Annotated in this window: 41 protein-coding genes; 28 read left to right on the top strand and 13 right to left on the bottom strand. The window is 62.9% G+C overall.

What is annotated here, in order from left to right; all coding sequences use genetic code 11:
- The 3 genes from VGP39_RS20480 to nikR form a co-directional block, all read right to left on the bottom strand.
- Positions 1-570, bottom strand: a 570-nt coding sequence (locus tag VGP39_RS20480) for a molybdopterin-dependent oxidoreductase (protein WP_327569917.1), incomplete at its 3' end; no start/stop codon positions are given.
- Between the two features lie 11 nt (positions 571-581).
- Entirely contained in the window at positions 582-791 is a 210-nt protein-coding gene (locus VGP39_RS20475; RefSeq protein ID WP_327569916.1) for a formate dehydrogenase, read from the bottom strand.
- Positions 792-1,222: 431 nt separating this feature from the next.
- A complete protein-coding gene (gene nikR / locus VGP39_RS20470) occupies positions 1,223-1,681 on the bottom strand; it encodes a nickel-responsive transcriptional regulator NikR (protein ID WP_327569915.1) in 459 nt (152 codons plus the stop codon).
- A gap of 143 nt (positions 1,682-1,824) precedes the next feature.
- Here nikR and VGP39_RS20465 point away from each other — a divergent pair, with 143 nt between their 5' ends.
- Both VGP39_RS20465 and VGP39_RS20460 read left to right on the top strand, forming a co-directional pair.
- A complete protein-coding gene (locus tag VGP39_RS20465) occupies positions 1,825-4,131 on the top strand; it encodes a TonB-dependent receptor (RefSeq protein ID WP_327569914.1) in 2,307 nt (768 codons plus the stop codon).
- Positions 4,132-4,186: 55 nt separating this feature from the next.
- The gene (locus tag VGP39_RS20460) at positions 4,187-4,882 is read left to right on the top strand and encodes an urease accessory protein (protein WP_327569913.1); all 696 of its coding nucleotides are present in this window, start codon (positions 4,187-4,189) and stop codon (positions 4,880-4,882) included.
- A gap of 349 nt (positions 4,883-5,231) precedes the next feature.
- Here VGP39_RS20460 and VGP39_RS20455 read toward each other — a convergent pair whose 3' ends face one another.
- The 5 genes from VGP39_RS20455 to phnF all read right to left on the bottom strand — a co-directional run bounded on the left by VGP39_RS20455 (position 5,232) and on the right by phnF (position 10,526).
- Complete coding sequence (locus VGP39_RS20455) at positions 5,232-6,764, bottom strand: CYTH and CHAD domain-containing protein (protein WP_327569912.1); 1,533 nt, start codon at positions 6,762-6,764, stop codon at positions 5,232-5,234.
- 96 nt (positions 6,765-6,860) lie between these two features.
- Positions 6,861-7,559 (bottom strand): DUF1045 domain-containing protein, encoded by a 699-nt coding sequence (locus tag VGP39_RS20450; protein WP_327569911.1) that lies wholly within the window; start codon positions 7,557-7,559, stop codon positions 6,861-6,863.
- Positions 7,560-7,580: 21 nt separating this feature from the next.
- Positions 7,581-8,771 (bottom strand): alpha-D-ribose 1-methylphosphonate 5-triphosphate diphosphatase, encoded by a 1,191-nt coding sequence (locus VGP39_RS20445; protein ID WP_327569910.1) that lies wholly within the window; start codon positions 8,769-8,771, stop codon positions 7,581-7,583.
- Complete coding sequence (locus VGP39_RS20440) at positions 8,768-9,436, bottom strand: DapH/DapD/GlmU-related protein (RefSeq protein WP_327569909.1); 669 nt, start codon at positions 9,434-9,436, stop codon at positions 8,768-8,770. Before VGP39_RS20440 ends, VGP39_RS20445 begins: the two co-directional genes overlap by 4 nt.
- Before the next feature lie 361 nt (positions 9,437-9,797).
- Entirely contained in the window at positions 9,798-10,526 is a 729-nt protein-coding gene (gene phnF / locus VGP39_RS20435; RefSeq protein WP_327569908.1) for a phosphonate metabolism transcriptional regulator PhnF, read from the bottom strand.
- 119 nt (positions 10,527-10,645) lie between these two features.
- Between phnF and phnG the strand changes: the two genes are divergently transcribed.
- From phnG to VGP39_RS20330, 21 genes are all read left to right on the top strand, one after another.
- The gene (phnG, locus tag VGP39_RS20430) at positions 10,646-11,107 is read left to right on the top strand and encodes a phosphonate C-P lyase system protein PhnG (RefSeq protein ID WP_327569907.1); all 462 of its coding nucleotides are present in this window, start codon (positions 10,646-10,648) and stop codon (positions 11,105-11,107) included.
- A 3-nt stretch (positions 11,108-11,110) separates the two neighbouring features.
- Positions 11,111-11,719, top strand: a complete 609-nt coding sequence (phnH, locus tag VGP39_RS20425; protein WP_327569906.1) for a phosphonate C-P lyase system protein PhnH — start codon at positions 11,111-11,113, stop codon at positions 11,717-11,719.
- A gap of 3 nt (positions 11,720-11,722) precedes the next feature.
- Positions 11,723-12,829, top strand: a complete 1,107-nt coding sequence (locus VGP39_RS20420; RefSeq protein ID WP_327569905.1) for a carbon-phosphorus lyase complex subunit PhnI — start codon at positions 11,723-11,725, stop codon at positions 12,827-12,829.
- Complete coding sequence (locus VGP39_RS20415; protein ID WP_327569904.1) at positions 12,826-13,710, top strand: alpha-D-ribose 1-methylphosphonate 5-phosphate C-P-lyase PhnJ; 885 nt, start codon at positions 12,826-12,828, stop codon at positions 13,708-13,710. The genes VGP39_RS20420 and VGP39_RS20415 overlap by 4 nt, the downstream gene beginning before the upstream one ends.
- On the top strand, positions 13,703-14,506 hold the full coding sequence (gene phnK, locus VGP39_RS20410; protein ID WP_327569903.1) for a phosphonate C-P lyase system protein PhnK: 804 nt from the start codon (positions 13,703-13,705) through the stop codon (positions 14,504-14,506). Before VGP39_RS20415 ends, phnK begins: the two co-directional genes overlap by 8 nt.
- On the top strand, positions 14,503-15,210 hold the full coding sequence (gene phnL / locus VGP39_RS20405; RefSeq protein ID WP_327569902.1) for a phosphonate C-P lyase system protein PhnL: 708 nt from the start codon (positions 14,503-14,505) through the stop codon (positions 15,208-15,210). Before phnK ends, phnL begins: the two co-directional genes overlap by 4 nt.
- A gap of 14 nt (positions 15,211-15,224) precedes the next feature.
- Positions 15,225-16,382 carry an alpha-D-ribose 1-methylphosphonate 5-triphosphate diphosphatase gene (locus tag VGP39_RS20400; RefSeq protein ID WP_327569901.1) on the top strand — a complete coding sequence of 386 codons (1,158 nt, stop codon included), beginning with the start codon at positions 15,225-15,227 and terminating at the stop codon, positions 16,380-16,382.
- The gene (gene phnN / locus VGP39_RS20395) at positions 16,379-16,960 is read left to right on the top strand and encodes a phosphonate metabolism protein/1,5-bisphosphokinase (PRPP-forming) PhnN (protein ID WP_327569900.1); all 582 of its coding nucleotides are present in this window, start codon (positions 16,379-16,381) and stop codon (positions 16,958-16,960) included. The genes VGP39_RS20400 and phnN overlap by 4 nt, the downstream gene beginning before the upstream one ends.
- Before the next feature lie 348 nt (positions 16,961-17,308).
- A complete protein-coding gene (locus tag VGP39_RS20390) occupies positions 17,309-18,331 on the top strand; it encodes an amidohydrolase family protein (RefSeq protein WP_327569899.1) in 1,023 nt (340 codons plus the stop codon).
- 13 nt (positions 18,332-18,344) lie between these two features.
- On the top strand, positions 18,345-19,019 hold the full coding sequence (locus VGP39_RS20385) for an RraA family protein (protein ID WP_327569898.1): 675 nt from the start codon (positions 18,345-18,347) through the stop codon (positions 19,017-19,019).
- Between the two features lie 443 nt (positions 19,020-19,462).
- On the top strand, positions 19,463-20,320 hold the full coding sequence (locus VGP39_RS20380) for a hypothetical protein (RefSeq protein ID WP_327569897.1): 858 nt from the start codon (positions 19,463-19,465) through the stop codon (positions 20,318-20,320).
- 70 nt (positions 20,321-20,390) lie between these two features.
- Complete coding sequence (locus VGP39_RS20375; RefSeq protein WP_327569896.1) at positions 20,391-21,608, top strand: hypothetical protein; 1,218 nt, start codon at positions 20,391-20,393, stop codon at positions 21,606-21,608.
- Position 21,609: 1 nt separating this feature from the next.
- Entirely contained in the window at positions 21,610-24,462 is a 2,853-nt protein-coding gene (locus VGP39_RS20370; RefSeq protein WP_327569895.1) for an amidohydrolase family protein, read from the top strand.
- Between the two features lie 28 nt (positions 24,463-24,490).
- Positions 24,491-26,965 (top strand): S8 family serine peptidase, encoded by a 2,475-nt coding sequence (locus VGP39_RS20365; protein ID WP_327569894.1) that lies wholly within the window; start codon positions 24,491-24,493, stop codon positions 26,963-26,965.
- Positions 26,966-27,430: 465 nt separating this feature from the next.
- The gene (locus VGP39_RS20360) at positions 27,431-28,315 is read left to right on the top strand and encodes an FAD binding domain-containing protein (protein ID WP_327569893.1); all 885 of its coding nucleotides are present in this window, start codon (positions 27,431-27,433) and stop codon (positions 28,313-28,315) included.
- The gene (locus VGP39_RS20355; protein ID WP_349256805.1) at positions 28,312-28,896 is read left to right on the top strand and encodes a (2Fe-2S)-binding protein; all 585 of its coding nucleotides are present in this window, start codon (positions 28,312-28,314) and stop codon (positions 28,894-28,896) included. Before VGP39_RS20360 ends, VGP39_RS20355 begins: the two co-directional genes overlap by 4 nt.
- Positions 28,893-31,301, top strand: a complete 2,409-nt coding sequence (locus VGP39_RS20350) for a xanthine dehydrogenase family protein molybdopterin-binding subunit (RefSeq protein WP_327569892.1) — start codon at positions 28,893-28,895, stop codon at positions 31,299-31,301. The genes VGP39_RS20355 and VGP39_RS20350 overlap by 4 nt, the downstream gene beginning before the upstream one ends.
- Positions 31,298-32,275 (top strand): amidohydrolase family protein, encoded by a 978-nt coding sequence (locus VGP39_RS20345; protein ID WP_327569891.1) that lies wholly within the window; start codon positions 31,298-31,300, stop codon positions 32,273-32,275. The genes VGP39_RS20350 and VGP39_RS20345 overlap by 4 nt, the downstream gene beginning before the upstream one ends.
- Before the next feature lie 43 nt (positions 32,276-32,318).
- Positions 32,319-33,287, top strand: coding sequence for an ABC transporter substrate-binding protein (locus tag VGP39_RS20340; protein WP_327569890.1), 969 nt, complete (start codon positions 32,319-32,321; stop codon positions 33,285-33,287).
- On the top strand, positions 33,284-34,099 hold the full coding sequence (locus VGP39_RS20335) for an ABC transporter permease (RefSeq protein WP_327569889.1): 816 nt from the start codon (positions 33,284-33,286) through the stop codon (positions 34,097-34,099). The genes VGP39_RS20340 and VGP39_RS20335 overlap by 4 nt, the downstream gene beginning before the upstream one ends.
- Positions 34,096-34,854 (top strand): ABC transporter ATP-binding protein, encoded by a 759-nt coding sequence (locus VGP39_RS20330; RefSeq protein ID WP_327569888.1) that lies wholly within the window; start codon positions 34,096-34,098, stop codon positions 34,852-34,854. The genes VGP39_RS20335 and VGP39_RS20330 overlap by 4 nt, the downstream gene beginning before the upstream one ends.
- A 410-nt stretch (positions 34,855-35,264) precedes the next feature.
- Here the strand turns inward: VGP39_RS20330 and VGP39_RS20325 are convergent, their stop codons facing one another.
- Together VGP39_RS20325 and VGP39_RS20320 are read right to left on the bottom strand one after the other, a co-directional pair.
- A complete protein-coding gene (locus VGP39_RS20325; protein ID WP_327569887.1) occupies positions 35,265-36,614 on the bottom strand; it encodes an MFS transporter in 1,350 nt (449 codons plus the stop codon).
- Positions 36,615-36,687: 73 nt separating this feature from the next.
- Positions 36,688-37,557 (bottom strand): phytanoyl-CoA dioxygenase family protein, encoded by an 870-nt coding sequence (locus tag VGP39_RS20320; protein WP_327569886.1) that lies wholly within the window; start codon positions 37,555-37,557, stop codon positions 36,688-36,690.
- 140 nt (positions 37,558-37,697) lie between these two features.
- Here VGP39_RS20320 and VGP39_RS20315 point away from each other — a divergent pair, with 140 nt between their 5' ends.
- Positions 37,698-38,663: a LacI family DNA-binding transcriptional regulator gene (locus VGP39_RS20315; RefSeq protein WP_327569885.1), complete on the top strand. Its 966-nt coding sequence runs from the start codon at positions 37,698-37,700 to the stop codon at positions 38,661-38,663.
- A gap of 63 nt (positions 38,664-38,726) precedes the next feature.
- Here VGP39_RS20315 and VGP39_RS20310 read toward each other — a convergent pair whose 3' ends face one another.
- From VGP39_RS20310 to VGP39_RS20300, 3 genes are all read right to left on the bottom strand, one after another.
- Positions 38,727-38,888 carry a hypothetical protein gene (locus VGP39_RS20310; RefSeq protein ID WP_327569884.1) on the bottom strand — a complete coding sequence of 54 codons (162 nt, stop codon included), beginning with the start codon at positions 38,886-38,888 and terminating at the stop codon, positions 38,727-38,729.
- A 129-nt stretch (positions 38,889-39,017) separates the two neighbouring features.
- Positions 39,018-40,682, bottom strand: a complete 1,665-nt coding sequence (locus VGP39_RS20305) for a hypothetical protein (RefSeq protein ID WP_327569883.1) — start codon at positions 40,680-40,682, stop codon at positions 39,018-39,020.
- A 21-nt stretch (positions 40,683-40,703) separates the two neighbouring features.
- Positions 40,704-41,168, bottom strand: a complete 465-nt coding sequence (locus VGP39_RS20300) for a hypothetical protein (protein WP_327569882.1) — start codon at positions 41,166-41,168, stop codon at positions 40,704-40,706.
- Positions 41,169-41,711: 543 nt separating this feature from the next.
- On the opposite strand from VGP39_RS20300, the gene VGP39_RS20295 reads away from it, so the two are divergent.
- From VGP39_RS20295 to VGP39_RS20280, 4 genes are all read left to right on the top strand, one after another.
- The gene (locus tag VGP39_RS20295) at positions 41,712-44,102 is read left to right on the top strand and encodes a TonB-dependent receptor (RefSeq protein WP_327569881.1); all 2,391 of its coding nucleotides are present in this window, start codon (positions 41,712-41,714) and stop codon (positions 44,100-44,102) included.
- Positions 44,103-44,200: 98 nt separating this feature from the next.
- Complete coding sequence (exbB, locus tag VGP39_RS20290; protein WP_327569880.1) at positions 44,201-45,001, top strand: tonB-system energizer ExbB; 801 nt, start codon at positions 44,201-44,203, stop codon at positions 44,999-45,001.
- A 4-nt stretch (positions 45,002-45,005) separates the two neighbouring features.
- A complete protein-coding gene (exbD, locus tag VGP39_RS20285) occupies positions 45,006-45,437 on the top strand; it encodes a TonB system transport protein ExbD (RefSeq protein WP_327569879.1) in 432 nt (143 codons plus the stop codon).
- A 5-nt stretch (positions 45,438-45,442) separates the two neighbouring features.
- Positions 45,443-46,315, top strand: a complete 873-nt coding sequence (locus VGP39_RS20280; RefSeq protein WP_327569878.1) for an energy transducer TonB — start codon at positions 45,443-45,445, stop codon at positions 46,313-46,315.
- The last annotated feature ends 135 nt before the right edge of the window (positions 46,316-46,450 follow it).

The following is a 46,450-nucleotide window of genomic DNA, read 5'->3' as shown; positions in this document are numbered from 1 at the left end:
GGTGCCCCAGAAAGCGGCGAGCTTGCGGTTGAGGTAGGCGGCCTCGTTGGTGAACTTGGCCGAGCCGAGCCAGTAGACCGAATCCGGGCCGGCCTTCTGGCGGATCTCCAGAAGCTTGTCGCCGATCTCTTCGATGGCCTGATCCCACGACAGCCGTTTCCACTGGCCGTCCACCTGCTTTTGCGGGTAACGCAAGCGGCGATCGCTCAGCACGTCGTCTCGCACCGCCGCGCCTTTGCAGCAATGCGATCCGCGATTGATCGGGCTGTCATAGTCCGGCTCCTGGCCGATCCACACGCCGTTTGCGACTTCGGCGATTACCGAGCAGCCTACCGAGCAGTGGGTGCACACATTTTTCCGGGTGGTGACGGTTGCGCCGGGGGGAGGCGGCGGGCCTGCCTCTGCTTGCCGTATGCTGAGCGGCAAGCTGCTCAGCGCCGCCAGGCTTCCCGCGGCCAGACCGGAGCGGCGCAGGAAGGAGCGGCGATCCAGTTTGTCGCCTGATTGCTGCGCCAATTCCGAAGCTATCTTGCCTCGGCGTGCTCGATGTCCCGACCGTTTTATCAGCATAGGCGCCTTCCTCAACGCTTCGGATAGCGATTGACTCGGTAGAAGGTCTGGACCTCGGCAGCGTTCGCCTGAAAGCGGGCTTTGCGTTTGCCGATGCCGGTGTCGGTCTCGGCGGCAACGGTGCCGGTCTCCAGCGTCGTTGCGGCGGTGGCGAGCAGGCCGAACATCCCCGTCCGCAGCAACTGGCGTCGCCCGATTGTTGCTTTGTGCGGATCAGCCATCAAAAACTTCCTTGGACGTCATGGTCACGCGATCAGGACGGCGACGCTCTCCGGCGCCGCGCTCGAAATCGGCGTACTGCCTGCGGTCGGCGGCGTTAATCCCGACCATGATGGTGTCCCCCGCACGGGAACTCCATTAAAAAGGAATTTAGTAGCGCCCGCCGTAGCGCGCGGACGCCGAGCGCTCGCCAGGCAGGGAATTTGCCTGGAGACGGGTGCGATCAGCGCTGCGCCGCCTGCCAGGCGGTGCGGGAGTCGGCGCATAGATCATGGCTTGCCGCGGCCGACGCTAGATTGTCCGCGCTTATCGGTGGAAGATCGATCTCGCTCCGATCCGGTCGAATCTGAAACGGCTGGACCGTATAGTTCTTGCTTGTGCGCTTTCGAGCCATAGCTTCTTTATCCTTCGCGCCTTGAGTCCTCCCATGGCGTCAGGAAGCTTTGTGCATATGGCCGGAGCGCTTGCGGGCGAACTTTGTCTTCTTGCCGGTCTCGGTGGGTATCATCACCAGCCGGCCATGGCGCACCCCGCGCTCGGCGATGATGTGGTCGGCGAAATGCTGCACCTCGGCGCCGGTGCCGCGCAAGGCCGTCACTTCCATGCAATTGTCATCGTCGAGGTGGACGTGAAGCGTCGCCATCGAGAGATCGTGATGGCCGTGATAATTCTCGACCAGCCGCCGCGACAGATCCCGCGCGGCATGGTCGTAGACATAGACCAGGGCGGCAACGCAGTTGCCGGCTTTCCCCGTTTTTTCGGCGGCCTGCTGCATCCCGGCGCGGGTAAAATCGCGGATCGCCTCCGACCGGTTCTGGTAGCCTTGCTCGGCGATCATCCGGTCAAGCTCCTCCATCAGATCATCGTCGAGGGTGATGGTGACGCGCTGCATTTTCTCTCCGTTCGTCATACCCCGGTATGATAATTTGTTGACAATATCATACCCGGCGTGCCAGTTTTTCCGCAAACAGCATAGCCGCCCGGCGTCGCGGCGGGAATCTTTGATCGGGTACGTTGCCCGTGGGGAGTGATGCGATGCATCGCTTTTCTTGTGCGCGGGTAGGGCTGGCCTTAAGCTTGTCGGCCGGCGCAACGGAGGCCGGCGCACAAGGCCTCGCTGCGGCCGATGCGGCGCGGCTCCCTGCGGTGGAAGTGACGGCGCCGCAGCCGCGTCAGGAGTTGGCCGGCAAGCCGAAGAAGGGCGTTGAACGAAGCCGGCGATCCGGCCGCAGCGCAGTCGCGACGCCCGCAGCAGTCGGCAGCGGAAATCCCGCCGCGAATGCCGGAGCGTCCGCGCAAGCCCCGCTCACCTCATCGAGCGAACGGAATGTCTCGGGCACCGAGGTCAACGCCTGGCCGTTTTCGCGCCCTGCAGAGGCGCTCGAAGTCGTGCCCGGGCTGATCGTCATCCAGCACAGCGGCGAGGGCAAAGCCAACCAGTATTTTTTGCGCGGCTTTAACCTCGACCACGGCACCGATCTGGCGCTGTGGGTCGATGGCATGCCGGTCAGCATGCGTACCCACGCCCACGGCCAAGGTTATGCCGACCTGAATTTCCTGATTCCGGAACTGATCGGCTCGGTTAACATCCGCAAGGGCCCGTATTTCGCCGATGAAGGCGATTTCTCTTCGGTAGGCTCGGTGCACGTCAACCTGCTCGACAGCATCAAGTCGATGGCGTCGGTCACGGCCGGCAGTTTCGGCTATCGCCGCGCGCTTGGAGTCACCTCCAGCAAAGTCGGCGAGGGCACCTTGCTGGTCGCGGGCGAAGCCGGCGCCTATAACGGCCCGTGGGACAATCCGGACAATTTGCGCAAGCTGAACGGCGTGATGCGCTACAGCCAGGGCACGTCGACCGATGGATTTTCGCTGACCGGAATGGCCTACGCGAATAAATGGAATTCCACCGACCAGGTACCGGCGCGTGCGATTTCGTCCGGCGAGATCGGCCTCTACGGCGCGCTCGATCCCAGCGACGGCGGCAATTCCAACCGCTTCTCGCTGTCCGGAAACTGGGCGGAGAGCGACGATAAGGGCGGCTCCAAGGCTAATTTCTACATCATCAAGAGCTCGCTCAATCTGTGGAATAATTTCACCTATTTCCTCAGCGACCCCGTCAATGGCGACCAGTTTCATCAGCACGACGACCGCGTCCTCGGCGGCATCAGCGCCTCGCACATCTTCAAGAGCCAGCTCTATGGCCTGCCGATGGAAACCGAAATCGGCGTGCAAAGCCGCTACGACGATATCAGGCTCGATCTCAGCAAGGTCTTGCGGCGCCAGTTCCTGTCGCCGATCCGCAGCGATGCGGTGCGGGAGGGCAGTGTCGGAATTTTCGCCCAAAATACGCTGCGCTGGACCGACTGGCTGCGAACGGTCGCCGGCTGGCGCGGCGATTTTTACGACACCTCGGTGCGTTCGATTTTCACGCCTGCCAATTCCGGCGCCGCCGATGCCTTCATCGGCAGCCCGAAATTCAGCGTGGTGCTGGGACCGTTTGCCAAAACCGAATTCTTCTTCAACGCCGGCGAAGGTTTCCACAGCAATGACGCGCGCGGCGCGACCATCACCGAATCGCCCATTGACGGCTCGCAGGCAGCGGCCTCGCCGTTCCTGGTCAAGACGCGCGGCGCCGAGGTCGGGCTGCGCAGCAAGCTGGTTCCGGGACTGACCAGCGCGGCCACCCTGTTCGTGCTGGCCTCCGCGTCCGAGATCCTGTTTGCCGGCGACGCCGGCGACACCGTGGCGAGCCGGCCGAGCCGACGCACCGGCATCGAATGGACCAATGATTATCGCCCGCGGTCATGGCTGGCCCTGGAGGCCGACATCGCCATGACGCATGCGCGCTTCGGCGGCGACGATCCCGGCCGGGCAGCGACCTATGCTTCGCTTGCGGGATTTCCCGCCTCACAGATCGGCAACGCGCCGGGCAACTATATTCCCGGCGCGCCGAACATGATCGGGTCCGCCGGCATCCGGCTCGGCGAGAATACCGGCTGGTTCGGCGCCTTGCGCTATCGCTATTTCGGCCCGCGCCCGCTGACCGAAGACGGCGCGTTCGTGTCGCCTGCGACCGGCCTGTTGAACGGGCGGCTGGGATACCGGTTTGACAATGGCTGGCGCGTTCAGCTCGACGGCTTCAACCTGCTCAACAGCAAATCCGACCAGATCAGCTATGCCTACGGTTCACTCATCAAGTCGGATTCGCTGTTTGCAATGTGCTTTCCGCACCAGGGCGCGCCGACCGCGCCCGCCGCGGTGTGCCAGACCGGCGTGATGGACCGCGTGCTGCATCCGGTCGAACCGCCGGCGGTTCGCCTCACGCTCGCTGGGCCGTTCTGAATTGCCGGACGGCCGCTGTGAGGGTTAAAGACGTCAAGGTAAAACGGGAAAGCGCATGTTCGGAGTTTTGGGGTTCGGTTTTCTGCTCGGCATGCAGCATGCGCTGGAGGCCGATCACATCGCGGCGGTGTCGAGCATCGCCGCACGCCGCAGCGACGTCCACGACATCGTCAAGCACGGGCTGACCTGGGGGCTCGGCCATACGCTGACGCTGTTCGTGTTCGCGGGTGCGGCGATCCTGCTGGGCCACGCGATCCCCGACGATCTCGCGCGCCCGCTGGAGATCGCGGTCGGCATCATGCTGGTCGGCCTCGGCGCGCATGTGTTGTGGCGGTTATGGCGCGATCGCGTGCACTTCCACCAGCACGGCCACGGCGATGGCACGCACCACATCCATGCCCGCAGCCATGTCAATGAAACCATTGCGCACCGGAACAGCGCGCATCTGCATGGCCACGGCATTCGCTGGCGCTCGCTGCTGGTCGGATTGATGCATGGCATGGCCGGCTCGGCGGCGCTTCTTGTTCTCTCGCTGTCGCAAGTCGCGAATGCCGCTTACGGAATGTTCTATGTCCTGCTGTTCGGCGTCGGGTCGATGCTCGGCATGGGCGCCCTGTCCGTCGTGATCGCGGTGCCGCTCGCGGTCTCCGCGCGATGGCTGGCCTGGGCCAACCGCGGCCTGCAAGTCGGTGTCGGCATGATCACCATCGCAATCGGTGCCATGACCATTTATTCAACGATGCTATCGTAGAGCGTGATGCATTTAGGTCGAAGCGGCTGCTTCTCACCTCTCCCCGCAGGGGAGAGAGCCTGCCCCCGACTTGATCGGGGGTCGACGCGCATCGTCAGATGCGCGGCGGGTGAGGGGACTTTCCGCGAGTCCGAACGTGCGGAGAGACCCCTCACCCGAAGCCTGCGCGGAGTTTATCATCGGGCGGCGCTTCGCGCCGGCCCGTTGGCTCCGGCTTCGACCTCTCCCCTGCGGGGAGAGGTGAGATGAGCGTCGCGGCGATTCGACTTAAACCATCATGCTCTAGTTTGTACCTGATGCGTCAGCTAACCTTGGTGCAAGCGCTGCGCCACTCCCGCGCTGACCAGCCTCAGGACCAGAATTTCTTTGCCCGGCGCAATTTGCGCGCCGTTCTTGTGACTTCGGCGAGGATGGGTTGGACCTCGCTTCGCTCGCAGCCGGCAATCAGGCCCGCTGCGAAGGAAACCAGTTCGGGCTTCGGGCCGCCGCTCCCAGCCGCGAGCTTGGTTGCCAGTTTTTGGTGAACCGCGATATCGTTGAGCGCTCCAAGATTATCCTGCAAATCCTTGAGGTGTTTCTTGTAGCGGGACAAAGCCTTCGCGCTTCCATCGTGGGAATAAAGAGTTTCAAAAAAATACAGCGCGTAGCGCAGCTTTTTTATCGCGATACGCAGCTTGTGACGGGCGTGGGGGTCCACTTCGCCGGCTCTCTTGGCCTTCCTTCTCGCCTTCCTGGTTCGCCGCTCGAATAGGTCGGCGGCGAATGGCCGGATTTTCCGGTTCTCATGCGAGCGCGGCTGCTTGAGCCATTTGCCGTCCTCTATCCACTCCAGAATGTTAAAAACGAGGAGACGGTAACGCGCCGTCGTAATCGCGGCCTTCGCGGACTCCGCGGCAATGTCGCGCCGATAAATCAGTTCACTTTTGAGTTCAGGCAATCCGGCAGTCGGGGAATCCGAACCTTCGAACAGTTCAATTTTGCTTCTCAAAAAAACGTCCAGGTCGCGTACCGGGCCAAGCTTCCCTGCCAACCATTTCAGGTCACCTTTGATCTGTTCCGTTTGGTTGCAGCCAAGCAATTCCGAAAACACAGCTATCGCGGCCCGCAGCCGGCGCACGCCGACACGCATCTGATGCACGCCTTCGGGGTCGGCGGCCCTTACCGCGGGCTCATTGGCGGCTATGTGCTTCAGGACCGAACGTCCGATGACTTGAAACGCAGCGGTTATGCTTGCGTCATGCTCAAGAATAATTTTTGAGCCATGAAATGCCCGCGAAGGTTGATCTGCGATCAGATCGTAGCCGTGTTCGGATTTGCTCTTGAGCGCCAGCTTGACCGGCGCGAGGCCGGCGACCAGGCGCGCCGCCTTGAATAGATCGGAAGCCGTGCCCTTCTTGAGTTCGAGTTCAACCTCCGCCAGCGGAGACGACTTTTGACCGGCACGGACATGTCCCTCGTCGAGCGCAAGTTCGATCTGACTTTTCCCCGAACGGAGCGGTAGAAAGGTGCGCCGGACGTGAGTGGCGAAAATCGGTTCTAAATCGCGCTTGAGTTTCCCTGAAAGAAGCGGCTCCAGCGCCGTACCGCGCGCGGCCCGCAGGTCAGGCTCATCGCCCTGAAGCTTGTGTTCCCATTCACCGCGGCCCAGCGAGATCCCGACGTTTACAGTTTTAATGGTCTGGACGCGCTTGTTGCCCGCTTGCCGCACCCGAAGCGATACGCCGCTTTTTCGGAGAAGCAATTTGGGAGTGTCGAAATATGTCGACACCAAATATTTGTGCCGAGGCAGTTCTCCATCGCTTCGGCGCAAAATGCGGGCAGCTGCCAGCTTTCGCAGATCGCGCGTCGAGGCTTCAAATTTGACCTCGTTCTCGATGCCCATAATTCACCACCCCAACCCATATTTATTAAAGGAGAATAATGGATCCCGAAAGGGTTCAAGGAATTCCGGCAAGGTGCGGGAAAGGATCTGGCCGGTCTAGGACTTGCTAAGAACGTAGTCACCCGCGATCCGAAATCGGCGATCCGCATCATCCTGCCGGAGCAAGGCGATCCTGTCGATCGACAGCGTCGTGATTTCGAGCAAGGCAAATCGCTCCTGTAGTATCGTCCGGATCGCCTCCCGCTTCGCGTCGCCAAGGCGACCGGTGAGGGTCATATGAAAGCGGAAGTCCTGCATGACATAAGGATATCCCCAGCGGTCGAGATGGCTGCACTGCCTTGCCGTCAACGTCGAAGGATTTCGCCGCGCTCGATCTTCGGAAGTGAGCGGCGCGCGGAAAGCATCGAATTCCCTGACGCAATCCGCGGCGAGCCCTTCGAGTTCGGGCGATGGGTCGGATGGCACCACCGCGATAAAGCCGCCGATCGAATTGACGACAGGTCTGATGACCGGAATTTGCCGGGGTGTATTCGCGAAAGCCTCACAGGCTGCGAGAAGCCCAGCTTCCGTCTTGCCGCGCGCCAGCGACAGTGGCGCCTTCAGCGTGGCATGAAAGCCGTATTTTCGCGGATCGCGTGTCAGTTCGCGCCAATCCGGCGCCAGTTGCAGGATGCCCTCGGGAAAGGCCAGGTCCTCGCCGGTATTGGCGTCGCAGCCGAGCAATTCCGCGCCGAAGCGTTCAAGATCGCTGCCGGGCCTTGGGGTGTAATAGATCGCGTAGCGCGGATAGGCCATACGTTCCAGAATAGAGCCGCGTCACGCGGCTGCAACCGCCTTGCGCGGTGCGGCCGATGGTTGGATCAGGCGGCCGGCGTCCGTCAGGTGAGCCAGGCGCCCTGCGGCGATGACGGCGATAATTCGCGGGCGCAGCGGGTTTGCATCATCGACGAGGACGATGTCGGCGCGACGCCCTTCCGCCAGAATGCCGCGGTCGTCGAGGCCCGCAGCTTTGGCAGGTGCCGCCGATATCAGATCCCAGGCCCTGGCAAGCGGCAGGACGCCATCGGCGGCCAGGCGAAACGCCGCCAACAGCTGCGCGGGATAATAATAGTCGGATGCGAGGATCGAGCATAAGCCCTTGGCGATCATGTCGGACGCCTTGGTCCATCCCGTATGGCTGCCGCCGCGAACGACATTGGGTGCGCCGAGCACGATAAAATCGCCGCCACGGGCCGCCTCGCGCGCGGTTTCCTCGTTGACCGGAAATTCGGCGATGCCGACGCCCCTGGCGCGGAATGCCCTTCGCATCGCAGGGGTAGCATCATCGTGCGAGAGCATTCTTGCATTGGCAGTACGCGCCACGCCGGCCAGCCGTTCGATCGATTCCGGCACTTCATGGCCGCGCGACGCGATGCGCGCCACCAGACCATCGAATTCGTCGTTCGAAACGCCGCAGCGCTCCACCATCTGGGCGCGCTTCTGCGGTTTTTCGGCATTACGAACGATGGAATTCATATGATCATTGAACGCGAGCAGATCGATGCGTCCGTCGGACAGCCATTGGCAGATTTCGGTTTCGGCATCGAGATTGTAGGTTTCATGGCGCAAGTGGAAGCGGGTGTCGGCGGCAAGCCGCGGTCTCAGACCCTCGATACCCTGAAGCAGCTCGCGCGCATTGTCTGCGCTGCGAAGGCCGGGTTCCCAGGACCATGTCGCGGCGTGAAAGACCGTGGTGATGCCGTTGCCGATTGCCTGCCGGTCGCTGTCAATCAGCGCCACATCGATGGGAAAATCCACGCCCGGACGGGGCATCATTTGCCGCTCGAATGCATCGCCATGCAGATCGACAATCCCCGGCAGCACCAGCAGCCCGCGGGCATCGATGCAAAATAAGCCACGCCGGGCCGAACCCACGGCGTCGATCTCGCCGTTCGCGGTCCGCAGCGACGCCTCAAGAATTTCTCCACCGAGAAGGACCCGGCCATTGTCAATGCAGATGTCGTTCACGATGCTGCCTTTCGCCGCCTTGTGGACCGAGGACCGGAAAGGGTCGCGGACTCGTATTTTGCGACAAAATCCTCAACACTGAGTTTTCGGAAATCCGGCAGCGCGTGGCGCAGGGTTTCATGGTCCCAGTCCCACCACGCCAGCGCCGCCAGCCGGTTGGTAACATCTTCCGAAAATCGGCGCCGGATCGCGCGCGCCGGATTTCCGGCGACGATGGCGTAGGCCGGAACGTCCTTGGTGACCACGGCGCCGGCCGCAACAACGGCGCCGGTGCCGACGCTGCGGCCCGGCAACACGATCGCGCCGTGCCCGATCCAGACATCATGGCCAATGTGCACGCGATGCCCGCGCCGCCACTCGAAGAACCCGGCCTCGTCGCTCTCGTCCGGAAAATAAGCGCTGGCGCGATAGGTAAAGTGTGCCTGCGACGCCCGGTGCATCGGATGGTTGCCGGGATTGATCCGTGTCATCGCCGCAATCGAGCAGAACTTTCCGATCGTGGTATAGGTGACCTGCGCGTCGTTCACGATATAGGAATAGTCGTCCATCGTTACTTCATGCAGGATCGTACGCGCGCCGACCTCGCAGTAGGCGCCAAGCCTGGTGTCGTGCAATTTTGCAGTGGGATCGACGGTCGGTTCAACCGAGAGCATTTTGCCTGCCATGCGAATTTTCTTTAGCTGTCGAAGTCGAAGGCTCCACGTCATCGATGGGCTTGATGACGATGTTATGACGGAGGCGTGACAGCCCCGCAAGGTGTGTGGATGATCGCCGCACCGTATGATCCTAAACTGGAGCGTGATGAATTTACGTCGAAGCGGCTCGTGTCACCTCTCCCCTGCGGGGGAGAGGTCGAAGCCGGAGCGCAGCGTAGGCTTCGGGTGAGGGGACTCTCCACACGCTCGTACTCGCGGATAGGCCCCTCACCCGGATCGCATCTGGCGATGCCATCCGACCCCCGATCAAGTCGGGGGCAGGCTCTCTCCCCTGCGGGGAGAGGTGACCTAAAGCCATCATGCTCTAGGCTTAGGTGTTCTCGACGACGAATTCGACCCGCTCGGCGGCAAAGCGCGCGCGGGTCGTCAGCAACGGCTTGCCGTCCGCATCGACGTCGGTGCTGTCGACCACCAGAACAGGGCGCCCCAGCGCCAGATCGAGCCGGGCAGCGTCGGCCGCGTCGACGATACCAGCCGTCACGCGGGTCGAAGCCCGGCGATAGTCGCGCACGCCATAATACGCCAGCACCTTTGTCATCGAGCGGGCGCTCTCGTAGACCCGCGCGGCTCCGGGAAAGCGCTCCGCCGCGAGCCAGGTAGTGCCGACGCAGATCGGCGTGCGGTCGGCCGACCTTAAGGCTTCGATCCGGATCAGTGGCGCGCCGGCCTTCACGCCAAGCTGCCGCGCCAGGTCGCGGGCCGCGAGTTCTTCCGACGCGCCGATCAACTGGCCGCGCGGCTCGCGGCCGCCGGCGCCGACGATTTCGGAAAATCGCGTGCGTGAGCGCAAGGGATAGGTGAGGCGCGGCGCTTCCACATAGGTGCCGCTGCCGCGTTCGGCGCGCACCAGGCCGCGCTCGGAGAGCGTCGCCAATGCCCGGCGCACGGTATGGCGGTTGACGCGGTAGGTCTCGGCGATCAGGGTCTCGCCGGGCAGCCGTTCGCCCGATGCAAAAGTGCCATCGGCGATGCCGCGTTCGATGCCGTCGGCGACCTGCCGCCATAACGCGACGCCGGAGGCTGCGCCCTGCATGGTCATGTGCCTGCGGAAAAGCCGGGGATGGGCATCGCCAAATCATCCTTGGTCACGAAACAGTCATGGCGCTTCGCTATCAAGTTGTCTAATATCATAGACAACTTGATTCCGGCAAGGCGGCGATGAGCGCATCGGATGAAAACAGCAAACAGGCGCAGCGCCAGGCGGCGATGGCGGTGCTGGCGCATTGCGAAGCGGCGGATATTGCCCGCACCCTCGACGCGGTCGCGTTGCCGGTCCACGAAAACCTGCGCGAGACGGAGAACGGTCTGCTGATGGTGCGCGGCCGCATCGGCGGCGACGGCGCGCCGTTCAATCTCGGCGAAGCCACGGTCTCGCGCGCCGCCGTTCGGCTCTCGACCGGCGAGGTGGGTTTCGGCTACACGCTTGGCCGCGATCAACGCAAGGCGCGGATGATTGCGCTGTGCGATGCGCTGATTCAGAGCGTCGATCATGCCGGCCCTGTCGAAGCGAAGGTGCTCGCGCCGCTGCGGGCACAGTTGATGACCGAACGCAAACGCACGGCCATGGAGACCGCGGCGACGCGGGTGGATTTCTACACGCTGGTGCGAGGCGAGGGCTGAGCGATGACGACGGTTGCCGAACTGCCTGCCGGGTTCGCGGACAAGGTATTGTCCGCGCAGTCGACCTTCCGTTCGGTAATGGATGCCATGGCGCGCCCCGGCGCCGTTCGGCGTATTGTTGCCGCCGCCGGCGGACCTGCCGCCATGATGCGCGGCACCGCCGCCATCGCGCTGACGTTGTTCGACCACGATACGCCGGTCTGGCTCGATCCGGGGATGGCCGCGACATCGGATGTGGCAAAATGGCTGAAATTCCACACCGGCGCGCCCGTGGTTGCGGATTCCTTGATCTGCAGTTTTGCGCTGATCGGCGACGGCGGCGAACTACCCCCGCTCGACCGCTTTTCGTTCGGCACGGATGAATATCCGGACCGCTCGACAACGCTGATCCTGCAGGTCGAAAGCCTGACGGAGGGCCCGGCCTTCGATCTCAGCGGTCCCGGCATCGACGGCACCGCCGCTTTGCGGGCCACGATCAAGCCACCGGAGCTGTTCGAACGGCTTGCGATCAACGCCACGCTGTTTCCGCGCGGTATCGATGTCGTCCTGGTGGCCGATGATGCCATTGTGGCGATTCCGCGCACCACCCATTTGATCGCGAAGGGAGACTGACGCATGTATGTCGCCGTCAAAGGTGGCGAGCGCGCCATCGAGAACGCCCACCGGCTGCTGGCGCATGAACGCCGCGGCGACCGCGCCGTTCCGGAAGTGACGCTTGCCCAGATATCCGAACAGCTCTCGCTCGGCGTCGATCGCGTGATGACCGAAGGCTCGCTGTACGATCGCGAACTCGCAGCACTCGCCATCAAGCAGGCGCGCGGCGACCTGATCGAGGCGATCTTTCTTGTCCGCGCATTCCGCGCGACCTTGCCGCGCTTTGGCGCCACCGAGCCAGTCGAGACCGGTGCGATGGCGGTGCGCCGCCGGATCTCCTCGACTTTCAAGGACATTCCGGGCGGCCAAATTCTCGGACCCACCTTCGACTACACCCACCGCCTGCTGGATCCGCAACTGGCCGATGGTCTGGTTCCCGAACCGCCGGCGACCGCGGAGGCGTCATCCGCGGCGACGCCGCGCGTCACCGACATCTTAGGGCGCGACGGCCTGATCGAGCCGTCACCCGAAGCCGGTGCGGAGACGCCGGTCGGCGACCTCACGCGCGAGCCGCTGGATTTCCCGGCCGACCGCGATCTTCGGCTGCAGAATCTTGCGCGCGGCGACGAAGGGTTTTTGCTGGCGCTCGGCTATTCGTCGCAGCGAGGTTATGGGCGCAACCACCCGTTCGCCGGCGAAATCCGCTTCGGCGAGGTCGAGGTGGAGTTCATGGCCGAAGACGTCGGCTTCGCCGTGCCGCTTGGCTCGATCAGGCTGACCGAATGCCAGATGGTCAACCAGTTCAAGGGCTCGGCTAGCGAGGCACCCTGTTTCACGCGGGGCTATGGTCTTGCGTTCGGGCAGAGCGAGCGCAAGACCATGTCGATGGCGCTGGTGGACCGCGCATTGCGCGCATCCGAACTCGGCGAAGAGGTTCTGGCTCCCGCGCAGGACGAAGAATTCGTGATGTCGCATTCCGACAATGTGCAGGCGACCGGCTTTGTCGAACATCTCAAGCTGCCGCATTATGTCGACTTCCAGTCCGAACTCGGCCTGCTGCGCAAGCTGCGCAAGGAGTTTTTCGAGGCGGCCGAGACCTCGTCGTCGATGCAGGAGGCTGCCGAATGAGCGCTGCGGCCTATAATTTTGCCTATCTCGACGAGCAGACCAAACGGATGATCCGCCGCGCCATCCTGAAGGCGATTGCGATTCCCGGCTATCAGGTGCCGTTCGCCAGCCGCGAAATGCCGATGCCCTATGGCTGGGGCACCGGCGGCGTGCAGGTGACGGCGGCGATCCTCGGTCCCGACGATGTCCTGAAGGTGATCGATCAAGGCTCCGACGACACCACCAACGCAATCTCGATCCGCAAGTTTTTTGCCAGGACCGCCGGTGTCGCGACGACGACTTCCACAGCGGACGCCACGGTGATCCAGACCCGGCACCGCATTCCCGAGGCGCCGCTGCATGGCGGGCAGGTGCTGGTCTATCAGGTCCCGATTCCCGAGCCGTTGCGTTTCCTGGAGCCGCGCGAGACCGAAACCCGCCGCATGCATGCGCTCGGCGAATATGGCCTGATGCATGTAAAACTCTATGAGGATATCGCCCGCTTCGGGCATATCGCCACGTCTTACGCCTATCCGGTGAAGGTGAACGCCCGATACGTCATGGACCCATCGCCGACGCCGAAATTCGACAATCCGAAGATGGACAATTGCCCGGCGCTGCAGCTGTTCGGCGCCGGCCGCGAAAAACGCATCTATGCCATCCCGCCCCATACGTCGGTGGTGTCGCTCGACTTCGAGGATCATCCGTTCACGCGCTACCGCTTCGACGCGCCTTGCGCGCTGTGCGGGGCTGAGGATTGCTACCTCGACGAAATTGTCACCGACGACCAGGGCAGCCGGATGTTCGTCTGCTCGGATACCGATTACTGCGAGACCCGCCAGGCGTCGGGTCACCGCGGCAGTGAAAGCGCGGCTCCGCACAAGGACAGACCGCATGGCTGAGGACAAAGAGGCGCTGCGGGACAATGACCGGCCGTTGCTGCTCGGCGAGGGCCTGGGCAAATCCTATGGCCGGCTGATGGCTTGCCGCGATGTGTCTTTTGCACTCTATCCCGGCGAAGTGCTGGCGATTGTCGGCGAATCCGGTTCGGGCAAAACCACGCTGCTGCAACTGTTATCGGCGCAGCTCGCCCCGAGCGCGGGGCGGGTATCATACCGGATGCGCGACGGCGTGATGCGCGATCTCGCAGCCCTTGGTGAGGCTGAGCGTCGGTTCCTGTTTCGCACCGACTGGGGCTATGTGCATCAGGATCCGGCGCTGGGACTGCGGATGGCCGTGTCGGCCGGCGCCAATGTCGGCGAGCGTCTGATGGCGGTGGGCTGCAATCACTACGGGCGGATTCGAGACAGCGCGGCATCCTGGCTGCAGCGTGTCGAGATCGACGTCGGTCGCATCGACGATGCGCCGCGAAGCTATTCCGGCGGCATGCGGCAGCGGCTTCAGATCGCCCGCAATCTCGTTACCGAGCCGCGGCTGGTGTTCATGGACGAGCCCACCGGCGGCCTCGACGTATCGGTGCAGGCGCGCCTGCTCGATCTGATGCGCAATCTGGTGAACGAATTGGGATTGGCGGCGATTGTGGTCACCCATGATCTCGCGGTGGCGCGGCTGCTGTCGCACCGGATCATGGTAATGAAGGACGGCAGCGTCATCGAGACCGGACTGACCGATCAGGTGCTCGACGATCCCCGCGAACCCTATACCCAGTTGCTCGTCTCCTCGATTTTGCCGGCATGAGCGCGCCAATGTCCATGATCGAAATCAGCAATGTGGAAAAGACCTTTATCATGCATTTGCAGGGCGGCCTGGAATTGCCCGTGGTGCGCGGCGTCTGCTTTCGCGTCGAGCCTGGCGAGTGCGTGGTGCTGTCCGGTCCGTCGGGCTCCGGGAAATCCTCGATCCTGAAAATGATCTTCGGCAACTACCGCTGCGATAGCGGCCGCATCGGCATCCGCCACCAGGGAGTGCAGATTGATCTCGCCAAAGCCGAGCCCAGGGAAACCCTTAACGTTCGCCGCACCACTATCGGCTATGTCAGCCAGTTCCTGCGGGCTGTGCCGCGGGTCGCGACCATCGATGTCGTGGCCGAGCCGCTGATCGCTGGCGGGATGGCGCGTCCCGAGGCGCGCGAACAAGCGGGGCACTTGCTGCGCCGTCTCAACATTCCCGAACGGCTGTGGGCGTTGCCGCCATCGACGTTTTCGGGCGGCGAGCAGCAGCGCGTCAACATCGCGCGCGGCTTCATTTCCGATCTGCCGATCCTGCTGCTGGATGAGCCCACCGCTTCGCTGGACGCCGCCAATCGCGCGGTGGTAGTCGATCTGATCGCCCGGAAGAAACACCAGGGTGTTGCCATGGTCGCCATCGTCCATGACGATGAAATACGCCAACTGATCGCCGACCGGGTTGTCGACGTGACATTATTTGCCGCAACGGCATGAGGAAGCAACCCGCGATGACTTCGACAAGGTCCGAGACCATACTTGGCAATGCCAGGATCGTTCTGGCCGATCGCGTGATCGAGCGCGGCTGGATCGCCATGGTGGATGGACGCATCGCGGACTTCGGCGAGGGCCACGCGCCGTCCACGGCTGACGACGCCGCCGGCGATTTGATCATGCCCGGCCTGATCGAATTGCACACCGATCACCTGGAAGTGCATTACGTGCCGCGCCCGAAGGTATTCTGGGACCCGATCGCCGCCGTCGTTTCTTATGACGGTCAACTGGTGACGTCGGGCATCACGACGGTGCTGGATTCCTTGCGGGTCTGGCGCGAGGACGGCGCCGATGAAGTCGATGGGAGGGCAGGCGTGCTGGCCGAGGCGATCGCGTCGGCGCGCGATGCCGACCTATTGCGCGCCGATCATTTCCTGCATCTGCGCTGCGAAATCCCGATGCCCAGCGTGGTCGAGGAGGCGAAGGAGCTGGTCGGCCGGCCGGACGTGCGGCTGATATCGTTGATGGACCATACGCCGGGGCAGCGCCAGTTCCGCGACGAAGGCAAGCTGCGCGACTATTATCGCAGCAAGGGCGTCGGCATGACCGAGGCCGAACTGGACGTGCTGTTCGAAAGGCGTTTTGCATATCAGAAGGCGCATGCGGCGGCCAATATGCGCGAGATCGTAGCGCTGGCCCATCTGCACGAAATCCCGCTCGCCAGTCACGACGACACCACGGACGAAAACGTCACGGACGCCATCCGCGACAAGGTTTCCGTGGCGGAATTTCCGACCACGGTGGAAGCCGCGCGCGGATTGCACCAGGCCGGCATCGGCATCTTGATGGGGGCGCCCAATGTGGTGCGCGGTGGCTCGCATTCCGGCAACATTGCCGCGGTCGATCTCGCCCGCGAAGGGCTGTTGGATATCCTGTCGTCAGACTACATTCCCTCGAGCCTGCTGATGGCAGCGCTGCAATTGCCGCAGCGCGTCCCGGCCATCGATCTTGCCTCCGCGATCCGCACCGTCACCAAGACACCCGCCGAGGCGGTAGGCCTTGCCGACCGGGGCGAGATAGCGGTCGGCAAGCGCGCCGATCTCATTCGCGTCCATGTGGCGCGTGATGTGCCGGTAGTGCGCAGCGCCTGGCGTGAAGGGCGTCGCGTGGCGTGACCGAAGCGCCGACCAAATCGCACCGTCGACCGGCGATCGGGCCGGGCCGGCTGATCCTCGTGGTCGGTCCGAGCGGGGCTGGCAAGGATACGCTGATCGGACTGGCGCATGCAGCCTGCGCTGATGATCGCAGCTTAGTTTTCCCGCGCCGGGTGGTGACGCGGGAGGCGTCGTCCTTCGAGGACAACGAGCAGATCAGTCATGATGCTTTCCGGCAGGCGCGCATTGGCGGCGGCTTCGCCGTGCATTGGGAGGCGCACGGCCATGGCTATGGGTTGAGCCGCGCGATCGACGACGAACTCCGGGCCGGCCGTACGGTGGTCGCCAATGTCTCCCGCACGGTGATTGATGCGGCGCGCGGCAGCTACGCGAACGTCACGGTGGTGTCGATCACAGCGCCGCCTGAAATCCTTAAGGAGCGTCTCGCGGCGCGCGCGCGCAGCAGCGACGGGCAGATCGAGGACCGGCTTAACCGCGCCGTCGGTGATCCTGCGGCAGTACCCGATCTCACCATCGTCAATGTCGGCGACGCCAAGGACCATGCGCGGGAGCTGGTGCGGATCATCAAGAGCGTTTGAACCGGAGGCAACGCTCGAACCGCTTGAGGCGACTTGCCGCGACCCGGGATGCTCGCATCGAGGCCCTTACCGCATGCACGTTGATACTAGCGCGTGATGCCCTTAGGTCGAATCGCTGTTTCTTACCTCGCCCCGCAGGGGAGAGGTCGAAGCCGGAGCGCAGCGCAGGTTTCGGGTGAGGGGGCACTCCACGCACTCGGACTCGCGGATAGGCCCCTCACCCGCCGCGCATCGCGGCGCGGGCATAGCAATTTATCACAGCGAGCATTTCCTTGATATATTGGTCCGGCAAGGCAAGGTCGGGGCGTCCGCCGTCTCGCCTGGAATGCAAGCAAGAGGCTGCACGCAATGATCATCGACTGCCACGGTCACTACACGACGGCTCCCAAGCAGCATGAACAATGGAGACAGGCGCAGATAGAGGCGCATTCGAAGGGCGTGCAAGCGCCGCCGCGGCCGGAGATCACGGACGACGAGATCCGCGATTCGATCAGCAGTGGTCAGCTGCGGCTCCAGCGCGAGCGCGGCACCGACCTCACCATCTTTTCGCCGCGCGCAGCCGGCATGGGACATCATCTCGGCGATGCCGCGACCAGCGAAGCCTGGGCCATCGCCTGTAACGACCTGATCCATCGGGTCTGCAGTCTGTTTCCGCAAAATTTCGTCGGCGTTTGCATGCTGCCGCAGAGCCCCGGCACATCGCCGAAGAATTCGATCGGCGAACTGGAGCGTTGCGTTCGCGATCTTGGCTTTATCGGATGCAACCTCAATCCGGATCCCTCCGGCGGCTATTGGACCGACCCTCCACTTTCCGATCCTTATTGGTATCCGATCTACGAAAAGATGATCGAGCTCGACGTGCCGGCGATGATTCACGTCAGTTACGCCTGCAATCCGGCGTTCCATACCACCGGGTCGCACTATCTGAATGGTGACACGACGGCGTTCATGCAGTTCCTCACGTCAGATGTTTTCCAGAGGTTCCCCAGGCTGAAGATCATCATTCCGCACGGGGGCGGCGCGGTGCCCTATCACTGGGGCCGCTTTCGCGGACTTGCCCAGGCGCTGAAGCTGCCGCTGCTCAAGGATCATCTCCTGAGCAACATCTATTTCGATACTTGTGTCTACCACCTGCCGGGCCAGGAACTGCTGGCCAAGGTCATTCCGGTCGATAATATCCTGTTCGCATCGGAAATGATCGGCGCGGTTCCCGGCATAGATCCTGAAACCGGGTACAACTTCGACGACACGAAGCGCTACATCGACCAGCTTCCGATTTCTGCGGCAGAGAAAACCAAGATCTTCGAGGGCAACGCCAAGCGGGTGTTCAGCGGTATGGCGTCCCGACTGAACATCCGGGGTAACAAGTGAAGGAGACCCGCCAATGATCGGATTTTCCGTGCAGCCGATCTCGCGTCGGGTCAGTCCGGAGATTGTGCAGAAGTATCGGTCGCTTCCGGTTGCGAACGTCAGCGATTGCATGTCGCGCATGACCGGCGGAGGTCCGAGGCTGCGGCCATATCATGCGGAGGGCGGGCTTTCCGGCCCCGCATTCACCGTGAAAACGCGGCCCGGTGACAATTTGATGGTCCACAAGGCGCTGGACATCGCCTCGCCGGGTGACGTCGTCGTGGTCGACGCCGGCGGCGACCTGACCAATTCGATCGTCGGTGAGATCATGATCACCTATGCGATGAAACGTGGGTTGGCGGGACTGGTGATCAATGGGTCGATCAGGGATTCCGACGCGGTGCGCCGGATGAACTTTCCGGTCTATGCGGCGGGCGTGACTCACCGGGGCCCGATGAAATCAGGCCCTGGAGAAATCGGCAGGGCGATCGCGTTCGACGGCATGGTCATCGAGCCCGGCGACCTGATCATTGGCGACGGCGACGGCGTGCTCTGCATTGCCTTCGATGAAGCTGAGGAAGTGTACCAGGCCGCAGCAGCGAAGCATGACGCCGAGAACAAGATTCTCGCCGATCTGCAGAGCGGCGGCTCGATGGACCGCGCCTGGGTCGACGCTGCGTTGGAGCAGCTGGGTTGCAAGGTGTCGTAGCGCCGCGGCGCTCACCTCTCCCGGCCGGGGAGAGGTGAAAAGGAGCCGCTTCACCTGAAGTCATCAGGCGTCGATTCCCGGCCAGCGGGAGGCGTCGGCGACGATGATCGCGGCGATCCGTGGACGCGGCCAAAACGACCGCTGACGCGAGGATACCGGCTTCATGGCCGGACGTGCATCAACGTTCGCCGAGCGGAGGCGTCTGAGATGCCGCGATGTCAACCAGATCCTTGGGACGAGATGCCTTCGATAATTGACAGAAAATACTTCTCTAAAATAGGTTGATAGACTTCTCGATAAAATGCTCGCGCCGAACGGCACGATAGCCTACATGTTATAGTTGCGCTAGGGCAAATGAGGGGGCGCATGTGTATTCGCGACATCTTGACTGACGTCGATGGGCGTCACGCGTCACGATCACGTTCGCCCCGGCGAGGTCGGCGATGAATCTGCGCGCCGCCCTTAACGAATTTCTGATCGACTGGCGCAACGATCTTGCACCTGCCTGGCGCACGACGCTGCAGGATATCGAACCTGCCTTTGCCAATGTACGCAACGATCTGCTGTTTTCGGCCGAGCAGCCGATCTACCCGTCACGGCGTGCGTCGCCGCTGCAGGGCGCGCGGAGCGATGCGCACGCGTTCCGTGCTTTCGACAGCACCAAGCCGGAAGACATTCGCTGCGTTCTGGTCGGCCAGGACCCTTATCCGAAGATTTCGCGCGCGACCGGGCGCTCCTTCGAGCAGGGCGATTTGCTCGGCTGGGATCAGGCCGGCGTCGCAACGAGCCTGAAGAGATTGATTCAGATGCTGGCAAATGAGCGGACCGGCAGTACCCAGTTCACCGCGGCCAATGGCTGGAACGCGGTTCGTTCGGCGATCGCAAGCGGTGCGGTCCGTTTCGGTTCGCCGCGCGAACTGTTCGACCGCCTGCAAGAGCAGGAGGGGCTGCTGTTCCTCAATGCCAGCCTGACCATCACGCGATACCTGGCGGGCGGCGCGCCGGAGCAGTTGTTCGGCCACATTCCGCTGTGGTCGCCGATTGTCGGCAGGGTGCTCGGCACGCTCGCCCAGCGCAAGACCGGTCACGTGGTGTTCCTGCTGCTCGGCACGCCCGCACAGCAGTTAGCCAACAGGATGCGGATTCGGCAGATAGCGCAGCAATCAGGCGTCTGGCAAACGCGCGTGGACGAAGTGCGTCTTTCGCATCCCGCATCGAACCAGTTTTTGAGCGGTCCAAATCCATTTCACGAGGTCAACGCGCGGCTCCTGAACATGGGCGCTGCGCCGATCCGTTGGTGAGGAAGCCGCCGATATCAGGATGTCCAACCGGGCGAGATAATGCACCACGCGAAGACAGGAAAGCACCGCCATGCCGCTCGATCCACAACCCAGCTTTTCCCGCCAGATCATCGATTACGGACTGACGGAAGATGATCTCGGGCCGCGCCAGCCGACCCCGCCTTTGCCCCTTGCGACCATAACCCTGCCGTGGCCGACAGGAACGGCGCCGCGTCCGCAGCCGCTCGCCGTCGAACCGATGGTCGATGACCCGCTCCCGCAGGCCGACGTGCTGGTGGTTACCTGGACCGTGGCCGAGGTCGAGGCGCTCGCCGATACCCTTACCCCCGGTCACGGGCGCAACAACTGGTACCGCTATTCGCGACGCTTCCAGGATCACTATGTCCCGCTGATCCGGCGCGGCGCACCTTCGCTGCAAGCCCGGCGCCTCGGCTCGTATTTTCCCACCCTGATCGGCAACAAGCGCGTGCTCTGCTTCAAATCCGAACTGCACCTCAATCAGGACGGCATCAGGACCGCAGCGGGGCGGGCGACATTGCCGGTCAAGGATATGTTCCGGCAACTGATCGAGGAAGTTCGTCCGTCGCTGGTGATTACCGTAGGCACTGCCGGCGCCACCTTCCCGCCCAATCGCAACGTCACGATCGGTGGAATGAGCTGTCCGCCGCACGAACTCGGCGACGTCTTCATCACGCGCGGCGCCAAGTTCAGGCTGGCGCAGGAATTCGCCCAGGAGCCGTTCGCAAGCTCGGAATTCCGCTGCAGCTCCTTCAATATCCCGACCGCGCGGCTGGATGCTGCAAAGACCTTGCTTGCCGTGAATGCGGACAAGATGGTCGAGCCCGCCTTTGGCCCTCCGCACAGCAAGTATCAGTGGACTCTTCCCGGATTGGTCCCGGGCTTCCGCAACCAGCCCAGCCTGCATATCGACGGGCGCGATTTTCCGGCCTTTCATCCGATCCTCACCACCGACTTCTTTGAGTTCGGCACCTCGACGAATGGCCTGGAGCTTCAGGGATGCGGCGTCGAAATGGGCGACGCCGTGCTGGGCCTGGTGGTCGATGAATTGAAGGCGGAAGGCGCGGCGGCGCCGAACTGGCTGGTGATCCGCAATGCATCGGATCCGCAGATCAACGGCGCATTGCCGGATGCGAGCGACACGAGCGTTCCGAGCTCGCTGCGGCGCAATCTGAACATGCAGGCGCATTGGGCGGTCTGGTACTACGAGACCTACGGGTATTGGACGAGCGTCAACAGCGCGATCGGCGTCTGGGCGATGGTCGCTTAGCATGGCAGAACCAGTCACATCCGTTATGCCCACCGAGGTCGAACTCGTCCTCGAGGTCATGCCGTGCCAGGCCATGCGACGTTCCTATGACTCGGCGCAAACACCGCATCCGTGCAGCTATTTTTCGGAGTGGAAATTCTATCACGCGTTCGATTACGCCGACGCTGGCCCGCCGCCGCGTCCCGGCGTCGACCATCCGTCGACCTATCGCGGCAAGCGCCAGCTCGTGCCGGAACTGCTTTCAGGGTGCCGCAAGGCGCCGATCATGTGCGTCGGCATCAATCCCAATCTTCCCGGCTGGAGCCAGAGCACGCGCAATGCGATCCACCCGTTCTTCGACGACTATCTTCAATACGCGCACTACTTCCGTTATCGAAGCACGGCCAAGCTGCGAATCCCCCGCGACGACTATCGTGCTGCGCTGGGCGGACGCAGCGATCCGCCGAGCGATGCGCGGCCGCTTGTGCCGGAAGGCGATGCCATCGACCTGGAGCTCGATCCGGTCACGATGTATCAGGCCTACCAGTCGCTGCTCGACGGTCTCGCAGAAGCCGAAGGGTGGAACGGTCACAAGCTGGCGGTCGGCGAGGACATCAGTTACGCAAACATGGTCGCATGCGGTTCGGCCCGCTGGCTGGTCACTCAGAACTCCGACGATCCCGACATGCCAGTCATGGGGCGGGTGCGCGCGGAAGGCATCGTCGACGAATGTTTCGTGAAGCGCCGCTATTTCCTGCGGCAGCTGACGCAGAGTCTGCCGGGCGTCCTGTTCGTGTTCAGCGCGACGACGGCCGAGCCGTTCATCCGCGCGATGCAGAATCGCTTCCGCCCGGAGGGCGCGCCGAGCCCCGGCGAGCGGCTTGATCAACTCATAAAGCGCGAAATCCGGCTCGAATACGGACGTCTGCCCGACGGCACGCTGCTCGATGCGCGCGTGATATTCCTGCCTCACGCCTCCGCCCGGCCGCAGGAATTTGCGCAGGCCAAGGCGACCGCGATCCGGCACATGCGCGAGGAGGTCGCGTCCGGCCGGCTGGTTTACCGCGCCGCCACCGGGCACCTTGCGCGTCCGCGCGGCGGTTGCTTTTTCTGTACCAACGAGCTCTACCGGATCGGACCCTGCGATTACAAAAGCGAATTGACGCCGCTGGCGGAGGGCGCCGTGCAACCGCTCACCGTGGGCGGCGCGGGCGGCCTCGATCCGCTCGACGAGAAGGATGCGCAGCGGCGGCTGCTCGACAATTTCGCCGGAAAGGCAGCGAGCGGACCGGCCGCAGCCACAGCTTCCAGTCCGGCCGCGTCAAGCGAAGTTCACCCGTTCGACGCTGCGGCGCCGTCGGCGCCTGCAATGGTCATGTTCGGCAAGATCGTGCCGATGCACGGCGAAGCGATCGACGATGGCGCGCTTTATCTGCGTCACGGGCTGATCGTCGCCGTGCGCAAGCGCAGCGACGCGGCGCCGGCGGGGTTCGACGGCGCGACGCGCATCGAGACCGGCGGCGTGATCTATCCGGGGCTGATGGATCTGCACAATCATCTTGCCTACAACATCCTGCCGCTCTGGATCCCGCCGGAGGTGTTCGGCAACCGCAACAAATGGCTGAAGCGTCCCGAATATCGGCGCTTCGTCGGCCAACCCATGGGCACGCTCACCAAGCGGCGCCCCGACCTGATAAAGGCGATCGTGAGATACGTCGAGGCCAAGCTGCTGGTCGGCGGCGTCACGTCGGGCCAGGGCATGCACAGCACGTTTGGCGGGGTGCCCTATTTCCAGGGTATCGTACGCAATTTTGAAATACCCGCCGATCAGGACCTGCCGTCCGCCAACCACAAGGTTCCCGACCTTATGGACAAGGCTGAGGACATCGGGAAATTCCGTAACATGATCGGGTCCGGCAAGCCGTTCTTCTTCCATCTTGCGGAAGGAAAGGACGCCGTCGCTCGTGCGCAATTCCAGTTGCTCGAACGCGAACACCTGTTGGCGGACAACCTGGTCGCCATTCACTGTGCCGGACTGCAGCAACCGGATTTTGCCAAGCTTGCCGCGGCGAATACCAGGGTCGTTTGGTCGCCGCTCAGCAATATCCTGCTTTATGGAAAGACCCTGGAACTGAAAGCGCTGCTGCAGGCGGGCGTGCCGTTCTCGCTCGGCAGCGACTGGACGCCGTCCGGAAGCCGCAACCTGTTGCTGGAGATGAAGGTTGCGACGCTCGTCGCTGGGAACGAGGCGGGCGTCAATCTCAGCGCGCGGAAAATCGCCGAGGCCGTCACCATCGTCGCCGCGCGCTCGGCGGGTTGGGGCGGGAAGCTCGGCAGCATCGAGGATGGAAAATACGCCGATCTCCTCGTGCTCGACAGCGTCAAGCCGGACCCGTACGACAACCTGATCGCCGCCACGGAGAAGGGCATTCGCCTCGTCGTCGTCGCCGGCCATGTCCGGTATGGCGACCAGGCGTTGGTGCGCGACGCCGGCCTGGCGGACAATAAGACCGAGCCCCTGCGCGTCGGAGGCCGGGCCAAGAGGCTCAATCTCAAGCACCCGACCTCCCCCTTGAACAACATCACTTTGGCGATGGCGACAGAGGTGCTCCGCGACGAGATGTCCGATCTCGAGCGAGCCCAGTCGCGCGGCTTGTTCGGTCCCTTGAGCGCCGGGCCGGAGGACACCATCGAACTCGATCTCCAGCCGGATGACGATGTGGTCGAACTCTTTGCGGCGCTGCCGCCGCTCAAATCCCTGGAACTCGACGGCCTCACGGTCGTCGATGATGCGCGCTATTTCGACGTCCTCGAATCCGTGTCCGGCTTGCCCACGTTCCTGAAAGGGGGTGCGGGGCTGAGATCGTTCTACTAGAGCCTTGCGTCAGAAAGGGTGATCGACCATGTCCGACTCCTCAACCCAGGATCCCGATTTTCGAAACAGGTTCAAATCGTTTGTGAGCCGCGTCGCCCAATCCGTTAAGGCCGGGGCGGCTCGCGCGGTCGATCTGATTTCCAGCATCGGGACAACGGAGGTTCAGGGGCCTGCGAGTCCTGCGGCCACCATGCAGACTGTGGCCGGGTCCGCGGCCCAGACGAAATACCGCGTCGTGGCCTATGGAATGGACGACGGCCAAATCAATTACGCAACCGAAGTGCTGTCCGCCAATACGACGAGAACGCCCGCCTTCGTCTCGGGCGATGCCGACGATGCCGCGATTCAAAAGCTGCGCGAGCGCGGCCTCGTCGTGGAGACCTTGTTCGAACTCGACAGTGATGGACGGGCGAAAAGTCTTCGGCCGGAGACCCCTGGCCTTAGTGCGCGGCCGGTGTCGGGCCGGCCTCGTTCCACGGTATTTTCGACCTCGTTGCGGGTCGACGACCCCGTTCCGATTCCCGACCTCGATCTGTCGCAGCCGAATGTCTACCTCATTCACATTCCCGATCCGTTGCTTCAGGAGTATCTGTCGGCACTGGCCGGGCTCGGCGTGCAAATCATGGACTCCTTCCGGAACGGCTTCTACTCCGCGTTCCTTACGTTCGATCAGGTCACTGAAGTCCGCAAGCTCGGCTTTGTCGCCGACGTGGAACTCTATGATCGCAGACATACCTCGCCGAGCCGGGCGACCGTCACTTCCACGCTCGCACGCACAGCTGCGGTTTCGCACGAGCCGGTGAAGTACGACGTTGTCTTGCACCGCCCGGAAGATCTCGAGGAAGTCAAGACCTGGCTGGTGGCGCACGATGTGACGATCGAGGCCAGCGGCCGGAAAAAGATTCGGATATCCTTGCCTGAGAATTCGCCGATGCGCACTGAGATCGACGACCTCACGGCGGTGAAGCGTCAGGAACAATATGTCGAACCCAGGCTTGCCAACGACCTCGCGCGAGTCCTGCTGAGGCTCGACGCGCCGCCGGCGATGTCCGGTTTTCCGGATGGGAGCGGCCAGATCGTCGCGGTTGCCGATACCGGCATTGATCAGCAGCACCCGGATTTCGCCGGGCGCATTGCAGCCGCGATCGGCTTTGGCCCGGACGGCAAGACCGATGACTTTCATGGCCACGGCACCCATGTTGCGGGATCGGTGCTCGGCAGTGGGGCTGCATCCAACGGGCAGTACCGGGGCACCGCGCCCGCCGCCAAGCTGTATTTTCAGTCGCTGCAACGCAATGGCTCGCCGCTGGGGGCGTTGCCGGCCGACCTCAACGATTTGCTGCAACCTGCCTACGATGCGGGCGCGCGCATCCACAACAACAGTTGGGGCGCCAAGGCCTTCTCCACCTACCCGATCCATTCCGAGGAAATCGACGAGTTCATCCACGCTAATCGGGACATGCTGGTGGTCGTGGCCGCGGGAAATGAAGGGCGGGCTGACCAACGCGAAAACACTCAGGCCGGGATCGTCGACTGGCTGTCGATCTGCTCGCTCGGCACAGCGAAGAACGTGCTGACCGTCGGCGCGAGCCGCAGCAACCGTACCGAGGGCGGCAAGAGCAAGCAGAGCTGGCGCGATTTTTCGCCCTGGTATCCGGACGCGCCGATCGGCGACGAAACGACGGCCGGCGATCCCGAGTCGCTGGCGGCATTCAGCAGCCGCGGACCTTCGGACGACCGGCGCATCAAACCGGACGTGGTGGCGCCCGGCACCAACATCATCTCGGCGAGGTCGGCGTCGGCGGACGGCGCGATCTACTGGGGCGACGTCACCTCCAATCCAAAATATGCCTATTGCGGCGGGACCAGCATGGCGGCCCCGTTGGTCGCGGGCTGTGCCGCTATCGTACGCCAATACTATATGGAGAGGCATAACCACAAGCCGTCGGCGGCGCTGCTGCGCGCCACCATCATCAATGGCGCGCGCTGGCTGGCCGGCCAGGATGCAAACCAGAGCAATCCGGAAGGCAAGGTTCCGCCTGCCAACTACGATCAAGGGTTCGGTTGCGTCGACATGACGACGACAATTCCGAACCCGGCTAACCCATCGCTCGCACTTACCTTCTTTGACAAATGGAATAGCCAGGAGCGGCGACTCAATCGCACCGGCGACGTCCAGCGCTTTGCCTTGAAGGTCAATGCCGGAGCGACGTTGCGTGTCTGTCTTGCCTACACGGACCGGCCGGCGCGCGGCGCGCAGAACCAGGTCGCTTTGCTGGTGCGCAAATCAGGCGGGGGCGAAATGCTCACCGGCAATTTCCAGTTGCGGGGCTCGCTGGGGAAAATAGATCGCGACAACAACGTGCAGGTCGTGCGTATTGCAAATGCGGCAGCCGGAATTTACGACATCCAGATTTCGGCCACCAACTTGCGCGAATCACAGGACTTCGCGTTGGTCGTAACCGGCGATCTCGGCACGGCAACGCTTCAACCGCTGGGCTAGCATGGTTTTGCGCAAGGTTTGCTTTGATTTTCATCCGTCCGTTGGCCAATGAAAACCCCGCTGGATTCACATCTGCCGCCAACCAACCCCGCCGTCATCCTGAGGCGCTCGCCGCCTTCGGCGAGCCTCGAAGGATGGCCACAAGTGCCTGCGGCCATCCTTCGAGACGCCGCGCAAGCGCGCGGCTCCTCAGGATGACGGCGGAATGTTGTGTGGTTCGGAAAAGGACTGGCCAGCCTGCATGCCTGGCTGGATTGCTTGAGTTGTGTTTGACAATTTCTGACCGGGGCTTCTATCGTTCCTGCAAGGCGGCGAATTTACAAGCCGTTCGGGAAGGGAACACGCGTTGATCCACGAAATCCGGGACTGCGGGAATGCCGAGGGCCGTGCCGATGCCCTGCGCGGCGGGCCTCGCCGCGACGTTGCGGCCCTGACACGTTATCCGGCTTGCTGCCCTGCCAGCTCATGAAACCTGCGGCTTTCGACTATGTCAGGCCGGCGTCGCTTGCCGAGGCCTGCGCATTGCTCAGCGCCGACGAGGATGCGCGCCTGATCGCCGGCGGACAAACGCTGGTGCCGATGCTTGCGATGCGGCTGGCGCGCCCGGCCAGGTTGATCGATATCCTGCGGCTACCGGAGCTTGCGGGAATCCGCGCCGAAGCAGGCGCAATCCTGGTCGGCGCGACGACGCGGCAGGCACTGGCGGAGCGCGACCCTGTCATACGGGCGTCGGTGCCGATGCTGGCGCGGGTGCTGCCGTGGGTCGGCCATCCGCCGACGCGCAATCGCGGCACCGTCGGCGGATCGATCGCCAACGCCGATCCATCGGCAGAGATTCCGCTTGTGGCGGTAACGCTCGGCGCCGAGATCATGCTGGCGACCGCCGAGGGCCCGATTGCGGTGGCCGCGCATGATTTCATTGTCGGGCCGATGCAGACCACGATCGGGCAGGGCGATTGCATCAGCGCGATCCGGTTTCCGGTCTGGCCGCAGCAGCGCATCGGCGTGGGCTTTTTCGAGGTCAGCGCGCGCCGGTCGGATTTTGCCTTTGTCGCCGCCGTGGCGCAGGTCGCGCTCGACGAAGAGGACCGCTGCATCGATGTCGCGCTGGGCCTGGGCGGCGTCGGCGATCGCCCGTTGCGGCTCGATGCGTCGCCGCTGATCGGCAGCAGGCTGGATGCGGCGTCCTTATCCGACGCGGTCAATGCCGCGTCGCACGAACTGGAAGCGACCGGCGATCTGCACGCCAGCGCCGCGTATCGGCGCCGCGTCGCCGTCACGCTGTGCATTCGCGCGCTCGAACAAGCCCGCGCCGACGCGGCCGCCAAACGGGCGGAAGGCCTGCGATGAAAATCGAGTTGCGCATCAACGGCGCCCGCCGCAAGGCCGACCTTGAGCCGCGCAAGACGCTGCTCGATACGCTGCGCGAGAATTTCCTGCTGAGCGGCGCCCATGCCGGCTGCGAGCACGGCGTCTGCGGCGCCTGTACCGTGCTGCTCGATGGCGAACCGATACGCTCCTGCCTGATGTTCGCCGTGCAGGCCGACGGCTACGAGATCACCACCATCGAGGGACTTTCGCCCGCGCCGGGCGAGCTCAGCGTGATCCAGGACGCGTTCTGCGAAACCCACGGGCTGCAATGCGGGTACTGCACGCCCGGCATGATTCTATCGGCACATGCGCTGCTGCAGAATACGCTGACGCCAACACGCGAGGATATCGTCGAGGCGATCTCGGGCAATATCTGCCGCTGCACCGGCTACGGCCAGATCATCGAGGCGGTGCAATTCGCCGCCGACCGGCTGCGCAAGGCCAATACTCCGCAGCCGCATCATGGCGTCCCGCACGACGCGACCGCGGAACGCGATGCTCCCGTGGAGGGCGTGCTCGAGGCCGCGGAAGCCGATGAGCCGGCCGAGGAGGCGAGATGAGCCCCGATCCCTTAGCCTTCCGGTTCGTCTCCACCAACCGGCGCGTCCGCGAAGACCGCCGCTTCGTGGCGGGACAGGGCCGCTTCGTCGCCGACGTCGCGCTCGAAGGCATGCTGCATGTCGCGGTGCTGCCGTCGCAGCATCCGGCGGCGCGCATCGTCTCGATCGATGCCTCGGCGGCATTGGCGATGCCGGGCGTGCACTACGTGCTCGCAGGCGATGAACTTGCGGCCGCCACCGATCCCTTGATGAACGGGCTCGATACGCCCAGGGTGCGGCGGCATCCGCTGGCGGTCGGACAGACGCGTTATGCCGGCGAGTGGGTTGCCGCCGTCGTAGCAGAGAGCCGCGCACTTGCGGAAGATGCGATCGAACAGGTGCGCGTCGTCTACGAGCCTCTGCCATTCGTGCTGAACGCGGAAGATGCATTGGACCTGGACAGTCCGCCGGTGCACCCCGCACACGGTTCCAACGTGCTGCTCGACCGCACTTTTGTCTGGGGCGAAGTGGAAAAGCATTTCGCGGAAAGCCCGCGGCATCTGTCGTTCCGCGTGACCTGGGGGCGCAGTTCGACCGTCCCGATCGAAACATTTGGCGTCGCCGCGTCCTGGGATCCCTGGCGCGAAATGCTGGACGTATGGGCCTCGATCCAGATGCCGAAATATCCCGACCAGATCGCCCGCGCGCTGCGGATCCCCGCCAACGGCGTGCGCGTGCACCAGGATGTCGACGTCGGCGGCAGCTACGGCGTCAAACGCGGCATCAAGCAGACCGTGCTGGTGGGGCATCTGGCGCGGCGGCTCGGCCGTCCGGTACGCCTGATCGAGGACCGGCTCGACAATATGAGCGGCGGCGATGCCCACGGCCCGGAGCGCATTTTCGACGTCGATGTGGCCTTCAACGACGACGGCATCGTCAGGTCGATGAAGATGAAGGCGCTGGATAACGCCGGCGCCTATGCCGGCCGGGCGCCGTTTCAACTGGGCAAGCCGATCGGCGCCATCGTCGGGCCATACAAAATCGAAAGCGTGCAATATCGCGCGCAGTCGGTCACGACCAACAAGGCGGTGCAGGAAGCCGTGCGCGGTTTTGGGCAGGCGCCGACCAACTATGCGATCGAGACCGCGATGGACAAGGTTGCCGCGGCGGTCGGGCTCGAACGCATCGAGGTCCGCCGCCGCAACTTTATCCGCGAGGAAGAATTCCCGTATCTGATCCCAAGCGGCAGCACGTATGACAGCGGCGACTATCACACCGTGGTCGACAAGGTGTTCGCCCACATCGATTTCGCCGCGATGGAGCAGGAGCGCGAGCGCTTACGCGGCTCCGGGATGCTGGCCGGCATCGGCATCGCGGCGTGCCTGGAGCCGAGCGGCGCCAACTCCGCGTTCGAGCCGCTGCTCAATGAAAAGAACACTACAACGACCTGGATGGATTCCTGCCGTATCGTCATCGACGCGCTCGGCTTCGTCACCGTCACGATCCACAACACCTCGTCGGGGCAGGGCCACGAAACCCTGGTCGCCACGGTAATCGGCGAAGTGCTGCAGATCGAGCCGGATCTGATCCGGGTGATCCGGCCGGATTCGCTGGCGTGCCTGCCGTCCAACTCGCCGGTCGGCAGCCGGATGGCGATCATGCTGGGCGGCGCGGCGTTTCATGCGGCGCAGAAATTGAAGGCAAAGCTGACGCGGATCGCCGCGCATCAATTCGGCGCCGGCGAGGACAAGGTGGTTTACGCCTCAGGCAGCGTCACCAATCCGAAGGACGGCAAACAGCTCGGCTGGGCCGACATCGTCAACATCGCGCATCGCAACTATCATCTTTTGCCTGAGGGCATGGAGCCCGGCCTCGAGAGCACGCATGTGATGCAGGTGCCGACCGGCGGCAAACTGCCGAAAGACGGCCGCGTGCAGATGTATCCGTGCCACTCCTTCGAGTTTCATGTGGTGCTGATGGCGATCGACCCCGCGCTCGGCAAGCCGGAAATCAAGCGCTATGTGATCGGCCACGACTGCGGCACCGTCATCAATCCGCATATCGTCAGAGGCATGACGCTGGGCGGCGTCGCGCATGGCCTCGGCGCCGCGCTGCTGGAGGAATTCGTCTACAATGACGAGGGACAGTTGATCACCCAGAGCTTCATGGATTACCCGCTGCCGTCCGCGCATGAGGTCCCGGAAGTCGAGATCGTGCATCATTGCACGCCGTCGCCCTACACGGTGTTCGGGCAGAAGGGCTCCGGCGAAAGCGGCTATCTCGGCGCGCCCGCGGCGATCTCCAGCGCGGTCAACGACTGCGTGGCGCCGCTGGGCATCTCCTTCAGCAAGCTTCCGATCCGCATTTCCGTGATCGGCGATGCCATCGCCGGCGCGCAACACGGCAAGCAAGAGCAAATGAAATGATCATCGACTGCCACGCCCATCTGGTGCCGCCCAGCCTGCTGGATGCGATCCGCGCGCAGGCCTCGCACTTTCCGTCGATCCGGCTGATCGAGGACGGCGGCAGCCTCGGCTTCAGCTTTGCCGGGGCTAAGCCGACGCGCCCGGTGTCAAAACCGCTGAGCGATCTGCCGGCGCGCCTGAAATGGATGGATGAGCAGAAGATCGAACGCCAGGTGGTCGGCGGCTGGCTCGACATGTTCGCTTATGAAGTCCCGGCGGAAGAGGGCGCGGCATGGTCGCGCCTGATCAACACGCATCTGGCGCAAACCGCAAAGAGCGAACCGCGGTTCGTGGCCTTGGCGACAGTACCATTGCAGCACGGCGCCCGCGCCGCCGAGGTGCTGCGCGAAGCGCACGCCGCGGGCTTCAAGGGCGCGATGATCGGAACGCAGCCCAAGGGCAAGGGCGGCGTGCTGGACGATCCCGCGCTAAAGCCGTTCTGGGAGGCCGCCAACGAACTCGGCTCGGTGGTCTTCATTCATCCGGTGTTCGAAAGCGGCGACGACCGCGTGCACGATTACGGCATGGCCAACGCCGTGGGGCGCATCACCGACACGCTGATCGCGATGTCGCGGCTGATCTACGCCGGTCACGTCACGCGCTTTGCCAATGCGAAGATCGTGGCCGGGATCGGCGGCGCGGCGCTGCCTTATGTGATCGGACGGCTGCGACGGAACTATTCGCTCGACAAGGAAAAACTCGGCGATCCCGATGCGGCGCTGGCGGCGATGTATTACGACACCATCGTGCAGGACCCGCGCGCGCTGCGCTATCTCGCCGATATCGTCGGCGTTGACCGAATCATGATGGGATCGGACATGCCGTTTCCGATCGGTGACCTCGCGCCGCTGAAGATTGTCGGCGAAACCGGTTTTTCGGACAGCGAGCGCGCCGCGATCAATGGTCGCCTTGCACAGCGCCTGTTCGGCCTGTGAGAATGCGGTGTAGATCGAGACAGCAGGAATCCGGAGAGTGGTCATGAACAGAATTTTCGCGATCCTTGTTTGCATCGGGGCAGTTTTCCCGGCGGCATCCCGTGCACAAGCGCCGGAGCCGTTGTCCATCGTGATATTCGGCCCGCCCTCGCTCGGCGCGTTTCTGCCGCCGGTGATCAAGGCGCAAAAGCTGGACGAGAAGAACGGCCTTGCGATCAAGTTCGAGGAACGCACGCCCGATGCCTACACCGCGCAGTTCAATTCCGGCGAATTCCAGCTCGGCGGCAGCGCATCGCTGCTGACGGTCGGCCTTGCCGATGTCCGCGGCGTCAAGGTCACCTATCTGTTCAACCTGTTCGATTTCTGGGGCGCCGTCGTGACATCGCGGCCGGACGTCAAGACACTGAAGGACCTCGAAGGCAAGGAGGTCGCGGCGGCCAAGGGCACCACCAACTGGGTGATGTTCGACTGGTTCGCGCGGCAGCTCGGCGCCGATACCGCGAAATTTTCGGTGATCAACACCGCTACCCCGGGCCTGATCGGCTACGCGCTGGCGGATCGCGCAGCGGCGGTACAGCTCTGGGAGCCGGCCTATACCACGCTATTGTCGAAGAAGGGCGACATGCGAACCATCGACATCGCGATTGCCGACAGCTGGAAGAAGTTCACCGGCAGTCGCAATATTCCCTATCTCGGCGTCGCCGCACACGTGGCCTGGGCCGAAAAGAACCAGAAGCTGATCCCGAAACTGTACGCGGCGTACAAGGAAGCGTCCGAATGGGTCACGGCGCATCCCGAGGACGCAGCCAAATTGATCTTGCCGAAGGGAACGCCGGACGACCACAAAGCGATCGCCGAACTCATTCGCGCCAATGACCGGCTCGGCATGAATGTGCAGTGGGCGTCCGACGTGGCCAAGGAAATCAGCCTGGTCTATTCGGCGGGAAAATCGATCGCCTTCCTGCCCACCGATCCCTCCGCTTCGACGATCTATCGGGCGCCGGGCAAATGAGCGAGACCGCGCCCCAAGCCGGATTATCGCCGCTGGCAATCGCGTTGCTCGCGGCGCTGAAACGGGTCGGGTCGTCGGTGCTGCCGTTCGTCGTGGTGATCCTGCTCTGGCAATTCGCTTCGCTGTTCTTTCCGCGCTTCCTGTTTCCGTCGCTGATCGACGTGTTCTGGCGCTGCATCGAGATCTTTTCCAGCGGCACGATGTTCGCCGACGTGCTGGCGACGATCCTGCGCATCCTGGCCGGACTTGCCGGTGCATTCGTCATCGGCGGGGCGCTGGCGCTGTCGATGTTCCGCTCCCGCGCCGCCGACAATTTCCTGTCGCCGATCCTGACGCTATTCCAGGGCATCCCCGCGCTGTCCTGGGTGGTGTTCGCCATCATCTGGTTTCATGGCGTCGAGTTCCGCATTCTCTTCATCATGGTGATCACCACGCTGCCTGCATTCACGTTTCAGGTGCTGGGCGCCCTGCGCGGAATGTCGCGCGACCTGATCGAGATGGTATTCAGCTTCCGCCCGACCCGGGCAAAACTGTTCCGGGTGATGATCGCGCCGGCGATCCTGCCGGACATTCTGACGGCGTGGAAAGTCAATCTCGGCAACGCCTCGCGCGTCGTCGTGGTCGCCGAGCTGGTCGGCGCCACCGGCGGCGTCGGCTATCAATTGCTGCAGCAGCAGCAACTGTTCGACATGGCTGGCGCGCTGGCCTGGACGCTGCAGCTGGTGTTCTTCGTATTGCTCGTGCAGGGCGCGCTGACGCTGGTTGAAAATACGGTATTTCGCTATCGCGCCGTGTCGGAGCGGGCGATATGACCGACGCCGAGGCCGTTATTCACCTCGACCGCGTATCCAAGGTATTCGGCAAGGTCGGCACCGATACGGCATATCGGGCGGTGGACGACCTCAATCTCGACGTTCGCCCCGGCCAGATGCTGGCGCTGCTCGGCAAGACCGGCTGTGGCAAATCGACGATCTTCAACATGATCGCGGGCTTGACCGAGCCGACCAGCGGCACGGTGCGCGTTGACGGACGCGATCCCTTCGCAGATTTCGATTCGTTTCGCGGCAGAATCGCGATCGTGTTTCAGAACGACCGGCTGCTGCCATGGCGAAGCGCGATCCAGAATGTCGAGCTCGGCCTCGAGATGCTGGATCTGCCCGCGGCCGAGCGGCGCGAGACCGCGCAGCTGTGGCTTACAAAACTCGGGCTCGGCGGCCACGAGCACGACTTTCCGCACGCGCTGTCCGGCGGCATGCGCCAGCGCGTCTCGATCGCGCGTGCGTTTGCAACCAACGCCAAACTCCTGCTCTGCGACGAGCCATTCTCCGCGCTGGATGAATCGACCGCGGGACGGCTGCGCGCGGAATTCGTCCGGCTGGTCAAGGAAAACGGCAAGACCGCCGTGTTCATCACCCATTCGATCAGCGAGGCGCTGGAGATCGGCGACCGCATCGTGGTGATGAAGCGCCCCGCGATGATCGCCTACGATGTCAGCTTTGACGGTGGCACCGGCCGCGAAGAACGCGAGCTCATTCGAAGCCGGATCGGCGAAGTGCTCGCGGCGTGATTGTCGTCATTGCGAGGAGCGCAGCGACGAAGCAATCCAGTCTGTGTCAACAGTCTGGATTGCTTTGCTTCGCTCGCAATGACGACAGGTCACAGCCACAGCCACCAGGCGCGAGTCCGAATTCCGTGAACTAGAACGACGGTTTTCATCTTCGCGGCAGGCGGACAGGGGCGACTTGCCCGTGCCGCTTGAAAAAACCGGGAGCGTGCGCGGCTGCACGCCGCGCCAGGCGGCCTAACCACTTCACACGGCGCGCTTTTTCGTCCCGCCGGCGCGCTGCGAGGCCGCGGCTTGCCTTCAGTTCGCCGCAACGCGCCCGAGTTTGCCGCAAGACTCGTCAATTCCGGCGCCAGCAGCCGGGCATGCAGCTTAAGCCCTTCAACCGGCGTTAAGATTTCGTCCTCATGGCCTTAAGCCTGCAACGGCGCCGCTGCCCGCATCGCGACGCCGTCGGCAGTGTTGTCGACCGTGATGCTTTCCTCATAGGTTTCCGGACCGCACCAGACCGCGAAGGCTGTCAACGCCGCCAGCACGGCCGCGTAGCAGGCCACCGGCCACCAGCTTCCGAACGCGGCCACCAGCGCCGCCGCCACGAACGGCGCCGGTCCGCCGGCCAGCAGCGACCCCAGTTCGCGGGCAAAGGCGAATCCGGCGAAGCGCCGCTGTGGTGGAAACAGTTCGGCGAAATAGGCGGCCTGCGGTCCGAACATCGCCGCCGTCACCACGGCGCGTGCGCCGATGAAGGCGACCGCGATCCAGATCCATTCCTTGGTGCCGACCAGGAGAAAGAACGGGAAGGCCCAGACGATGCCGGCCAGCGCCCCGAAGATGTAGACCGGCCGCCGTCCGATGCGGTCGGAGAGCGAGGCGAAGCCCACGATCGTGAACAGTTCAATGACGAAGGCGAGCATCAGCGCGCTCAGGGCATCGGCCTTCGGCACGCCCAGCGTGGTGATGACGTAGCTGAGGCCGAACACCGGAAACAGATAGCCGAGGCCGTTTTCAGCCAGCCGCGCCCCGAGCACCACGAAGAAATTCCGCGGATGCCGCTTCAGCGCTTCCATCGCCGGATTGCGTTCGATCTTGCCGCGCGCGACCACGGCTTCGGTAAACACCGGCGTTTCCGTTATCTTCAGGCGAACGTAGATGCCGACCATGATCAGCAGGAAGCTCGCCAGGAACGGCAACCGCCAGCCCCATGACATCAGATCCTCGCGCGGCAGCAGGGTGACGAGCGCGAAGGCGCCGGCCGCGAGCAGATTGCCGACCGATACGCCGAGCGGGGCAAAACTGCCCCAGAAGCCGCGATGCCTGGGCGGCGCATTCTCCACAAGGAAAATCACCGCGCCTCCATATTCGGCGCCGGCTCCCAATCCTTGCACGACGCGCATGGCAACCAGCAGTGCCGGCGCCCAGTAGCCGATCTGCGCGTAGGTCGGCAGCAGGCCGATCAGCGTGGTACCGACGCCGATCATCAGCAAAGTCGCCACCAGCACGGGTTTTCGCCCAAACCGGTCGCCCATGATGCCGAACAGAATGCCGCCGAGCGGCCGCACCACAAAGCCAACGCCGAAGGTCAGGAACGCCAGCAGCGTGCCGACCACCGGATCGCTTTTGGGAAAGAACAACTCCCCGAACACCAGCGCCGCGGCGGTGCCGTAGAGGAAGAAGTCGTACCATTCGAGCGCGGAGCCGATGCTGGCTGCAAGGATCACGCGCAGGCGCGAGCGATCGGCACTATCGGATATGATCTGCGTCATCGTTTCCCCGTTTTGATTTTTTGTCATTGCTTGTCGCGAGCACCCGCGCATCACGCGGGTGCGGTCGCAAAGCTCATGCCGCGCGGGTAAAATAGGATTTCTTCGCCGCGGACTGGGTTTCGTAGATCGACCCCTGCCGCTTTGCAGGAGGCAGCGGAATCCGCACCGGAACGTTGGTCATGCGCGGCGCCAGCACCGGATCGCCCAACAGCAGGCGGCTGTTGAACTCGTCGAAATCCTTCACGCCCATCAGCGGCCAGGCGTCGCTTGCCGCGACCTCGTACAGCAGCAGATTGCGAGGCCGGTCCGACGTGTTCATGGCCGAGCCGTGCAGGGCGCGGACGTGATGGAATGACATGCTGCCGGCGCGGCCCATGCAGGGCACCGCGCGTTCGATTTCGCTCTTGATGAGATCCGGGTCGATCAGGCCGGCAAAGCAGCCGTCCTCGCCGTGATGGTTCCAAACCTCGCTGGTATGCGTGCCGGGGGTGACCAGCATCGGTCCGTTGCTGAGGTCGCAATCGTCCAGCAGCACGCCGATGGCGAGCACGTCGTCATTGGTGTGCGGATAGAACGCCCAGTCCTGATGCCATTCCACCGGCGAGCCGTATTGCGCCGACTTCATGTTGAGCTTGGAGCCGTGCAGCCGTAAGCCCGGGCCCAGCAGCTTCTTCAGGATGTCGAGCACGGCCGGGGACCGCACAATCTGGTCGAACAGCGCGTGCACCTTGTGCGGCGTCTTGATCCGGCGCACCCGCGGGCTTTCCGCAGTATGGCCGGGCTCGAGGTCATAGACATCGGTGTGTTCGAGGATTTTGGCCGACCCCGCAACCAGCTCCCCGATTACAGCGCGCACCTGGCCGAGCGTCGTCGCGTCCAGCACCTCGGGCACCACGATGACGCCGTCGCGTTTGTAGGTCTGCACATCCTTCTCAGAAATCATACCGGTCGTCTCCTGGTTGCGCTATCATGACTGATGTTAGCGCTGTCATTTGCCTTAGACAAGGCAGAATCGTGTATTCCTGATCTGCATTGGCTAAGTTGACTTTGATGAGCACCCCAGAATCTGACGAGCTGCGATCCGTGCCAACGCTATCCGCCGTGGCCAGACTGGCCGGCGTATCGGCGATCACCGTCAGCCGCGTTGTGCGCCTGCCCGGTCTCGTCGCGCCGGAAACCCGGAGGCGGGTCGAGGCGGCGATGCGGGAATTGGGGTATGTGCGAAACCAGGTGGCCGGCGCGCTGGCCAGCGCCCGCACCGGCTCGGTCGGCGTGCTGGTGCCGACGATCGCCAATTCGATATTTGCCGACACCGTGCAGGGCCTGTCCGATGAGCTGGAGCCGCTCGGCTATGCCGTGATCCTGGCGCAGTCGCGTTATGATGCCGCGCGCGAAGATCATATGCTCCGGGCGCTGCTGTCGCGGCGCCCGGAGGCGCTGATCATGGTAGGCTCGCCGGCGACGGATGACGGCGCGCGGCTGCTGCGGCGTGCCGGTATTCCGATCGTGGAGACCTGGGATCTTCCGGCCGCGCCGCTCGACGCCGTCGCCGGATTTGACAATTATGCCGCCGGCGGCGCGGTCGCGCGGCATCTGCTGGCGCAAGGCCGCCAAAGCCTGGCGTTCATCGGCGGCGACGATCCGCGCGCGACACGCCGATGGCATGGATTCGACGACACCGCGCAAGCTGCTGGGGCGAAAGCCCCGCGCCGGTTGATCCTGGACCGCAACGCCTCCGGCAGTGTTGCCGCGCCGGCGGAATTGCCCGGCGTCGATGCCGTGTTCGCGGCCAACGATGCACATGCGATCGGCTTCATGTGCGGCTTGCGAACGGCCGGATTATTGCGAAACGACACGGCCGCGCGGCAGCCGGTCGCGGTCATCGGCCTCGGCGATCTCGAAATGGGCCGTCTGATCGCCCCGAGCCTGAGCACCATCCGCGTTCATGGCGACGCCATCGGCCGCACCGCCGCCAAGCTGATGCTGACGCGCAGCGGGCCGCGCCATGTCGATCTCGGTTTTGAACTGGTTTTGCGGGATAGCGGCTGAAACGCGGTATTATGGCGCAAACGCCATACCGGGCGGCCGATTGACGGCCATTGTCTCGCTCTCTCAGTGAGTGTTGGTATCGTGCCACTTCTCTAAATCAGGCTTGGGCGCGCCGTCGGACCGCTGTTCTTTTTCGACCGGGCCATTCCACGGTTTGTCGGTCTGCTTGGTGTTCTTTTCGTCCGTTTGCTGGCGCGGATCGTCGCCGGGTTTCTCTTTGCTCATAAGGCGTTAATTCCGAGCCGTCCGGCTTGTTCCAGGGGGAACGATTCCAATATCGTTCGCTCCCTGGCGCTCGCGCCGTGACGCATTACTCTTGCGAGGGGGCACTGGCGCCGTCGCGCGCAATCCTCCCTATGATTTCGCGCATCGACCGTTTTCCGCCTTGGACGTGTCCACGCCGGCGGCGCTCGCACGATGCGCGTGCACGATGGTTTGGTATGGCGAAACATTCTGGTAACCGGCGCGTGTCGGAACGCGGATTTCGAAATGGAGATGTATGGCCGTCGCGCCAAATCGAACGTTCCCATCCGACAGAGGCCCGTTCTTTTCCACCCTCATAAGACGATCAGCGTGGGCAAGAATGCAGCCCCGCTTCACTTCATGTGGGCCAGCCGTACCGATGATCGCGTCAAGCTCAGTCGGTTTCATATGTCTGTAGATGTAATCGATGTTCGAGCCATTCACGTCTGACAAAGTCACGGCGGGCTGCGTCGGGAACCGGCGGAATGCGATAGCGTCCAGCGCAGCACGTAGCGGATGTTTGATCGTAGAATCCTTCCACTTTTCTCCCCACATGTCTTGGCCTGCGTGGCCTTTGCCTTCGGGGCACGTAAACAGAGTCCCCGTTGCCCTCATCTCGCAAAAATTATCTCTCCATTCGTCCGGCGCACTTTTTGCAATCGTGAACCCGTCCGGCGTTTTGCAGGAGGTCCCACCGTCTGTTTCTCCCTCCTGACACTCTTCGTGTATTCGATAAACCACCGTTTGGCCGACCGCAGACATGTCAGTTGGAAATAGGATGGGGCCGTATACGTTACTGTCCTTTGATCCGCCTGCACCCTTAACACCTGAAAACGGAATAATGTCCCCGGGGTCGCCATAGATCTTCATTGCTTTTCCGCTGCTTTTGACCGCGTTTGCCAGATCGTTTACTTCCTTGCCAAGTCGCTGTATCGGATCATTAACCTTGGCGGTCTGCTGACCGCGTGGCGCGCCGCCGACAAACGTCAGCCTGGCGATGATCTCCAGAGCCAAATCCTTCACGTGGCAATCCGGATCGCCTACCTCGTCACAAAGAATATTCACTTCCACCAATGCCCCTGCAAACGTGCAGGGTACAGCGGCCTCGATGTCACGGAAGTTCCCAGCCCCGGTTTCGCCAATATCGCGTTCATATTGTTCAAGGTCTTTGAAGGAATTGTTTCGCGCGTTCGCATTTGAGCTTGCCTTTCTCGCATCCGCGATGAAGTCCGCGCAGGGCTTTAGCGGGGGTAACGGGTCTATACTGGGGATCTTGTAGAAGAGGCTTGATCCCGAAACCATGACCGTGGAACTATTTTTCAGTCCAAAATAGGCGCGATAACCGTAGGGTCCCGGGTGAAACGCCAGGGATTTGAACTTGCCGAAATACACCGCCGATTTCTCGGCACCCTGCGATGAGCCGGTGCGAAGAAAATCATCGGACAGCTTCCTGACATCGAATGGAAGTAGTACTGGCGATCCCGCGAATGCAATCTTTGGCCGTATTGGGAATATCAGCGCGTTGATGGTCGCAAGGTCCTGCTGGGTGTCCGGGTTGAGCCCGTCGACCGCGCGTCCGCGCGCAACTTGCTCCTTGATCGACGGGATATTGCGTAGCGCTGCGAGGTTGTCCCCAGCCTGGTTCTTGTATTCCTCGATGGCTGCCTTCCAGTCGATCGCGGCGGGCTCTGTAGGAGCCATTTGAGCCGCGGCGGCCGAAATGAAAAGAACAAAAGCGATCAACTGCAAAGACCAGCGCAAATATCGGCTACGCATCGATGAATGTCCTTACCTCGTTTAATTATGCATAGTGATCGGGGCTTGCTGCGAACACTGCGCAGGCGAGCGAGAATGTCGGATCGGTTTCACCGGATCGCCTGCCGGCTGCGGATCAAGCAGCACCGCGAATTCATTGGCCGGCTTGTCAGGCTCATCAAACAGCTTCATTTGAAAACGGTGCATGCCGCAAGCATTCGAGGTTGGAGGACCCGGGCTGAACTCCGGAGGTGCGAGCCTCGAAACCAAGTTACTCCATCCCAAATCCAACGATTTCAAACGTATCGACGGTGAAAAAACCGGCGTCCAAGACCTGTCTGATTCCAGAATGGCCTTCGCGACCATCTTCATTCGTTCGGCGCGTGCCTCACTTGGCCGACCCTTAGCGACCTGCGCGCAACCCATCAGGGACACCGCTGCCAAGGTAGTCCCCGCCTGTCGCACAACTGTCGGCGGCGCGAAAAAATACCATACCTCGATAATCACATGCCTAATATGTCCAGCTGCAGCAATTTCCCAACGTCTCACAACTTATAATGGTTGTGAAGAGGAGAGGGAGGTCTTGTGTGCGCTTAGGGTCTTTGCCGAAACCTGTCACCCCTTCGCGATCGCGCTATCGTGCGCAGGGTTCGCCCCGCCCGGGAAATATTCCCGCCCAAAGCGTGCTGTTTTTCCAATTCTGCGCGCAGTGATACGTTTCAATCGGCGGCGCTGTGCTGCTACCACGTTGACTTTCCCCGTCCGAGGCAGCCGCTCCGGACGGTTTTTTTCGTCGGGTCCGTTGTCCGTCAAGTTTTACCAAATCGGGAATTTTTCCCGAATCCCGGGACAATCATTCCCGCTTGGTGTGGTTGTTTTTTGTTTGCCTGATCGGCGCCGCTCCTACAGTCTTTGAGGCAACTTGCCGAATTTCGTCGGGTACAACGACGAAACCGTCAGGAAGGGTGGGCGCCCATGGTTCGCAGTGAAAAGCCAGCTGCAAGAAATTGCTTGTCGCGTATCGCACGTGCATTCGGGGTTGTGTACCCAATGGCGGCTATTTGTATCGCGGCACTGTCCGCTACGGCCCTTGCACAGGAACAGGAGCTTCCTGCAATTCAGGTCATCGCCAACACGCCGCTGCAGGGCTCAGGCGTCGATCGCGACAAGATTCCCTCCACGACCTCTTCGGTCGATGCGGCCGATTTCCAGCGCACCTATTCGGCTAACCCCACGGACACGCTGTTCCGGCGTATTCCCGGCGTTACGCTCTCCGATCCCAATGGCAACGGCGCCCAGCAGGAAATCCGCTACCGCGGCTTCGCTGCTTCGCCGGCGCAGGGCACGCCGCAAGGCCTCGCGGTTTACATGAACGGCGTCCGCATCAATGAGTCGTTCGGCGATACGGTGAACTGGGATTTGATCCCGACCAACGCGATCCAGCGCGCCGACGTCCTCACGGGCAATCCGGTCTTCGGCCTCAATGCGCTCGGCGGCGCGATCAGCCTGCAGATGAAGAACGGCTTTACCTGGCAGGGCTTTGAGCAGGAACTGCAAGGCGGATCTTACGGGCGCGTTCAGGGGGCCATGCAATATGGCGCTCAGTCGGGAAACTGGAGCAGCTATATTGCAGCGCAGGCCATTCACGATGATGGCTGGCGGAAAGCGTCGCCGGCCAATCTCGGCCGCTTCTATGGCGACGTCGGCTGGCGCGACGACCGCGCCGAATTTCACATCTTCAGTTCGCTGGCGTCGACGTCCTTTGGCGTCGCCGCCGCGACCCCGATCCAGTTGCTTAATCAAAGCTGGAACTCGATCTATACCACCCCGCAGACAACCAGGAACGAGATGGCGACGGTTGGCGTCAACGGCAAATACGCCTTGACCGACACCTGGTCGCTGCAAGGCAATCTGTACACCCGCCTGTTTCACCAGACCCATGTCGACGGCAACGATGCCGACATTGAACGTTGCAGCGCCGCTTCTTCCTTCCCGGGATCATTGTGTATTGAAGATGACGGATTTGCCCGCCCGGTGCCCTTTGTCGGCGCGGCCGCGCTGGCGTTTCGCAACCAGTTCGTGATCCTCAATGCCAATAACCAGCCGATTCCGTGCCCGGCCGGTGCAGGAAATACCTGCGCGACGGTGCCTTATGGCACGATCGACCGGACCGATACGCAATCGAAGACGTTCGGCGGATCGTTGCAGGCGACCAACGACGACAAGATTTTCGGCCACGGCAATCATTTCGTGTTCGGGGCCAGCATCGACAACGGCAACTCGGCGTTCAACGCCAACAGCACGCTGGGCTTCATTTCGCCGGACCTGAATATCGGCATCAATCCGGCGATCCCGGGCAACGGCTCGATCATCCACACGCTCGGCAATGTCGGCTACACGCCGGTCGGCATCAACACCAAGAACACCTATTACGGAATCTACACGACCGACACCTTCGACATCACCGACAAGCTCGCCGCCACCGCCGGCGGGCGCTACAACATCGCCAAGATCTCGGTACTGGACGTCATGGGCACGAGTCCGGATCTGAACAGCGACTCGACCTTCTCGCGTTTCAATCCGGTGGTCGGCGCAACCTACAAGATCGCGCCGTGGATCACCGCTTATGGCAGCTATTCGGAGTCCAACCGCGCGCCGACGCCGCTGGAGCTTGGTTGCTCCAACCCCACCAAGCCGTGCCTGCTGGAAAGCTTTTTGGTGTCCGATCCGCCGCTGCAGCAGGTGGTCGGCCACACCTATGAAGCCGGCCTGCGCGGTACGGCGCCGTTGTGGGGCGGGTCGTTGCAGTGGAAAGCCGGCCTGTACCGCACCGACAGCGATAACGACATCGTCAATCTGGCGAGCTTCATCCAGGGACGCGGATTCTTCCAGAACGTTCCGCAGACCCGGCGGCAGGGCGCCGAACTCTCCACCGAATACAAATCGGACCGTTGGCTGGTGTATTCCGGCTACAGCTTCATCGACGCGACTTATCGCTTCACCGCGGATATTGCCTCACCCAATAATCCGATGGCCGACCCCGACGGAAACATCCACGTGGTTACAGGCGACCGCATTCCCGGCATTCCGCAACATCAATTCAAGGCCGGCGCGGAGTACCTGGTCACGCCGGAGTGGAAAGTCGGTGGCGACATGGTCGCCGTCGGACCGAAATTCTTCGTCGGCGACGATGCCAACCAGAACCCGAAGCTGCCAGGTTACGTGGTCGTGAACCTTCACACCTCCTATCAGGCGACCAAGAACGTCACGCTGTTTGCCGTGGTCAACAATCTGTTCAACAACAAATACGCGTTGTTCGGCACCTATTTCGAGCCTCAGGGAACGGCGAAGGCGGGCCTGCCGATCGTCTTGACCGACCAGCGCACCGAGGTTCCGGGCCAGCCCTTCGCCGTCTATGCGGGCATCCGGGTGAAGCTATAGCTGGCTCTCCGCGGCGATGCACAAGCGGATTTCTCGCCCAAAGAAAGCCGCACAGACTTCGTCATCTTCTGTAAAGTCTGACGATGCGGCGAACAAAAATGAATGCGAAAGCCCGGTATTTCCGAAAGGCCCGCGCCTTGACCGCGCTGTCCATCGCCTTGTGGCCAGCCGCTGCCGGCGCTGCAACCGATGCCGTATTGCTGCCGCGCAATCTGTCGCCGTGGGGCATGTTCGTAAATGCCGACATCGTGGTGAAGGCGGTAATGATCGGCCTCGCCCTTGCGTCGCTGGCGACGTGGACGGTGTGGCTGGCCAAGACCATCGAACTTCGCCGCGCCACCAACGCTGCTAAACGCCACCTCGGCCTGCTCGAAAGCGACACCACGCTGGCGGACGTCGAGCGTGACAGCCTGGATGGAAAGGATGCCGTCGCGCAGATCATTCGATCCGCGGCGCGCGAAGCCGCGCTGTCCGACGGCATTATCGATGACGCCTTAAAGGAGCGCATCGCGCTGCGGCTGGAGCGGGTCGAGGCTGCGATGTCGCGACGGATTGCGCGCGGCACCGGCGTGCTCGCGACCATCGGCGCCACCGCGCCTTTTGTCGGACTGTTCGGCACGGTGTGGGGCATCATGAATTCCTTTATCGGCATCTCCGAGGCGCACACGACCAACCTTGCCGTGGTCGCGCCGGGCATCGCCGAAGCACTGCTGGCGACGGCACTCGGCCTGGTCGCGGCAATCCCTGCGGTCGTGATCTACAATTATCTGGCGCGTTCGATCGCAGCGTATCGTGCGCTGCTCGGCGACGCTTCGGCGCAGGTGCTGCTGCTGATCAGCCGCCACGGAAGTCTTGAAGGCGGCCGGCGGGCGCCTCGCGCCGCACGCGCTGCGGAGTAGCACGATGGCTGCCCGATTGGGAATACGCGCGCGTAGCGGCGATTATGATCTCGCCGAAGCCCACGAGATCAATGTCACGCCGTTCATCGACGTGATGCTGGTGCTGCTGATCATCTTCATGGTGGCGGCGCCGCTCGCCACCGTCGATCTCGGCGTCGATCTGCCCGCCAGCGCCGTGGAGGCGCAGCCGCGACCGGACCAGCCGGTGTACGTTACCGTCAAGCCGGATCTGTCGATTGCGGTTGGCGAGGACGTCATTGTACGCGACGCGCTTGCCGCAACGCTCGACACCGCGACAAAGGGCCAGAAGGACGAGCGCATTTATCTGCGTGCCGACAAGACCGTCAGCTATGGCGACCTGATGGAGGTCATGAATCTCCTTCGTAACGCCGGCTATCTCAAGATCGCGCTGGTCGGCCTCGACGGGCGGACCTGATCGACATGAATGCCTTTGTTCTGCACGAATTCGATGATCGTGCCGCAATGGTCCGCTGGAGCGCGTCGGCCGCGATCATTGCCGCACTTCATGCCGCGCTGATTGCGCTCGGCGTGGCCTGGTATACGCGTGCGCCGCCTCCAGGCGTGGCGCTTCCGACGATCATGATCGATCTTGCGCCGCCGTCGGCGCCGGCGGCGCCTAGCGTGCAGCCGCTGGATCTTCTGCCGGGACCGGAGATGCGCGAGGCCGACCCGCCACCGCCGCCACCTGAACCGTCGAAACAGGAGGCGATTGAAGAGCAACTCGCGCCGACGCCGCCGCAGGAAAATCCCGTCGTCGAGGCACCGCCTGAGCAGAAGGTAGAGCCTTCGCCGCCAAAACCTGAGCCGGCCAAAATCGTTCCCGACCAGCCGAAGCCGATTCCGGTGAAGCCGAAGCCGATTCCGGTGAAGCCGAAGCCGCTCCGTACCGAGGTAAAAAAACCGGTTGACACATCACCGGCTCCGCGCACCAGCGCCCCGCCCAAGGCGGAACGCCGGGCGTCGCTCGCACCCTCATCTGCCACCGCCGGCGCGACTTCAGCGGCGGCGCTCGCGTCCTATAATCAACGCGTGGCCGCGCATCTGCAGCGCTTCAAGCAATATCCATCCGGTGCAAGAGCTGCCGGCGAACAGGGCACCTCACGCCTCAGCTTCACGCTCGGCCGAAGCGGGCAGGTGCTCGGCAGCCGTCTTGCGGGGTCGTCGGGTCACCCCTCTCTCGATGGTGAGACCCTGGCGATGGTCCGTCGCGCGCAGCCGTTCCCGCCGATGCCGCCTGAGTTGCAGCGGGCGTCGATGAGTTTCAGCATCCCGGTGCAGTTTTCGATCCGCTAGAGCATGTTGTTTTTTACCAGAATCGGGATTCCAATTGGAGCGGATTTCTGATTCAAACTTCATGCTGGGAACAGGGGGCCAGCATGGATGACGCGACCCTATTCGGAAGATATTCGCGAACGCGCTCTGGCGCGT

Origin of the sequence: Bradyrhizobium sp. (genome assembly GCF_036009065.1) — a bacterium.
GTDB lineage: Bacteria > Pseudomonadota > Alphaproteobacteria > Rhizobiales > Xanthobacteraceae > Bradyrhizobium.
This window is presented reverse-complemented; position numbering and strand designations above follow the sequence as displayed.

Excerpts from the sequence above, each read along its gene's own strand:
- phnL (WP_327569902.1), top strand. The coding sequence starts at position 14,503 with ATGAGCGCGCCAATGTCCATGATCGAAATCAGCAATGTGGAAAAGACC.
- VGP39_RS20350 (WP_327569892.1), top strand. The coding sequence starts at position 28,893 with ATGAGCCCCGATCCCTTAGCCTTCCGGTTCGTCTCCACCAACCGGCGC.
- VGP39_RS20380 (WP_327569897.1), top strand. The coding sequence starts at position 19,463 with ATGAATCTGCGCGCCGCCCTTAACGAATTTCTGATCGACTGGCGCAAC.
- VGP39_RS20415 (WP_327569904.1), top strand. The coding sequence starts at position 12,826 with ATGAGCGCTGCGGCCTATAATTTTGCCTATCTCGACGAGCAGACCAAA.
- VGP39_RS20370 (WP_327569895.1), top strand. The coding sequence starts at position 21,610 with ATGGCAGAACCAGTCACATCCGTTATGCCCACCGAGGTCGAACTCGTC.
- VGP39_RS20375 (WP_327569896.1), top strand. The coding sequence starts at position 20,391 with ATGCCGCTCGATCCACAACCCAGCTTTTCCCGCCAGATCATCGATTAC.
- exbD (WP_327569879.1), top strand. The coding sequence starts at position 45,006 with ATGGCTGCCCGATTGGGAATACGCGCGCGTAGCGGCGATTATGATCTC.
- VGP39_RS20460 (WP_327569913.1), top strand. The coding sequence starts at position 4,187 with ATGTTCGGAGTTTTGGGGTTCGGTTTTCTGCTCGGCATGCAGCATGCG.
- VGP39_RS20340 (WP_327569890.1), top strand. The coding sequence starts at position 32,319 with ATGAACAGAATTTTCGCGATCCTTGTTTGCATCGGGGCAGTTTTCCCG.
- VGP39_RS20465 (WP_327569914.1), top strand. The coding sequence starts at position 1,825 with ATGCATCGCTTTTCTTGTGCGCGGGTAGGGCTGGCCTTAAGCTTGTCG.
- VGP39_RS20295 (WP_327569881.1), top strand. The coding sequence starts at position 41,712 with ATGGCGGCTATTTGTATCGCGGCACTGTCCGCTACGGCCCTTGCACAG.
- VGP39_RS20320 (WP_327569886.1), bottom strand. The coding sequence starts at position 37,557 with ATGATTTCTGAGAAGGATGTGCAGACCTACAAACGCGACGGCGTCATC.
- VGP39_RS20360 (WP_327569893.1), top strand. The coding sequence starts at position 27,431 with ATGAAACCTGCGGCTTTCGACTATGTCAGGCCGGCGTCGCTTGCCGAG.
- phnK (WP_327569903.1), top strand. The coding sequence starts at position 13,703 with ATGGCTGAGGACAAAGAGGCGCTGCGGGACAATGACCGGCCGTTGCTG.
- VGP39_RS20355 (WP_349256805.1), top strand. The coding sequence starts at position 28,312 with ATGAAAATCGAGTTGCGCATCAACGGCGCCCGCCGCAAGGCCGACCTT.
- phnF (WP_327569908.1), bottom strand. The coding sequence starts at position 10,526 with ATGACCATGCAGGGCGCAGCCTCCGGCGTCGCGTTATGGCGGCAGGTC.
- VGP39_RS20345 (WP_327569891.1), top strand. The coding sequence starts at position 31,298 with ATGATCATCGACTGCCACGCCCATCTGGTGCCGCCCAGCCTGCTGGAT.
- VGP39_RS20440 (WP_327569909.1), bottom strand. The coding sequence starts at position 9,436 with ATGGCAGGCAAAATGCTCTCGGTTGAACCGACCGTCGATCCCACTGCA.
- VGP39_RS20365 (WP_327569894.1), top strand. The coding sequence starts at position 24,491 with ATGTCCGACTCCTCAACCCAGGATCCCGATTTTCGAAACAGGTTCAAA.
- VGP39_RS20475 (WP_327569916.1), bottom strand. The coding sequence starts at position 791 with ATGGCTGATCCGCACAAAGCAACAATCGGGCGACGCCAGTTGCTGCGG.
- phnH (WP_327569906.1), top strand. The coding sequence starts at position 11,111 with ATGACGACGGTTGCCGAACTGCCTGCCGGGTTCGCGGACAAGGTATTG.
- VGP39_RS20420 (WP_327569905.1), top strand. The coding sequence starts at position 11,723 with ATGTATGTCGCCGTCAAAGGTGGCGAGCGCGCCATCGAGAACGCCCAC.
- VGP39_RS20455 (WP_327569912.1), bottom strand. The coding sequence starts at position 6,764 with ATGGGCATCGAGAACGAGGTCAAATTTGAAGCCTCGACGCGCGATCTG.
- VGP39_RS20325 (WP_327569887.1), bottom strand. The coding sequence starts at position 36,614 with ATGACGCAGATCATATCCGATAGTGCCGATCGCTCGCGCCTGCGCGTG.
- nikR (WP_327569915.1), bottom strand. The coding sequence starts at position 1,681 with ATGCAGCGCGTCACCATCACCCTCGACGATGATCTGATGGAGGAGCTT.
- phnG (WP_327569907.1), top strand. The coding sequence starts at position 10,646 with ATGAGCGCATCGGATGAAAACAGCAAACAGGCGCAGCGCCAGGCGGCG.
- VGP39_RS20280 (WP_327569878.1), top strand. The coding sequence starts at position 45,443 with ATGAATGCCTTTGTTCTGCACGAATTCGATGATCGTGCCGCAATGGTC.
- VGP39_RS20450 (WP_327569911.1), bottom strand. The coding sequence starts at position 7,559 with ATGGCCTATCCGCGCTACGCGATCTATTACACCCCAAGGCCCGGCAGC.
- VGP39_RS20390 (WP_327569899.1), top strand. The coding sequence starts at position 17,309 with ATGATCATCGACTGCCACGGTCACTACACGACGGCTCCCAAGCAGCAT.
- VGP39_RS20385 (WP_327569898.1), top strand. The coding sequence starts at position 18,345 with ATGATCGGATTTTCCGTGCAGCCGATCTCGCGTCGGGTCAGTCCGGAG.
- exbB (WP_327569880.1), top strand. The coding sequence starts at position 44,201 with ATGAATGCGAAAGCCCGGTATTTCCGAAAGGCCCGCGCCTTGACCGCG.
- VGP39_RS20310 (WP_327569884.1), bottom strand. The coding sequence starts at position 38,888 with ATGAGCAAAGAGAAACCCGGCGACGATCCGCGCCAGCAAACGGACGAA.
- VGP39_RS20335 (WP_327569889.1), top strand. The coding sequence starts at position 33,284 with ATGAGCGAGACCGCGCCCCAAGCCGGATTATCGCCGCTGGCAATCGCG.
- VGP39_RS20305 (WP_327569883.1), bottom strand. The coding sequence starts at position 40,682 with ATGCGTAGCCGATATTTGCGCTGGTCTTTGCAGTTGATCGCTTTTGTT.
- VGP39_RS20330 (WP_327569888.1), top strand. The coding sequence starts at position 34,096 with ATGACCGACGCCGAGGCCGTTATTCACCTCGACCGCGTATCCAAGGTA.
- VGP39_RS20400 (WP_327569901.1), top strand. The coding sequence starts at position 15,225 with ATGACTTCGACAAGGTCCGAGACCATACTTGGCAATGCCAGGATCGTT.